Below are 56,559 nucleotides of genomic sequence, written 5' to 3'. Positions count from 1 at the left end.
CCGTTCGCGCCTTAAGGGCGCTCGTCCTCAAACGCCGGACGGGCTGAGGATGCCCATGCCACCGGCGCTGCCAGGGGCGCGGGGAACTGCGCGAGAAGCGAGCACGATCCGCAGTCGAGAACGGGTCGTGGGGGCGCGAGGAACTACGCGACCAGCCACCCACAGCCCGAGGCCCAAAACGGGGTTGGGGGCGCGGGGAACTGCGCGAACGGCCCCCACCGGGCCGCAGACGAAAGACGAAAGCGGGGCCGGGGCGAAGCCCCGGAAGGGGCCGGGGCGAAGCCCCAGGGGGTTGGGGGCGAGCCCCAGAAGGGACCGGGTACGTCACAGGGGCGGCCACCTCAAGAAGGTGACCGCCCCTGTGGTTCAGGTCAGAACGGGGCGGGGCTAGCGCCCCTCATCGCGGCGCCGCTGCCACCGCTGCTCGATCCGGTCCATCATCGAGCGCCGCTGACGAGCCTGCCGCGGCGCGGCGGAACCACCGGAACGCACCTCACCGGGACGCGGCGCCTTGCGCCACCCGGTGACCGCGAGCACCGCACATCCGAGCATGACGAGGAATCCCACCACACTGATCCAGATCTGCTGCGCGACCATTCCTGCCATGAGGAGCGCGATACCCACCAGGAAGCCGGCGACCGCCTGGTAGACCCGTCGCCGGGTGTACGTACGCAGCCCGCTTCCCTCAAGCGCTGTCGCGAACTTGGGATCTTCGGCGTACAGCGCTCGCTCCATCTGCTCGAGCATGCGCTGCTCGTGCTCCGAGAGCGGCACGGAGTCCTCCTACTCGTCGGTCGCGGGGGGCGACCGGATGCGGCCCCTTCAGGATAGGCAGGGAATCGCCCCCGTGAAACCCGCCCTCTACGCCAAATCGCCAGCCGGGCCGCCACGGCGGCTCGGCTGTGGAGATTCAATTCCCCAAGAGTCGATCCGTCATGCCGGACGGTGTCCCCCGATCATACGGGGCGAAGCCGCCGATCGGGGGGCCTGTGGCGTACTCCATGCGGCACAGCGTCGCTGATCAGCCCGCCGGGGGCCACCGGAGCGGGGTCAGCCGCGCTTCTCGCCCAGTACGTGCAGCTGGGTGGCGACCGCGTGGAAGGCGGGGAGCTCGGCTGCCGCGGCCTCCAGCTTGAGGAGCGCGTCCAGGGCGCCGGGCTCGGTGTCCACCAGGACGCCGGGCACCAGGTCGGCGAAGACCCGCACGCCGTGCACCGCCCCGGCGGTGGCCCCCGCCGCGCCGACGAGCTCGATGAGCTGCTCGGCGGTGAACCGGTGCGGCACCGGGTCGCCGGCGCCCCAGCGGCCGGCCGGGTCGGACAGCGCGTGCCGGGCCTCGGTGAAGTGCCCGGCGAGCGCGCGGGAGAGCACCGCGCCGCCGAGGCCCGCCGCGAGCAGGCTGAGCGCGCCCTCGGGGCGCAGCGCGTCCACCGCGTTGCGCACGCCTTCCGCCGGATCCTCGACGTACTCCAGGACCCCGTGGCACAGCACCGCGTCGTAGCCGCCGCGCTCGACCACGTCGAAGAGGCCGAGCACATCGCCCTGGACGCCCTGCACCCGCTCGGCCACCCCGGCCTCGGCGGCCCTGCGCTCCAGCGCGAACAGCGCGTTGGGGCTGGGGTCGACGACGGTGACCCGGTGCCCGAGGGCGGCCAGCGGGACCGCGAAGTTGCCGGAGCCGCCACCGGTGTCCAGCACGTCCAGGGCCTCGCGCCCGGTCACCTTGACCCGGCGGTCGAGCGCTTCCTTGAGGACCTCCCAGACCACGGCGGTACGAAGGGAGGCGCGGGGGCGCATGGGGTCCGACACGGCAGTTGACTCCTCGGCGCGGTGCCGCCGCGGACGCGGCGTGGGAAGGGTGAAGACCCGTCCACCCTATTGCCTCCCAGGCCCGGGCCGGATCAGCAGCGGGCCGCCCCGCCCGAGCCGTGTCCGGGGCCGCCGCCGGCCCGCCGTCAGCCCGCCCCCCGTTCCGCCTCCGGCTCGCGCGGCCTCGGCTGGGGCAGTACGGGCTGGAGGACGAGCAGGCGCTCGACCAGGCGCAGGAACATCGCCGCGTCGCGGAGCAGATCGTCCGCGTCCCGGGTGGTGGCGGCGCCCTGGATGCCGGCCTCGGCGCGGGCGCGCCGGTCCGCCCCCGAGGCGAACAGGGCGCTCCACTCGGTCAGTTCGGGCGCTATCTCGGGCAGCACCTCCCAGGCGCTGCGGATGCGCCGGCGGCGGCGCGGGCTGGTCTCGGGCCGGCCGCGGGCGGCGAGGACGGCGGCCGCGGTGCGCAGCGCGGCCAGATGGGCCGTCGCGTACCGCTCGTTGGGGGCGTCGAGGGCGGCCGCCTCGTCCAGGCCGCCGCGGGCCTGGGCGAGCAGGTCGAGGGCGGCGGGCGGTGCGCCCTCGCGGCGCAGCACCGGATGGACGTCGTTCGCGGGGCCTCCCGCTGGACTGTTCAGTGAGGGGGCAGGGCTGCTTGCGCGGCGCCGGGGTACAGCTGCTGCGTGGGAGCTGGCCATGACGAGCCTCCTGTCGTCGTGTGACGGCACTGTGGCCGTATGTGTCCATCGTGAGGGGCGCCACTGACAATCGACCCGAAGCACGTCCTGACCAGCCCCTTTGCCTCGCATGGGGGTTCGGGCTATCTTTTGTACTGACCAGTCAGTTCAAAAGCTTGGTTCAGCGTAGGGGCCGGGTTCCCGGCCCGGGGAAGCGCAGAGCAGGGGGGAATGTGGACAGCCCGCACTCGGAAGTGACCGGCGCGGCGATCCGTGCCGAGGGCTTCGGGCTCAAGGGGCCGCGCGGCTGGGCCTTCAGGGGGGTGTCCCTCGACGCCGCCCCCGGCTCGCTCGTGGCGGTCACGGGCCCCTCCGGCTCGGGCCGGACGTGTCTGCTGCTCGCCCTCACCGGCCGGATGAAGCCGGCCGAGGGCTGGGCGCGGGTGGCCGACCACCAGCTGCCCCGCAAGATGGCCGCCGTGCGCCGGATCAGCGCGCTCGGCCAGGTGCCCGGGGTCAGCGAGCTCGACCCTGCCTTCACCGTCGCCGAGCACCTGCGCGAGCGCGTGATGCTGCGGCGCCGCTACGACGGCTCGCTGCGGGCGCTGCTGCGCTCCCCCGCCCGGCGCCGGGCCGAGTCCCGCGCCCTGATCGACGAGGCGCTCGCCGGGGCGGGGCTCGACCTCGACTCGCTGCCGAAGGGCGAGCGCACCTCCGTGCGCGATCTCGAACGCCTGGAGGCGCTGCGGCTGAGCGTCGCTCTCGCGCTGATCCAGCGGCCGCGGCTGCTCGCGGTCGACGACACCGACATGAAGCTGTCGGACGGCGAACGCGCGGCGGCCTGGGCCCTGTTGCGCTCGCTCGCGGACACGGGCGTCACCGTGCTCGCGGTGTGCAGCGAGGCGCCCGCCGAGGCCGACCTCACCGTGACGACGGAATCCGGCGCCGAGGACGGGGCCACGAACAAGGAGGGGGCGGCGGATGCGTTCGCCACGACTGGCAGCGCTTGAGCTGAAGCGGTTCGGCAGGGGGAAGCTGCCACGGGCGGCCCTGGTCGCGCTGCTCCTGCTGCCGCTTCTGTACGGCGCGCTCTACCTGTGCTCGTTCTGGGACCCCTACAGCCGTCTCGACCGCATACCCGTGGCGCTGGTCAACGACGACAAGGGTGCCGAGGCCGCCGGACAGAAGCTCAAGGTCGGCGACGAGCTCAGCGAGAAGCTGCTCGACAGCAAGACCTTCGAGTGGCACGAGGTCAGTGACGCCGAGGCGCGCGAGGGCCTCGAAAAGGGCACGTACTACCTGTCGTTGACGATGCCCGCCGACTTCAGCAAGAGGATCGCGTCCAGCTCCGGGGAGGCCCCCGAGACGGGCGCGCTCCAGGTGCACACCAACGACGCGAACAACTACATCGTGGGGTCGATCTCCCGGACGGTGTTCGCCGAGGTGCGCGCCGCCGCCTCCACCAAGGCGTCGCGGTCCTTCCTCGACAAGATCTTCATCTCGTTCGCCGACCTCCACGACCAGACCGAGAAGGCCGCCAAGGGCGCGGGCGACCTCAAGGACGGGCTCGGCAAGGCCAAGGACGGCTCCAAGCAGCTGGCCGACGGCCTCAAGGACGCCAAGGACGGCAGCGGCAAGCTGGCCGGCGGCGTGGCCAAGCTCGACACCGGCGCGGGCACCCTCGCCGGCGGCGCCCAGCAGGTCGCCGACGGCACCCAGCAGCTCGCGGACCAGGTCAACGCGGTGGCCGGCCAGGCGCGCCCGTACCTCAAGGACAACGGCAAGACCGTCGGCGACGCGGCGAAGCTCCTCGCGGACTCGATCCAGCCGGTGCGCGACCAGCTCCAGCACATCATCGACCTCGCGCCCGCTGCGGCGACCGGCACCCGCAAGGCCTCCCAGGACCTCGACACCCTCTATCAGCAGCTCTGTGTGGACACGTCCACCGAGGGGCAGGTCTGCCCGAAGCTGAAGGAGGCCAAGAAGGCGATGGCCACCGGAGCGACCCTTACCGCCGACGTGAACAACCTCGTCAAGGACCAGGGGGGTGACTTCAAGAAGCTGGACAAGAGCCTCGCAGACCTCCAGACCAAGGCCCGGGACCTGGCCGCGAAGGCGCCGCACCTCTCCAGCGACCTGGACAAGCGGGTCGCCGACATCAACAGGCTCAACAAGGGCGCGCACGACGTTGCCAAGGGCGCGCGCGACATCCACACCGGTCTCGGCACCGCCAGGACGGGCTCGACCGATCTCGACACGGGCATCGGCAAGCTGAAGAAGGGCGCGGGCACCCTGGACGGCGGGATCGTCAAGCTCTCCGACGGCTCGGTGCGGCTGTCCGACGGCCTGCACGACGGCGTCGGCAAGATCCCGGACTACGACAAGCAGCAGCGCGACCAGCGCACCGACGTGATGTCCGACCCGGTCAAGCTCGCCTCCCAGGCGATGCACAAGGCGCCCAACTACGGCACCGGATTCGCCCCGTACTTCATCCCGCTCTCCCTGTGGGTGGGCGCGATGGTCGCGTACATGCTAATCCAGCCGCTCAACCGGCGGGCGCTCGCGGCCGGGGCCTCGGCCTGGCGGATCGCGTTCGCGGGCTGGCTGCCGGTGGCGGCCATCGGTCTCGCGCAGATCGCCGCGCTGATGGCGGTGCTGCACTTCGGGCTCGGGCTCGAAATGCGGCGCACGGCCGGGACGCTGGGCTATCTGGCCCTGACCGCCTTCTGCTTCACGGCGATCGTGCAGTGGCTGAACGCCAAGTTCGGGGCGGCCGGACGCATCCTGGTGCTCGCCGTCCTGATGCTCCAGCTGACCTCGGCGGGCGGCACCTACCCCGTCCAGACCAGCCCGGCCTTCTTCAACGCCATACACCCCTATCTGCCGATGAGTTACGTCGTGGACGGCCTCCGCAGGCTGATCACCGGCGGCGACCTGGGCGTGGTGTGGCAGGGCTGTGCGGTCCTGACCGCCTTCACCGCGGGCGCCCTCGCGCTCACCGCGCTGTCCGCCCGGCAGAAGCAGGTGTGGTCGCTCGACCGCCTGCACCCCGAGCTGAGCCTGTGAGAATCGACGCCATGGAGAGCAGCAGCACCAGACGGCAGGCGACCCGGCAGAAGCTGTACGAGGCCGCCGTGACGCTCATCGCCGAGCAGGGCTTCTCGGCCACCACGGTGGACGAGATCGCCGAGCGGGCCGGGGTCGCCAAGGGCACGGTCTACTACAACTTCAAGAGCAAGACCGAGCTGTTCGAGGAGCTGCTGCGGCACGGCGTGGGGCTGCTGACCGCGTCCTTGCAGGCGGCCGCGGACGAGACCGACGAGCGGGGCGGCACCAAGGTCGAGGCCCTGGACGCGATGATCCGGGCCGGCCTGGACTTCATCCACCGCTACCCGGCCTTCACCCAGCTCTACGTCGCCGAGCTGTGGCGCACCAACCGGGCCTGGCAGTCGACGCTCCTGGTGGTGCGCCGCGAGGCGGTGGCCGTCGTGGAGACGGTGCTGCGGGACGCGGTCGGCGCGGGCGAGCTGAGCGAAGAGATCGACATCCCGCTCACGGCCGCGGCCCTGGTCGGGATGGTCCTGGTGGCCGCGCTCGACTGGCAGGCCTTCCAGAGCGAGCGCTCCCTCGACGACGTCCACGCGGCCCTTTCGAGGCTGCTGCACGGCCGGGTCAGCGGGCGCTAGCGGCGCCCGGCCTCCGACACGGGCAGGCGCGGCGCGCGGCCGGAGACACAAGCACGCCGGGCCGGTGCGGTTCATTCCCCCATGAACCGCGCCGGCCCGGCGTTTCCCCCGTACGTCCCCCCGTACCTCGTCACGTCCGGGGAGCCGCGCCGGTTCCGCCGCCCCGTGTCGGCGGTGCCAGCGCCGCGCCCCTTCCGTGTGGCCTCCACCTTCCCGTCCCCGCAGGTGGGAGCCCATCCGTTCAGGTACTCATCTCGCCTTCTAGGTACGGATACTCAGACGTCCGCGCTCAACCCCATTCGGGGGCCGCCGGATCTGGTTAACATCGCGACCGTGTCCGTACTCCCCCTCGTGTTCACCAGCGGCTGGGCGAGCGGGGTCAACGCGTACGCGGTGGTCCTGCTGCTCGGCATCTTCGGCGCCACCGGCCTCACCGACGAGGTGCCCGAAGCGCTCCAGCGGCCCGACGTCCTGATCGTGGCCGGCGTGCTGTTCCTCTGCGAGGCGGTCGCGGACAAGATCCCGTACGTCGACTCGGTCTGGGACTCCGTGCACACGGTGATCCGGCCGATCGCGGGCGCGGTCGTCGGGGCGCTGCTGGCCGGGCAGAACGGTTCGCTGCCCGATCTCGCGGCCGGGGCGGTGGGCGGTTCGACGGCGCTGATGAGCCATCTGGTCAAGGCCGGGACGCGGATGGCGGTGAACACCTCCCCCGAGCCGTTCAGCAACATCGCGCTGAGCACGGCGGAGGACCTGGGCGTCGCCGGGATCATAAGCTTCGCGATCTTCCATCCGCTGGCGGCGGCCGTGATCGCGGGCAGCCTGCTGCTCATCGGCATCGTGACGCTGGTCGTCCTGTGGCGGAAGATCCGCCGCTTCCGGCGGCGCAGGGCGCAGCGCCGGGAGGAGAAGCGGCTGGCGGCGGCAGGGGTTCCGCGACCGCCGGAGTGACTGTCAGTGGCGGCGGATAAAGTCGCTGGCATGGCACGGATTGCGGTGATCGGCGCCGGTGTGGGCGCCATGGCGGCTGCCGCCCGGCTGGCCGTGGCAGGCCACCGGGTGACGGTGTACGAGCGCTCGTCGACGTACGGCGGCGCGCTGGGACGGTTCGAGCGGGACGGGTTCGCCTTCGACACCGGCCCCGGTCTGCTGCGGCTGCCCGCCGTCTACCGCGACCTGTTCGTGAAGACCGGCAAGGAGCCGCTGGAGAGCGTCGTCGAGCTGACTCCGGTGGACCCGGCCGCGCGCCACCTCTTCGCCGACGGCAGCGAGGTCTCGCTGCCCAACGCCTCGCGCGCGGGCGTGATGTCCGCTTTGGACGACGCCCTGGGCGAAGGCGCGGGCGAGCGCTGGGGGGCGTTCCTGATCCGCGCCCGCGAGGCCTGGGACCGTACGCGCAGGCCCCTCCTGGAGGAGCCGCTGTGGCCCAACTGGGAGGTGCTGGCGCGCGAGCCCTACCCCGCCCCGAAGCAGCGCCGGCTCCTGCGCGCGCCCCGGCAGGCGGCCACGCTCGGCGAGGTCGCCGCGTGGGAGCTGGGCGGCGGCCGGCTCGGCACCCTCCTGGAGGGCTACGCGTTGGAGTACGGCCTCGATCCGGGGACGGCCCCGGCGGCCGCGGCCGTGCTGCCGTACATGGAGCAGACCTTCGGCAGCTGGTACGTGCGCGGCGGCATGCGGGAGCTGGCGCGCGCGGTGCACGAGCGGTGTCTGGCGCGCAAGGTCGGGTTCGTGTTCGGCGCCGAGGTGCGGCGGGTCGTCGAGAAGGACGGCCGGGCCGCCGGGGTCGAGCTGGCCGACGGCACGGTGGCGGAGGCGGAGCACGTGGTGTGCGGCGCCGATCCGCGCGGCCTCGAACGGATGCTGCCCGGAAGGGAGTTGTGGCAGGCGGGCAAGGTGCGTCCGGCCGTCGAGGCCCGGCCGAGCCGTTTCACGGTGCTGCTGGCGCTGCGCGGCGGCCGCCCCGCCGGCGCCGCGCACCGCACGGTGGTGCACTCGCCCAACGCCTCGGCCGAGGCCCGCGCGGGCTTCACCGGCCCGCACGACGCGCCGCCCACGGTCACGGTGCTGCGCCCGGACGACCCGGCGGTGCGGCCCGACGACGGCCACGAGGCGCTGACCCTGACGGCGACGGTCGCCCCGCACGGCCCGGTCGACTGGACGGACGAGGGCCTGGTGCGGCGGTACACGGACGATCTGCTGGCGGCCGCCGTGCGGGCCGTGCCCGATCTGCGCGAGCGGCTCCTCTGGCACGAGTCCCGCACCCCGGCGCACCTCGCGGAGGCGACCGGCGCCGTGGGCGGTTCGGTGTCGGCGCCCTCCCTGGCCGGGGCCGGGGCCGCGTTCCTTCACCCGTCCAACACCACCGCCCTGCCGGGGCTCCACCTCGCGGGCGGCTGGGCGCACCCGGGCGGCGGGCTCGCGCACACCGGGATGTCGGGCGCCCTCGTGACCGGGCTGATCGTGGAGGGGGACGACTTCCGGGGCTCGCGGTGAGCCCCGGGTCCGCCCCGGTCAACGCTCAGTAGCGGTAGGGCTGTTGCTCCGGGTGGTACGGCAGGTCGGGGTGGTTGGGGTCGTACGGCGGCTGGGCCTGCTGCTGGTCGTAGGGCACGTACTCGCCGTCGCGCTGCTGGGGCACCCAGACGCCGCCGGGCGGGGTGTCCGTCCCGTACTGCGCGGCCAGCGGGTCGGGGTAGGACTGCTGGCCGCCGAAGCTGTCGTAGCCGGTGTAAGTGCCGTACGCCTGGCCGCCGTTGCCGATGTACGGGTCCGAGTAGGCGGCGTACTGCTGCTGCCCGGCGCCCGTCTCGTCGTACTGCGGGGCGTAGGGGTCGGCGTACGGCTGCTGCGGGTCGTACTCGCCGTACGGGGGCTGCGCCTCGCCCTGCTGGGGCGCGCCGTAGATGCCGTACTGGCCGGTGTCGTCGGGCATCGGAAGCGGCTCGTAGACCGAATCGGGGTGCGCCGCCTGCCCGTTGGCGTCCAGGGGGCCGGCTTCCGGCGCCTCTTCGTACTGGAGGTCCGAGACCTCGAGGACCGGCTCCGCCGCGGGTGCGCCCCGGCGGCCCGCCTTGCGGCGGCGGCTGGCTCCGGGCCGGCCGCCGATCGCCCAGCCGGTGGAGAAGCCCTGCCGGAAGGAGAGGGTGACGTAGGCCTGCCCGACGGCGAAGGCGATCGCGCCCAGGATGATCACGAGGACGGACGGGACGAGGACGCCGACGACCACGCCCAGGAAGCCGGTGAAGGCGAGCAGCCGCCAGCGCAGCCGCGCCTTGTACTGCAGCAGCACCTCGCCGAGCAGCCACAGCGCGACGATTCCGAACGCGATGTAGAGGACCGTCCAGCCCATGTACGCCCCTCATTCTCCTGCCCCGGGTACAGCTGTCCCCTGACCCGGGTACCGGTTTCCGGCTACGCCTGCTGGTGCAGGCCGAGATTCTCGTAGATTTCGAGCGTCGCCGTGGAGTTGTTGAGGGTAATGAAGTGCAACCCGGGAACGCCATCGGCGAGCAGCCGCGAGCAGAACTCGGTGGCGAACTCGATGCCAATGGAGCGTACAGCGGCCGGATCGTCCTTGACCGCAAGCATCCGGTCCCTGAGGTCCTCGGGGAAGACCGCGGTGCTGAGTTGGGGCAGCCGCTCCAGCTGCTTCACGCTGGTCACGGGCAGGACCTCGGGGATGATCGGGGTCTCGCAGCCGGCCGCCACGACCCGGTCGCGCAGCCGCGAATAGTTCTCGGGCTCGAAGAACATCTGCGTGATGGCGTAGTCCGCGCCGGCGCGGCATTTGTCCACGAAGTTACGGATGTCGGAATCCCAGTCCGTGGAGCGGGGGTGCATCTCGGGGAAGGCCGCGACACCGACGCAGAAGTCGCCCGACTCCCGGATGAGCGAGACCAGTTCGGCCGCGTATGTCACACCCTGGGGGTGCTTGACCCACTCACCCATCGGGTCGCCCTTCGGGTCGCCGCGCACCGCGAGGATGTTGCGGATCCCGGCGTCGGCGTACTGGCCGACCGTGTGGCGCAGCTCGGCGACCGAGTGCCCGACGGCGGTGAGGTGGGCGACCGGCGTGAGGGTGGTGTCCTCGGCGATCTGCTGGGTGGCCTCGACGGTCCCGGTACGGGTGGTGCCGCCGGCCCCGTACGTGACGGAGACGAAGTCGGGGGCTACCGCTTCGACCCGGCGCAACGCGTTCCAGAGGTTCCGCTCGCCCTTCTCCGTCTTGGGCGCGTAGAACTCGAAGGAGTACGTGGTCTCGCCGGTCGCGAGCATGTCGCGCACGGTGCGTGCGCGATCAGTCCTGGTGGAAGCAGTGCCTAGGGCCATACTGGCAGGTTAGTCACGGGGGCCCGGCAGCCCAACCAAACCGGGGTTAAATGTCTCGATTGCCGGACTTCTGTCCACCCCTCGGACACCCATGGACACCCTCGGACGCACCTCCTCGGGCAAGGGGCCCTCAGCGGGCGCCGAGCCGCTCCCGGACCCGCTTGGCGAGGTCGGCGGCGGCCGCGGCCGGGTCGTCGGCCTCGGTGATCGCCCGCACCACGACGACGCGGTCCGCGCCCGCGTCCAGGACCTCGTCCAGGTTGGCCGCGTCGATCCCGCCGATCGCGAACCACGGACGGCCGGTGCCGAGCGAGGCCGTGTACCGCACCAGGTCGAGGCCGGGCGCGTGGCGGCCGGGCTTGGTGGGGGTGGGCCAGCAGGGGCCGGTGCAGAAGTAGTCCACGCCGGGCTCGACGGCGGCCGCGGCGGCCTCCGTCTCCGCGTGCGTGGAGCGGCCGATCAGGACGGTGTCGCCCAGGATCGCGCGGGCGGCGGGCACCGGCAGGTCGCCCTGGCCCAGGTGCAGCACGTCGGCGGCGATGGCGTGCGCCACGTCGGCCCGGTCGTTGACCGCGAGCAGCTTGCCGTGCCGGCGGCAGGCGTCCGCCAGGACGGCCAGGTGTTCCAGTTCCTCGGCGGCCTCCATGCCCTTGTCGCGCAGCTGCACGATGTCCACGCCGGACGCCAGCACGGCGTCGAGGAAGGCGGGCAGATCGCCCTGGCGCTTGCGCGCGTCGGTGCACAGGTAGAGCCGGGCGTCGGCGAGCTGCTCACGGGCCGTGGGCATGGAAGGTCCCCCGTTGTGTTCGTCTTCGGCCGGGCCGCGCGGTGTACGGCCGGGTGGACCGGACCGTACACCGCGCGGCTTTCGGCACTGTCGGGTGGGCTCGGCTCAGAGGGCGAGCGCCTGGGCGCGGCGCTTCACCTCCGTGCCGCGATTCTCGCTGAGGGCCTCGGCGGGGGTGCCGGGCAGCGACGGGTCCGGAGTGAAGAGCCACTCCAGCATCTCCTCGTCGGAGAAGCCGTCGTCCCTCAGCAGGGTCAGCGTCCCGGCCAGGCCCTTGACCACCTTGTCGGTGTCGATGAAGGCGGCGGGCACCTGGAGCGCCCTGTTCTCACCGCGGCGTACGGCGATGAGCTGGCCCTCCTTGACCAGCTGCCGTACGCGCGTCACCTCCACGTCCAGCATCTCCGCGATGTCGGGGAGGTAGAGCCAGGCGGGGACGAGAGCATCAATCTTTGCGTCAATCTCGGTCACGGTCCAAGCGTGCCACCTCGCACGGGCACTCGGTACCGGGGTGGTCCCTCGGGGGCTGTGCCCCCGGGCCCCTTCCTGGGGGCGGCGCCCCCAGGCCCCCTCTCGGGGCCGCGCCCCGGCCCCCTTCTGGGGGCGCTGCCCCCGGGCCCCCGCTCCTCAAGCGCCGGAGGGGCTTCATTCGGTTCTGGTGCGGACCGTGCTCGCTTCTCGCGCAGTTCCCCGCGCCCCCAACCTCCTTTCTGCTGCGGACCGTGCTCGCTTCTCGCGCAGTTCCCCGCGCCCCTGTAGGTGACCCGGCGGCCCTACGCCAGCGTCGTCGACTTCAGCGGGATCGACGGGTCCGCCAGCTTCGAGCGGTCCACCAAGGTGCCCGCGTCGATCAGTTTGCGGCCCTGGGCCAGGTCGCGGGGGCGGCCCACTGCCAGGACCGCCACCAGGGCGCCGTCCCTGAGCCAGCACACGGACCAGGGGGTCGAGGACGGGTCGCCCCGGTGGATCAGTTCGTCGGTGTCGGTGTGGTGGCCCGCGTACTGGACGAAGCGGCCGAACTGCTCGGACCAGAAGTACGGGACCGGGTCGTAGTCCGTGGGGGCCTCGCCCACGATGTCGGCGGCGACCGTGCGCGGGCCCTGAAGCGCGTTGTCCCAGTGGTGCACCAGCAGGCGCTCGCCGAAGCGGGCCGAGGGGAACGAGGCGCAGTCGCCCACCGCGTACACGTCGGGCAGCGAGGTGCGAAGCCGGGCGTCCGCCGTGACCGCGCCCTCCGGGCCGAGCGCGATGTCGGAGCCGGTCAGCCAGTCGGTCGAGGGGCGGGCGCCGATGCCGATGACGACCGCGTCGGCCGGCAGCCGGCGCCCGTCGGCGAGCAGCACCTCGCCCGGCACGACCGCCTGGACGCGGGCGCCGGTGAGGAGCTCGGCGCCGGACTCGGCGTACCAGCCGGTCATGGGGGCGGCGACCTCGGCGGGGAGCACCCCGGCCAGCGGGCGGTCGGCGGCCTCCACCACGGTGACCTCGCAGCCCGCGTCGCGCGCGGCCGTCGCGAACTCCGCGCCGATCCATCCGGCGCCCACCACCACGATCCGGTGCCGCTGGTCGAGGACCGGGCGCAGCCGGCGCGCGTCGTCGAGGGTGCGCAGGAGGTGGACGCCGGGCACCCCCTGGCTGCCGGGCAGGGTGAGCGGTTCGGCGCCGGTGGCGATGACGAGGGTGTCGTAGCCGACCTCGCCCGCCTCGGTCACCACCCGGTGCTCGTCGGGGCGCACCCCGGTGACTTCGAGGCCGAGGCGCAGGTCCACGCCGAGTGCCTCGAAGTCCACCTCGAAGGCCGAACCCTCGGCCTTGCCGAGCAGGACGGCCTTGGACAGCGGGGGGCGGTCGTAGGGCTGGTGGGGTTCGGCGCCGATGAGGGTGATGGCTCCGGTGAAGCCCTGTTCGCGCAGGGCCACCGCGGTCTGTACGCCGGCCATGCCCGCGCCGACGACGACCACGTGCCGCGCTTCGGATTGCGTCTGCTGTTCGCTCACCCGATCACCATAAGCAGCTGACTATTTGTCAGGTAAGGGGCCGGACCCCGCCGGACCCCCCTCGGGCACCCGGACGCTCCCTTACTGCGCGCTGGGGGCTCGGGCTATGGTGGCAGGCGTAAAGCACTCGCGGGAGCCCGGACGCACCGGGCTGAGAGGGAGGCTGGGCGGCCTCCGACCGTACGAACCTGATCCGGGTCATGCCGGCGAAGGGAGGGGCTGGACGCCCATGCGTTCTTCACACAACGGGCCCGGGAACGGGTCCGACGTCCTCGTGGTCGGGGGCGGCATCATCGGGCTCGTCACCGCCTGGCGGGCCGCCCAGCGCGGCCTGGCGGTCACGCTCGTCGACCCCGAGCCGGGCGGCGGGGCCGCCCAGGTCGCGGCCGGGATGCTCGCCGCCGTCACCGAACTCCACTACGGCGAGCAGACGCTGCTCGCCCTGAACGTCGAGTCCGCCCGGCGCTATCCGGCCTTCGCGGCCGAGCTGAGCGAGGTCACGGGCCTCGACACCGGCTACCGCGCCTGCGGCACCCTGGCCGTGGCGCTCGACTCCGACGACCGCGCCCATCTGCGCGATCTGCACGCCCTCCAGGCCGGCTGCGGCCTGGAGTCGGAGTGGCTCTCCGGGCGGGACTGCCGTCGCCTGGAGCCCATGCTCGCGCCCGGCGTGCGCGGCGGGCTCCGCGTGGACGGCGACCACCAGGTCGACCCGCGCCGCCTGGCCAAGGCCCTGGTCGCCGCCTGCACGCGGGCCGGGGTGCGCTTCGCGCACGGCTGGGCCGAGCGGCTCTCGGTGGTACGGGAGCGGGCGGCGGGAGTCGTCCTCGCGGACGGCACCGAGCTCGCGGCCGACCAGGTGGTGATTGCCGCGGGCAGCCTCAGCGGGCGTCTCGCGGGCGTACCGGACGAGCTGCTTCCGCCGGTGCGTCCGGTGAAGGGCCAGGTGCTGCGGCTCACCGTGCCGCCCGCCTACGCGCCGTTCCTGTCCCGGACCGTGCGGGCGGTGGTGCGGGGCAGCGACGTCTATCTCGTACCGCGCGAGAACGGCGAGCTGGTCGTCGGCGCCACCAGCGAGGAGCTCGGCTGGGACACCACGGTCACCGCCGGAGGGGTCTACCAACTGCTGCGCGACGCGCACGAGTTGGTGCCGGGGATCACCGAGCTGCCGCTCACCGAGACCCGCGCCGGGCTTCGTCCCGCCTCCCCCGACAACGCGCCGCTGCTCGGCCCGACCGCGCTGCCCGGGCTGCTGCTCGCCACCGGGCACTACCGCAACGGCGTGCTGCTCACCCCGGTCACCGGCGATGTCATGGCGCACACCCTGACCACCGGTCAACTGCCGGACGAGGCGCGCCCGTTCACCCCCCGACGCTTCACCTCCGCACCCTGGGAGCTGACGACCGCATGACCATCTCCGTCAACGGCGAGCCCCGCGCGCTCGCCTCCGGGACCACCCTCGACGCTCTCGTCGCCGCCCTCGCGCCGTCCCGGTCCGGGGTCGCCGCCGCCGTCAACGAGGCGGTCGTGCCGCGCAGCGCCTGGCCGACGACCACGCTCGACGACGGCGACCGCGTCGAGGTCCTCACCGCCGTGCAGGGGGGCTGACCATGGCCGACGACCTGCTGACCATCGCCGACACCACCTTCGAATCCCGCCTGATCATGGGCACCGGCGGGGCGCCGAGCCTCGACGTCATGGAACGGTCGCTCGCGGTGTCCGGCACCGAGCTGACCACGGTCGCGATGCGCCGCCTCGACCCGCGCGTGCAGGGCTCGGTGCTCTCCGTCCTCGACCGGCTCGGCATCCGGGTGCTGCCCAACACGGCGGGCTGCTTCACCGCGGGCGAGGCCGTGCTCACCGCGCGCCTCGCCCGCGAGGCGCTCGGCACGCACTGGGTGAAGCTGGAGGTCATCGCGGACGAGCGCACCCTGCTGCCCGACCCCATCGAACTCCTCGACGCCGCCGAGGTGTTGGTCGACGACGGGTTCACCGTGCTGCCGTACACCAACGACGACCCGGTCCTCGCGCGCAAGCTGGAGGACGTGGGATGCGCGGCGATCATGCCGCTCGGCTCCCCCATCGGCTCCGGGCTCGGCATCCGCAACCCGCACAACTTCGAGCTGATCGTGGACCGGGCGAACGTCCCGGTGATCCTCGACGCGGGCGCCGGCACCGCATCCGACGTGGCGCTCGCGATGGAGCTCGGCTGCGCCGCGGTGATGCTGGCCTCGGCGGTGACCCGGGCCCAGGAGCCGGTCCTGATGGCCGAGGCGATGCGGCACGCGGTGGAGGCGGGCCGGCTCGCCCACCGCGCGGGCCGCATCCCGCGCCGCCACTTCGCCGAGGCGTCCTCGGCGATGGCGGGGCGGGCGGTGCTCGACCCGGAGCGGCCCGCGTTCTAGCCGTGTTCCGGGGAGTTCCTCGTCACAGCTCGGCTTCAGTACGGCCCCCGGAACGCCCGCGGCGTGAAGGGGGCCGAGCGGCGCTCGTAAACTCTCCCCCGTGGATACGACCCTTCATGACCCCCTCGTCGGGCAGGTGCTCGACGGCCGCTACCGCGTCGACGCGCGCATCGCCGTCGGCGGTATGGCCACGGTCTACCGGGCCGTCGACACCCGCCTCGACCGCGTGCTCGCCCTCAAGGTGATGCACCCGGGCCTCGCCGCCGACGCCTCCTTCGTCGAGCGCTTCATCCGGGAGGCCAAGTCGGTCGCCCGGCTCGCGCACCCCAATGTGGTCGGCGTCTTCGACCAGGGGGCCCAGGACCAGTACGTGTACCTGGCGATGGAGTACATCGCGGGCTGCACCCTGCGCGATGTGCTGCGCGAGCGCGGCGCGCTCCAGCCGCGCGCGGCCCTCGACATCCTGGAGCCGGTGCTCGCGGCCCTGGGCGCCGCCCACCGGGCCGGGTTCGTGCACCGGGACATGAAGCCCGAGAACGTCCTGATCGGCGACGACGGCCGGGTCAAGGTCGCCGACTTCGGCCTGGTCAGGGCCGTGGACTCGGTGACGAGCACCACCGGCTCGGTGCTCGGCACGGTCTCCTACCTCGCCCCCGAGCAGATCGAGCACGGCACCGCGGACACCCGCGCCGACGTGTACGCGTGCGGTGTGGTGCTCTACGAAATGCTGACCGGCGCCAAGCCGCACGGCGGGGACACCCCCGCCCAGATCCTCTACGCCCACCTCCACGAGGGGATGCCCGCGCCCTCCGCGGCCGTGCCGGGCCTCGCCCTGGAGCTGGACGACCTGGTCGCCTCCGCGACCGCGCGCAACCCCGACGTCCGTCCGCACGACGCGGTGGCCCTGCTCGCCGAGACCCTGACGGCCCGCGCGGCCCTGGGCGACGCGCAGCTGGACGCCGTCCCGCCGGGCGCCCGCTCGGCCGCCGGCGAGTCCGGCGCCGAGGACCGTACGAGCGTGATCCCGCGCGCCCTGCCGACGCCGGTCCCCCCGGCCCCCGGGGCGCTGCCCGCCGACGCGGTGCCCGACCAGGGCGCCCACCGCACGACCCGGCTGAGGTCCGGCGACTCCGTCAACCGCACCAGCCGGCTGATCATGCCGCAGCGCGTCGAGGACGAGCCGGAGCGGCGCGGACCCCGCCGGGTGCGCGGCCGCCTGGACAGCCGGCGCGGTCTGATCGCGGTGGTGGCGGCGCTGCTCCTGATCCTCGGTGTCGGTGCGGGCGTCTGGTACATCAACTCCGGCCAGTTCACCCGGGTTCCGGCCCTCATCGGGCAGACCGAGGACGCGGCGAAGAAGAAGCTGTCGGGGGCCGGGCTCGACGTCAAGAAGGTCGACCGGCAGTTCAGCGACACCGTCGAGCGGGGCCAGGTCGTCTCGACCGACCCGGCCACCGGCGCCCGTATCCGCGGCAATGGCGCGGTCACCCTCGTCGTCTCGCGCGGACCGGAGACGGCCCAGGTGCCGCAGCTCGACGGGATGCCGCTGGACCGGGCGAAGGACGAGCTCCAGAAGGCGGGCTTCGCGCCGGGCGACACCTCCAGCGAGTTCAGCGACGGCGTCGCGCAGGGCTCGGTGATCCGCACCGACCCGGCCGCGGGCGTCAAGCGCCACACGGACACGGCCGTCTCACTGGTCATCAGCAAGGGCGCCCCGGTCGACGTGCCCGGGGTCGTCGGCGACTCGGTGGCCGATGCCACCGCCGCCCTCCAGGACGCCGGGCTCAAGGTCACCATCGCGCCCGACCAGGTCGAATCGCAGCAGGACGCGGGCAAGGTCGCGGCCCAGTCCGCCGCCGAGCACGCCCGGCTCGCCAAGGGCGACAGCGTCACCCTGACCGTGTCCAAGGGCCCCCGTATGGTCACCGTCCCCAAGGTGACCGGCGAGAAGGCCGACGACGCGCAGAAGGACCTGGAGAAGGCCGGCTTCAAGGTGAAGGTCGACCGCGGCTTCCCGTTCCTGAGCGACGAGGTGTCGGGCCAGTCCGTCGCCGCCGGCGCCCAGGCGCCCGAGGGCTCCACCATCACCATCACCACCAAGGGACTGTAGGTAGTCACCCCATGCGCAACCCCATCGGCGGCCATGTCCCCGTGGCCGGCGGCCTCGCCTCGGTCGGCCTGTCCTACGCGCGCGAGATCGGCGCCGAGACCGTGCAGGTCTTCGCCGCGAACCCGCGCGGCTGGGCCACCCCCACCGGGAACCCGGCCCAGGACGAGCGGTTCCGGGCCGAGTGCGCCGAGGCGTCGATGCCGGCGTACGTACACGCCCCGTACCTGATCAACTTCGGCTCGCACACCGAGGCGACGGTGGAGAAGTCGGTGGAGTCGCTGCGGCACTCGCTGCGCCGGGGCCGTGAGATCGGCGCGCTCGGCGTGGTCGTGCACACCGGCTCGGCGACCGGCGGGCGGCCGCGCGCCGACGCGCTCGCGCAGGTACGGGCCCATCTGCTGCCGCTCCTCGACGAACTCACCCACGACGACGACCCGTTCCTGCTCCTGGAGTCGACCGCCGGGCAGGGCTCGTCCCTGTGCTCGCGCACCTGGGACTTCGGCCCGTACTTCGACGCCCTGGACGCCCACCCCAAGCTGGGCGTCTGCCTGGACACCTGCCACATCTACGCGGCCGGGCACGATCTGGCCGGGCCCGGCGGGATGAAGCAGACCCTCGACCTCCTCGTGGACACCGTCGGCGAGGGCCGGCTGAAGCTGATCCACGCCAACGACTCCAAGGACGTGGCCGGCGCGCACAAGGACCGCCACGAGAACATCGGCTCGGGACACATCGGCGAGGAGCCGTTCCGCGAGCTGCTCGGGCATCCGGCGACCGAGGGCGTACCGCTGGTCATCGAGACGCCGGGCGGCAAGGAGGGGCACGCCAACGACGTGGCCCGGCTGAAGTCGCTGCGGGCCTAGGCGGGGTACTTCGGCGGGCGGAGCTCAGAGCTCGGGGCCGTCCCCGGGCTGCTCCTGGTAGGAGTAGCGCTGCTCGCGCCAGGGGTCGCCGATGTTGTGGTAGCCCCGCTCCTCCCAGAACCCCCGGCGGTCGGCCGTCATGTACTCGATGCCGCGGACCCACTTGGGGCCCTTCCAGGCGTACAGGTGCGGCACCACCAGGCGCAGCGGGAAGCCGTGCTCGGCGGTGAGCAGGTCGCCGCCGTTGTGGGTGGCGAACAGGGTGCGATCGGAGAGGAAGTCGGCGAGCCGCAGGTTGGAACTGAAGCCGTACTCGGCCCACACCATGACATGGGTGACGTCGGCGGCGGGCGGTGCGATGCCGGCTATCGTGCGGGCGCCCACACCGCCCCATTCGGCCCCGAGCATCGAGAACTTGGTGACGCAGTGCAGGTCGGCGGTCACGGTCTCGAACGGCAGCGCCGAGAACTCCTCGTGGTTCCAGCAGTGCTTCTCGCCGTCGGCGGTGGCCCCGAAGACCCGGAACTCCCAGCGTTCCGGCTTGAACTTGGGCACCGGACCGTAGTGGGTGACCGGCCAGCCGCGCTGGAGGCGCTGCCCCGGCGGAAGCTCCGTCTGCGCTGCTCCCTGCCGCTCCCGGCTCTCCGGCTGACCCATGACTCCATGGTGACAGACCCCGGGGGGTGGTGTTGACCAGGGACGTCCCTATTCGGGCAACTCCTACTAAGCATGCACTTACTGGACGGGTTCTGATCACGGTGCGAGGATGCGCGAAACCTGCCCAGTTACCGCTTGGAAGGAGCCTCTGCGATGCAGGGCGACCCCGAGGTCATCGAATTCCTGAATGAGCAGCTGAGTGCCGAGCTGACGGCGATCAACCAGTACTGGCTGCACAGCGCGATGCAGGCCAACTTCGGCTGGACGAAGCTGGCCAAGTACACGCGTCACGAGTCGATCGACGAGATGAAGCACGCGGAGGTGCTGACCGACCGGATCCTCTTCCTGGACGGTCTGCCGAACTTCCAGCGGCTCTTCCATGTGCGCATCGGGCAGACGGTCACCGAGATGTTCCAGGCGGACCGGCAGATCGAGGTCGAGGCGATCGACCGGCTCAAGCGCGGTATCGAGGTCATGCGCGCCAAGGGCGACATCACCTCGGCGAACATCTTCGAGTCGATCCTGGCCGACGAGGAACACCACATCGACTATCTCGACACCCAGCTGGAGCTGGTGGAGAAGCTCGGCGAGGCGCTCTACATCGCGCAGCTCATCGAGCAGCCGGAGAGCTAGCGGCAGCCCGAGGGCCAGTCGGCCACCGCGGCGGCCGGCCCGGGCGTCAGGCGGCCTCGTCGAGGGCGGTGGCGAAGTCCGGTTCCGGGGCGACGGCGGTGAGCGCGGGCTTGCCCTGCTCCACCAGCTCGCGCCGGGGACAGGCGCCGCGTCCGAGCAGCGACTGGATGCGTCGCACGCAGGAACCGCAGTCCGTGCCGGCCTTGGAGGCGGACGCTATCTGGCGGGGGGTGCAGGCACCGCCCTCCGCGTGCTTCTTGACCTGCTCCTCGGTGACACCGAAGCAGTTGCATACGTACACGCGGTTCACCTCCCGAGGTGATCGACACGGGGCCGATGGACATGCCGTCCCGATCGACCGGTTCCCGTTTCGTCGGTGAGGCAACCCTAACCTTACCCGGCACCCCGGGAGCGCGACAGCCCCGGTACTCCAGTGGGGCGCGGATCACATGGATCCGCGCCCCACTGTCTGTCTTCGGGAATTACTGGTCGCGGTACATCTCGGCGACCAGGAACGCCAGGTCCAGGGACTGGCTGCGGTTCAGGCGGGGGTCGCAGGCCGTCTCGTAGCGCTGGTGCAGATCGTCCACGAAGATCTCGTGGCCGCCGCCCACGCACTCGGTGACGTCGTCACCGGTGAGCTCGACGTGGATGCCGCCCGGGTGGGTGCCGAGCGCCTTGTGGACCTCGAAGAAGCCCTTGACCTCGTCCAGGACGTCGTCGAAGCGGCGCGTCTTGTGGCCGGAGGCCGCCTCGAAGGTGTTGCCGTGCATCGGGTCGGTGACCCAGGCGACGACCGCACCGGAGGCGGTGACCTTCTCGACGAGCTCGGGCAGCTTGTCCCTGACCTTGTCCGCGCCCATGCGGACGACGAAGGTCAGCCGGCCCGGCTCGCGGTCCGGGTCGAGGCGGTCCACGTAGGTGAGCGCCTCGTCCACGCTGGTCGTCGGGCCGAGCTTGATGCCGATCGGGTTGCGGATCCGGGACGCGAACTCGATGTGCGCCCCGTCCAGCTGCCGGGTGCGCTCGCCGATCCAGACCATGTGGCCGGAGGTGTCGTAGAGCTGGCCGGTGCGCGAGTCGGTGCGGGTCAGCGCCGACTCGTAGTCGAGGAGCAGCGCCTCGTGGGAGGCGTAGAACTCGACGGCCTTGAACTCGGCCGGGTCGGTGCCACAGGCCTTCATGAAGTTGAGCGCGTTGTCGATCTCGCGGGCGAGCTGCTCGTAGCGCTGGCCGGACGGCGAGGACTTCACGAAGTCCTGGTTCCAGGCGTGCACCTGGCGCAGGTCGGCGTAGCCACCGGTGGTGAAGGCGCGTACCAGGTTGAGCGTGGAGGCGGACGCGTTGTACATCCGCTTCAGGCGCTCGGGGTCCGGGACGCGGTCCTTCTCCGTGAAGGCGAAGCCGTTCACGGAGTCGCCGCGGTAGGTCGGCAGGGTCACGCCGTCGCGGGTCTCGGTGCCCTTGGAGCGGGGCTTGGAGTACTGGCCGGCGATGCGGCCGACCTTCACCACGGGCACGGAGGCCGCGTAGGTGAGGACGGCGCTCATCTGGAGGAGGGTCTTGAGCTTGGCCCGGATGTGCTCGGCCGAGACGGCGTCGAAGGCCTCGGCGCAGTCGCCGCCCTGGAGCAGGAACGCCTCGCCCTGGGCGACGGCTCCCAGACGGGCGCGCAGCTGGTCGCACTCGCCCGCGAAGACGAGCGGCGGATACGACTCGAGGTCCGCGATCACATCGCGCAGAGCCTCGGCATCGGGGTACTCGGGCTGCTGCGCCGCGGGAAGGTCACGCCAGGTGTTTACGTTCACGGTCACCGGACCCACATTACGGGGTCGGCCAAGCCGTCCACCCCAGCGACCACCAAATGAGACACCGGCCACGCGGACACGGACGCGAGGACCGTAAGGGCAGGCCTGCGGTCCGGGAGGACTCAACCGTGACTGTTCATGATCATCTCCTGTTAATCTCGCGCCAGTTACTGAATTGCGGACAAAGGTGACCAGGGGTGGGCGTGAGCCGGAGCGTGACCAGCAGGCAGCGGAAACACACGAAGAGGAAGCTCCTCGGGTACGGAGTGGCCGGCGCGCTCGCGCTGACCGCGCTCGGCCCGCAGGCGCTCGCGGCTCCGGCCGACAAGGCGGCGGGCGGCCCGGCCGGCTCGGCCCTGCAGGGTCAGTTCGCCCGTGCGGCACAGGAGTTCAAGGTTCCGCAGAGCGTCCTGATGGCGGTCTCCTACCGCCAGACGCTCTGGGAGGACCACGACGGGGAGCCCAGCACATCGGGCGCGTACAACGTCATGGGTCTGACCCGGGTGCTGCCCGGCGACGTCGAGCGGCCCACGGCCCAGGACCGGCTGGCCCATCTCAACCTGAGCGGCGACCCGGCGGTCATGAAGCGGTTCGACGCCAGGAAGGCGCCGGCCGCCGAGCCGTCCGTCGACACCGCCGACCCGCGCCTGCACACCCTGGACGAGGCCGCGCGGCTCATCGGCGAGCCGGTGGACGCGGTGCGCACCGACTCCGGCCAGAGCATCCGGGCGGGCGCGGCGCTGCTCGCCCGCTACCAGCGCGCGGCCACCGGCTCGCTGCCGGCCGACCCGGGCGCCTGGTACCCGGCGGTGGCCCGCTACAGCCAGTCCCCCGACACCAAGGGCGCCGACGCCTTCGCGGAGCGCGTCTTCGACTCGGTGCGCTCGGGCGAGAGCCGGGTCACCACCGATGGCCAGCACCTCGCGCTCGCGGCCGACCCCGGGGTGAAGCCCGCCCAGCCGTCCACGAAGGCGGCCGCCTCCCCGACGGCCCTGACGCCCGAGTGCCCGGCCGGGCTCAACTGCGACTACAAGCCGGCCGACCCGAACAACTACAACGTGGCGACCCGGCCGGACAACGGCTTCGACATCCGGCAGATCGTGATCCACGACACGGAGGGGACCTACGAGGCGTCGATCAACACCTTCCAGGACCCGAAGAGTTCGGCCAGCACGCACTACATCGTCAAGGACGACGGCAGCCTGGTCACCCAGGTGGTGGCGACGAAGGACGAGTCGTACCACGCGGGCAACAAGACGGTGAACATGCACGCGCTCGGCGTCGAGCACGTGGGCTTCGCCATGAAGACCGGCAGCTGGTACGGCGAGCCGCTCTACGACGCGTCCGCGACGCTCGTGAAGTACCTCGCCGACCGGTTCTCCATCCCGCTGGACCGCGAGCACATCATCGGCCACGACGAGGTGCCGGGCCCGCTGGACGGCTATGTGGCCGGGCAGCACTGGGACCCGGGCCCGTTCTGGGACTGGAACCACTACATGTCCCTGCTCGGCGCCGACGACTGCGCAGGCGGCCGGCTCCCCGCGGCCGGGCAGGTCGTCAAGGTCGTCCCGCCGTTCACCCCGCGCACGACGACGTACTACGACCCGGCGACCAAGGTCCGCACGACCTTCGACGAGCCGGTCAACTTCGGCTACCTCTACGCCGCGCCGTCGGCCGACGCCGCCGCGCTGAGCGACCCCTACCTGGGCACCCAGGTCGCGACCGAGGGCCCGAACTGGGCCAACAAGGTCGTGGCGGGCGGCCGGTACGTCGTCGCGGACCAGCAGGGCGACTGGACGGCGATCTGGTACGGCGGCCAGAAGGCCTGGTTCCAGAACCCGGGCGGCCGCTACACCTCCGTGGTGGCGCGCTCGGCGGCCCCGGTCGTCCTGAAGGCCAAGGGCACCGCGGCCGTGCAGGTCTACGGGCGCTCCTACCCCGAGGACGCGGCGTACGCGGGCACCGGGGTGCCGGTGCAGGGCAGCAACTCCGCGTCCCTGACGAAGTACGGCATCCCGGCCGGCCAGGCCTACGTGGCCGCCGGCGGCCCGGTCGCGGGCGACTACTACTACGGCGGCACCACGCTCGGCACCCTGGTCAAGGGCGCCCAGACCTTCTACCCGATCCGGTACAACCACCGGATCGCCTGGGTGAAGGCGGCCGACGTCCAGCAGGTCGCCCCGGCCAACCGCTAGCCGTCCTCCCGATGGCGCCGCCACCGGCGGTGCCATCGGGTAGAGTGCGCCGCATGTTCGCGCACTCGATCCAGAACTGGTGGTGGACCGCTCATCCGGCGGCCCGCTGATCTCTGCGCTTACACAGACTCGCGAAGGCCGCCCCGAGGGGCGGCCTTCAGTGTTTCCCGGGCCGTTCCTCCCGCTCACCGCCGGAAGGAACCCAACTCGTGCTCATCCAGAGGCTGTTGGACGAGAACTGCCCGCCGTTCGCGCTGCTGCGCAGGCGCACCCCTGGCCACGACCACGACATCGTCGAGCTTCTGATCGGCGAGGTCCACGAGGCCGAGCACCTGGCCGACCTGCCCGTCCAGGACCTGCCCACGCTGGCCCTGGTGCCGTTCCGGCAGATCAGGGAGCGCGGCTTCGACGTCCGCGACGACGGCACCCCGCTCTCGGTCCTCGTCGCGGCCGAGGCGTACGAGCTGCCGCTCGACGAGGTGCTCGCGGAGCTGCCCGCGCACGAGGTGCGGGTCGAGGGCGGCGGCTTCGACGTCGACGACGAGGAGTACGCGGGGATCGTGCGGCGGGTGATCGACGACGAGATCGGCCGCGGCGAGGGCGCCAACTTCGTCATCCGGCGCACCTTCACCGGCGAGATCCCCGGCTTCGGACGGGCCGACGCGCTGGCCCTCTTCCGCCGCCTGCTGGCGGGCGAGCGGGGCGCGTACTGGACGTACGTGGTGCACACCGGAAATGAGAAGGGGCCCGAAGGGCCTTCCTCGGAAGGGCGGCGGCGGGCGACCGGCGGGCGGACCCTGGTCGGCGCGAGTCCCGAGGTGCACGTGCGGATGTCCGGCGGCACGGTCGTCATGAACCCGATCAGCGGGACCTACCGCTATCCGGCCGGCGGCCCCACCCCCGAGGACCTGCTGACCTTCCTCGCCGACCGCAAGGAGACCGACGAGCTCTCCATGGTCGTCGACGAGGAGCTCAAGATGATGTGCACGGTCGGCGACATGGGCGGTGTCGTGATCGGCCCCCGTCTGAAGGAGATGGCCCATCTCGCGCACACCGAGTACGAGTTGAGGGGCCGCTCCTCCCTCGACGTGCGCGAGGTTCTGAGGGAGACGATGTTCGCCGCGACGGTCACCGGCTCGCCGGTGCAGAACGCGTGCCGGGTCATCGAGCGGTACGAGGACGGCGGACGCGGCTACTACGCGGGCGCGCTCGCGCTGCTCGGCCGGGACGCGGGCGGCGCCCAGACCCTGGACTCCCCCATCCTGATCCGCACCGCCGACATCTCCGCCGAGGGGCACCTTCGGGTCCCGGTCGGCGCCACCCTGGTCCGCCACTCGGACCCGGCCGGCGAGGTCGCCGAGACCCACGCCAAGGCCGCCGGGGTGCTGGCCGCGCTCGGGGTGCGGCCGGCCCGCCCGGCCGCCGAGTCCGTACGCCCGCGCCTCGCCGACGACCCCCGGGTGCGGGCCGCCCTCGACGCCCGGCGGGCCGACCTCGCGCCGTTCTGGCTGCGGATGCAGGACCGGCCGGCCGAGCCCGCCGGATCGGCCCTGGTGGTGGACGGGGAGGACACGTTCACGGCGATGCTCGCGCACGTGCTGCGCTCGGCCGGCCTCGATGTCTCGGTGCTTCGCTACGACGCCGCCGGGCTGCGCGAGCGGGTGCTGGGCCACGAGGGCCCGGTGATCCTGGGGCCGGGGCCCGGCAACCCCGTGGACGCGGCCGACCCGAAGATGCGGCTGCTCCGTCCGCTCGCGGCCGAGCTGCTGCGCTCGCACCGGCACGGGCTGCTCGGCGTGTGCCTGGGCCACGAGCTGATCGCGGCGGAGCTCGGCCTGGAGATCGTGCGCAAGCGCGAGCCCCACCAGGGGGCCCAGGTGCGGATCGACCTGTTCGGGCGCGAGGAGACGGTCGGCTTCTACAACAGCTTCGCGGCGCGCTGCGAGGGCGGGCTGCCCGGCGTCGAGGTGGCGCGCGACCCGGTGACGCACGAGGTGCACGCGCTGCGCGGCCCCGGCTACGCGGGCATCCAGTTCCACCCGGAGTCGGTGCTGACCCTGCGCGGCCCTGAGGTCGTCAGGGACCTGCTCGCGGGGGTCGCGGCGGTCCGCTGAGGGGGCGTCCGCTCAGCGCCCGGCGGGGACCAGGACGTTCTCGGTGTGGCGGCCTTCGGCATAGGCCGCCACGTTCTCCACCGTCGCCTCGACGATCTGGGCCACCGCGTCCTGGGTGTAGTACGCCTGGTGCGAGGTGACCACCACGTTGGGGAACGTCACGAGGCGGGCCAGGGTGTCGTCCTCGACGGCCTCCAGGGACTTGTCGAGGAAGAACAGGCCCGCCTCGGCCTCGTACACGTCCAGGCCGACCCCGGCGAAGCGCCCCTTGCGCAGCTCGCCCACCAGCGCGTCCGTGTCGACGAGCCCGCCCCGGCTGGAGTTGACCAGGATCGCGTCGTCCTTCATCGCGGCGAGTTCCTCGCGCCCGATGATGTGGTGGGTCGAGGGCAGCAGCGGCACGTGCAGGCTGATCACGTCGGCGCTCGCGAAGAGCTCGTCCTTGTCGACGTACTTCATGCCGAGCTCGACGCAGGACGGGTTCTGCGCCACGTCCCAGCCGAGGAGGTTCATGCCGAAGCCGTGGGCGATCCGGGTGAACGCCTCGCCGATCTTGCCGGTGCCGAGCACCCCGGCGGTGCGGCCGCGCAGGTCGCGGCCGAGCAGCCCGTCCAGGCGGAAGTCGAAGTCGCGGGTGCGGTTGGAGGCCCGCACGATGCGGCGGTTCACCGCCATCGCCAGGGTCCAGGCGAATTCGGCGACGGAGTACGGGGAGTAGTAGGAGACGCGGGCGATGGTGAGGCCCAGGCGGGCGGCCACGTCCAGGTCGATGTTGTTGAAGCCGGTGGAGCGCTGGGCGATCATCTGCGTGCCGCCGACGGCGAGGCTCTGGAGCACCCGGGCGTTGAGGTTGGCGTTGACGCTGGTGGAGATCACTTCGTACCCGGCGGCGATCGGCGCGGTGTCCTCGGTGAGGAAGACGTCCAGGCAGCGGACCTCGTGGCGGCCCTCGAAGGCCTTCTCGATCAGCGGCTTCTCGTCGGCCTGCACGCCGAATGCCAGGATTTCCACGACTCTCCCCTTCGGGGCGCTCTCTGGCGCTTGCGCCAGATATGAGGGCTATGGGCCGGATATCGCGAATATACGGCCCACAGCCCCGCCCCGCCCGGCCGGACCGGCCGGGGCCGGCCCGAGTCAGCCGAAGAAGACGCCCACCTCGGCGTAGAGCGCGGGGTCCACGGTCTTCAGCTTCGAGGTGGCCTCCGAGATCGGCACCCGCACGATGTCGGTGCCGCGCAGCGCGACCATCTTGCCGAAGTCCCCGTCGCGCACCGCCTCGATGGCGTGCAGGCCGAAACGGGTCGCGAGCCACCGGTCGAACGCGCTCGGGGTGCCGCCGCGCTGCACATGGCCGAGGACGGTGGTCCTGGCCTCCTTGCCGGTGCGCTTCTCGATCTCCTTCGCCAGCCACTCGCCCACGCCGGAGAGCCGGACGTGCCCGAAGGAGTCGAGCGTGCCGTCCTTGAGGACCATCTCGCCGTCCTTGGGCATGGCCCCCTCGGCGATGCAGACGATCGGCGCGTACGAGGCCTTGAAGCGGGAGGTGACCCACTCGCAGACCTGGTCGACGTCGAAGCGCTGCTCGGGGATGAGGATGACGTTGGCGCCGCCGGCCAGGCCCGAGTGCAGGGCGATCCAGCCCGCGTGCCGGCCCATGACCTCGACGACCAGGACGCGCATGTGGGACTCGGCCGTGGTGTGGAGCCGGTCGATGGCCTCGGTCGCGATGCCGACGGCGGTGTTGAAGCCGAAGGTGTAGTCGGTGGCGGACAGGTCGTTGTCGATCGTCTTGGGTACGCCGACGCAGTTGATGCCGTACTCGTCGCTGAGGCGGGCCGCGACACCCAGGGTGTCCTCGCCGCCGATCGCGATCACGGCCTCGATCTCGTACTTGGTGAGGTTCTCCTTGATGCGGCGGACCCCGTGCTCCGCCTTGAGGGGGTTGGTGCGCGAGGAGCCGAGGATGGTGCCGCCGCGCGGCAGGATGCCGCGCACCGCCGGGATGTCCAGCTTGACGGTGTCGCCCTCCAGGGGCCCGCGCCAGCCGTCCTTGAACCCGGTGAACTCGTATCCGTACTCCTGCACACCCTTGCGGACGATGCCCCGGATGACGGCGTTGAGCCCGGGGCAGTCACCGCCTCCGGTCAGTACTCCGACCCGCATGGAATGGTCCCTTCACCTGGGAGTGACGTACGCGGTCCACGCTAGTGGTGACGTACGTCACTCCGGGATGGGGCGGAAGGTCAATTCCCTTGATCCGTACGGGAGTTGGCGGGCCGTCGTTCACCCGTACGGGGGATGGCTCGCTCAGGCGTCGTCGAGGCCGCGCTCGATCGCGTACCGCACGAGCTCCACCCTGTTGTGCAGCTGGAGCTTGCCCAGGGTGTTCTGCACGTGGTTCTGCACCGTGCGGTGCGAGATGACCAGGCGCTCGGCGATCTGCTTGTAGCTCAGGCCCTTGGCGACCAGGCGCAGCACCTCGGTCTCGCGCTCGGTGAGCTGCGGGGCCTTGGGCTCGTCGGCCGTGGCCGGCGCCGGATCCCTGGCCAGCCTGCGGTACTCGCCGAGGACGAGGCCGGCCAGGCCCGGCGTGAACACCGGGTCGCCGACGGCGGTGCGGCGCACCGCGTCGGTCAGCTCCTCGGTGCTCGCCGACTTGAGGAGGTAGCCGAGCGCGCCGGACTTCACCGCCTCCAGGACGTCGGCGTGCTCGCCCGAGGCGGACAGGACGAGCACCCTCAACGCCGGGTGGGCGGCGACCAGTTCCTTGCAGACCTGGGCGCCGGACAGGCCCGGCAGGTTGAGGTCGAGGACCAGGACGTCGGGCGCCGCCGCCTGGGCGCGGCGCACCGCCTGCGGCCCGTCGCCTGCGGTGGCGACCACGTCGAAGCCGGCGGCCTCCAGGTCACGGGCGACCGCGTCGCGCCACATCGGGTGGTCGTCGACCACCATCACCCTGACCGTCGCGTCCGCCCGCACCGTGTGCTGTTCCGTCATCCGTGCCGTCCTGCCTTCCCCCGTGGGACCTTCAGTTCAACTTCCGTGCCCTGGCCCGGCACGGAGATCAGCTCCGCCGTGCCTCCCAGGTCGCGCAGCCGGCCCCGGATCGAGAGGGCGACGCCCAGGCGCCCCTCCCCCTCGGCCTGGTCGAGCCGGCCCGCCGGGATTCCGGGCCCGTCGTCCCGTACCGTCACGATCACTTCGTCACCCCAGTCCTCGACCAGGATCCAGGCCTGGGCCGCATCCCCCGCGTGCCTGCGGACATTGTCCAGGGCGGCACTGACAGCGGCCGCCAACTCCCTGGCCGCGACCGGTGCGAGCGGCACCGGGGCGCCCGGCTCCGCGAAGGAGACCTTCGATCCGGCGTGCCGCGCGAGGAGCGAGCGCAGGTCCACGGACGCCGCGTCGCCGGGCTCGTCGTCGACCTCGACCGCCCGCACCACGGCGCCGTTGGCGACGTCCTCGGAAGCGCGGGTGGGCGGCACCAGACCGCTGGAGACCAGGGTGCGCAGGGCGACCTCCTGCTCGCCCGCCATCCGGCCCAGCTCCGCTGCCTCGCCGCCCAGCGCGCTGCCGCGGCGCTGCACCATGGCCAGCACCTGGAGCACGCTGTCGTGGATGTCACGGGCCAGGCGCTCGCGCTCGCGGGTGGCCGCCTCGATCTCCAGGGCGCGGGCCAGCGTCGCCTCACTGGCCCGGGCCACCTCGACGATGTAGCCGATCGCGATGGAGGCGATCCACACCAGGAGGACGTTGTGGAAGGTGTCCCGGGTGGGGTGGGCGCGCTCCACGATGTTGGCGACGGCGACGAGCGAGGAGGCGAACGCGGCCCAGCGCCAGCCCCCCTTGATCGCGAAGGCGAGCACGGCCCCGGCCGTCGCTATGGTCGGCAGCGTCGGGCCGTCGACGTGCTGGGCGTCCATGTCGGCGAGCGGGGTCAGCAGGATGCCGGTGAGCACCACGGTGAGGTCGGCGGCGAGGAAGCGCCTGGTGCAGGCGGCCGCGTTCGCCACCCGGGGCAGCGTCGCGAAGTTCCACACCGTGAGCACCGCCAGGTACCCGATGCCGACCCAGGGCCGCTCGAACTTCTCGTAGCCGCTGGCGAAGATCGCCAGGGCGTAGAGCGTGGTGAGCACCCGGTAGCCGGTCAGGGCCCGCCACAGCGGCAGTTCCACCGACATCCGTACGACACGTTCGCGCTTGGCCATCTCCCCCGCCCCCCGAACCGGCCCTCTGCCGGGCGCCGCTAGTCGCCGGGCCGTTCCGCCCGCTTGGCCTGCTCCGCCTCGCGGGCCCGCTCCGCCTTCTCGGCGGCCTTCTGCTCGTCGGCGACGCGCTTGGCCTCGTCGGCGATCTGCCGCTTGGCGGCGGTCGCGTAGATGTCGACGTACTCCTGGCCGGAGAGCTTCATGATCTCGTACATGACCTCGTCGGTCACCGAGCGCAGGATGAAGCGGTCGCCCTCCATGCCCTGGTAGCGGCTGAAGTCGAGCGGCTTGCCGATCCGGATGCCGGGACGCATCAGCTTCGGCACCACCTTGCCCGGCGGCTGGATCTTCTCGGTGTCGATCATCGCGACCGGGATCACGGGGGCGCCGGTGGCCAGCGCGACCCGGGCCAGACCGCCCGGCTTGCCGCGGTAGAGGCGGCCGTCGGGCGAGCGGGTGCCCTCCGGGTAGATGCCGAAGAGGCCGCCGCCCTTGATGACGTCGATGCCGGCGTTGATCGCGGCCTCACCGGCTCCGCGGGCGCCCGAGCGGTCCACCGGGAGCTGGCCGACGCCCTTGAAGAACGCGGCCGTCAGCTTGCCCTTGACCCCGGGGGAGGTGAAGTACTCCGCCTTCGCGATGAAGGTGACCTTGCGGTCGAGGACGGCCGGCAGGAAGAAGGAGTCCGAGAAGGAGAGATGGTTGCTCGCGAGGATCGCCGGGCCGTCGGCGGGGATGTTCTCCAGGCCCTCCACCCACGGCCTGAAGGCGAGCTTCAGCGAGCCGCCGATGGAGAACTTCATAGCGCCGTAGATCAACTCGGATGCCTTCCTGTGCTTGTCGAACAGACCTTAACCCGTGCCGGGCCCGGCCTCCCGCGCGACGGCCCTGGTCGGTGTCGGTCCGGTCGCGTACCGTGAAGTAGGACTCCCCCGCACAACCCCCGCCCCTGCTCATGAACAGGAGACCCCTGGTGCCGGTCCTCCCTGGAGCCGAGCCGTTCCGCCACGAGGGCGGAGAGGTCGGCGTCCTCCTCTGTCACGGTTTCACCGGTTCCCCGCAGTCGATGCGGCCCTGGGCCGACCACCTCGCGGAGCGCGGCCTCACGGTCTCGCTGCCGCTCCTTCCCGGCCACGGCACCCGCTGGCAGGACATGCAGCTCACGGGCTGGCAGGACTGGTACGCGCAGGTGGACCGCGCCCTGCGCGAGCTCCGGGAGCGGTGCACCCAGGTCTTCGTCTTCGGGCTCTCCATGGGCGGCGCCCTGGCGCTGCGCCTCGCCGCCAAGCACGGCGACGCGGTCAGCGGCCTGGTCCTCGTCAACCCGGGCAACAAGGTGCACGGCGCGGCCGCCCACGCGCTGCCCGTGGTCCGTCACCTCGTGCCGTCCACCAAGGGCATCGCGAGCGACATCGCCAAGGAGGGCTCCGAGGAGGTCGGCTACGACCGGGTGCCGCTGCACGCGGCGCACTCGCTGCGCAACTTCTTCAGGATCGTGGACGGTGAACTGCCGCAGGTGACCCAGCCGTTGGTGGTCCTGCACAGCCCCCAGGACCATGTGGTGCCGCCGGCCGACTCGGCCCGGATCCTCAGCCGGGTCTCCTCCACCGACGTCGAGGAGATCCTGCTGGAACAGAGCTACCACGTGGCGACGTTGGACCACGATGCGGAGCGGATCTTCGAGGAGAGCTACTCGTTCATCGGCCGCCTCGCTCCGAGCGTCGGGAAGAAGGGGAGCACCACCGGTGGCTGAGCACGACGCGGACCGCGAACCGCAGCCGATCGACGAAGAGGCTGCCTGGGCGGCGATCGTGGCGGGGTACGGCGAGGAACCGGCCGATCCGCCCGGCACCAGACCCTTCAGATCGGTGGAGGACCTGGCCCTGATCGAGGACGAGCCCGAGCCCGGGACCGGGTCGGACGGGAGCGGTGACGGCAAGGCCGCGCCCGAGCCCGGCGCGGGGGGCGAGAAGGACACCGACAAGGGGCTCGACAAGGGACTCGACAAGAGCTCCGGCGCCGGCGCCGGGCCCGACAAGCCCGCGCTCGGCAGCTCGGTGGTGTTCGCCCCCGGCGTGGGCGGCCCGCGCGACTTCACCCCGGCCGAGCCCACCGGCGCGGACGCCTCGGACGAGGGTCACTTCGTGCCCCCGGAGCCGCCGCCGCTGCCGGAGGCCGACGCGACGGCGAAGTTCGCCTGGCTCGGCGTGATCGGCGGTCCGCTGCTGCTGATCCTGGCCGCGATCTTCAGCTGGGACATCACGTGGTGGCTCACCCTGCTCGGCGTGGGCGGCTTCCTCGGCGGCATCGCCACGCTGTTCGCACGCATGCAGCCCGACGAGGAGGACGATGATCCGGGGCGGGGTGCGGTGGTGTGACGCGGCGTGGGGCTTGGGAGTGCGGCTCTGCTGTGGCGCTGAGGGTGCCTTTCCCCTGCCGCGCTCCAACCCCCTCTCCGGGGGCGCCTTTCCCGAAGGCCCCAACCCCCTCTCCGGCTGCGGACTGTACTGGGCCGCTCTCGCCCCCGCGCCCCTGTAACCCGCTCTCGCCTGCGGCCCGCGTGTTTCCGTAACCGGCCTTCGTCTGCGGCCTGCGTGTTTCCGTAACCGGTTTCGTCTGCGGCCCGTGCGTTTCCGTAACCGGCCTTCGTCTGCGGCCTGCGTGTTTTCTGTAACCGGCCTTCGTCTGCGGACCGTGCCCGCTTCTCGCGCAGTTCCCCGCGCCCCTAACCCCCTTTCGTCCGTCGGTCGTGGTCGCTTCTCGCGCAGTTCCTCGCGCCCCTTAGCCCGCTTTCGGCTGCGGGGTTGCTCGCGCGCCTGGCGGATCGGTGCGGGCTCGTAGGGGCAGCCTCAGCCTGTCCGGCGATTGAGGACGAGCGCCGTTCAGGCGCGGTACGGGGGTGCGGGGGCGGAGCCCCCGCCGGGGTTCGAGGGGGCAGCCCCTCAGGGGGACGGGGTGGGGATTCTCAGGGCGGCCAGGACCGGCAGGTGGTCCGTGGCGGCCAGCAGGTCCCCCGGATCGGCGAGACCCAACGGCACACCGCAGCCCAGGACTTCAACACCCCGCGTGGCGAAGACCGCGTCGATGCGCTGGTGCGGATCACGAGGCGTGGACGTGAACTCGCCACCCCATGGCGCCACTTGGTGGCAGTCCTGAAGCACCCCGGCGAGCCGGGCGAAGCTGCGCCCGCCGGGCCGTTCGTTCAGGTCGCCGCCCGCGATCGCGTGCTCCACACCCATCCCCGCCAGGCGGTCGAGCAGCGCCCCCGCCTGCTCGTACCGCTCGGCCGCCTGAAGGCTGAGGTGGGTGCTCAGCACCCCGATCCTGGCCCCGCCGACGCGTACCACCGCGGTCGCGAAACCGCGCCGGTGCAGCCCGGGGGTGAGCGGGAGCAGCACGTCCTCGGTGCGCTCCACGGTGGCCCGCAGGGAGCACAGCAGCATCGGGCCGGCGGCGGTGGCCCCACCGCCGAGGAACACCAGGTCGGTCGCCGCCGCGAGGCGGGCGGCGGCCTTGCGCCAGCGGAAGAAGCGGGGCGCCTCCTGGATCAGGACCAGGTCGGGCTCGCAGGCCCGGATCACCCGGGCGAGCGCCGCGTTGTCGTCGCGCATCGAGCGGATGTTGTAGCTGAGGACACGGATCACGGCCGAGCCGTTGTCGGTCGCGGACGCGGGCAGTCCGTCGGCGGGGGTCGTCATGGTCCACAACGTAGGGCAGCGCCGCCGGGTCGTCATGGTCCACAGCGCATGAGCGCGCCCGCCGAGCCTTCATGGTCCACGGCACGTGCGCGCGCCCGCAGAGTCGTCGTCCACCGTGCGTGACGGCGCCCGCCGGTCCGGGGAGGACGCGGCGGGCGCTGTCGGTGCTACGGGCCCACTCGAAGGCAGTACGGGTCCTACATGACCGGGTCGGGCTGGCGCGCGAGGTCGGCCGCACCGACCAGGCCGGCCTTGTTGCCTAGCTGGGCCGCGATGACGTCGGCGACCGGACGCCAGTTCCCGCCGACCAGCCAGCGCCGGTAGGACTTGCGGATCGGGTCGAGCACCAGCTCGCCCTCGTCCGAGAGCCCGCCGCCGACGATGAACGCCGACGGGTCGAAGAGCGAGGCCAGATCGGCCAGGCCCGCACCCGCCCAGCGGGCCAGTTCGCGGTAGGAGTCGACCGCCACCGGGTCGCCCTGGCGGGCGGCCATCGAGATGTGCTTGCCCTCGATGCCCTCCGGGGTGCCGTCGCCGAGCCCGAGCAGGAACTCGGCGCGCTCGGGGGTGGCGTTGGCGCGCTGCTTGGCGTAGCGCACCAGGGCCCGGCCGGAGGCGTACTGCTCCCAGCAGCCCTGGCTGCCGCAGCCGCACAGCAGGCCGTCCGGCACCATCCGGATGTGGCCGAACTCGGCGGCCACGCCGAAGTGGCCGCGGCGCAGCTTGTTGCCGATGATGATGCCGCCGCCGAGGCCGGTGCCGAGCGTGATGCAGATGACGTTCCGGTGGCCCTTGCCGGCTCCGAAGCGGTACTCGCCCCAGGCCGCGGCGTTGGCGTCGTTCTCGACGACCACCGGGAGGCCGACGCGATGCTCGACCTTCTCCTTCAGCGGTTCCTGACGCCAGTCGATGTTGGGCGCGAAGTAGACGGTGGACCGCTGCCGGTTGACGTAACCGGCGGCGCCGATGCCCACGCCCACGATCTCGTGTCCGGCGCGCGCGCCGTCGACGGCCGAGGCGATCGCGTCCACGATGGCATCGGGCGTGCCGGGAGTCGGCACCTTGTGGGTGGAGAGGATGTTGCCGTCCTCGTCGACCACGCCCGCCGCGATCTTCGTGCCGCCGATATCGACACCGATGGTGAGTCCCATGAATCCCTCAGTTCGGTCGAGCCCCGCTACGGCCAACCGTACCCGAGCCGGGGCGCCACCCAGCGTGCCGATCCCCCGTTCGTCCCAGGGGTGAGACGGCGGTCGGCGCTTTGTCCGCACCGGTCCGGGTCTTGGCGTCCCGGCTCCGCGCGGACGACGGCCGCCGGTCTTCAGTCGTCGAGGTCGATGTGCTCGGTGGGCCCCGGGCCCTCGTCGCGCTTGCGCTCGTCGGCGGAGGTCCAGCGGCGCTCGTGGCCCTCGACGGCGGAACGGTAGGCGGCGAGCAGCTCGCCACCGGCCGCGGCGAGGTGGTCGAAGACCTCGGGGTTGCGCTCGATGACCGGCTCGACGGCGGACTTCGCCTGGCCGATCAGCTGCCGCACGGCACCCTGGGCCGCCACTCCGGACAGCCCGACGGGGCCGTCGAAGAGGCCGGCCACCTTGTCGCTGACGGCCTCGAACAGCTTGCGCAGCTCCTCGGCGGCGGATCCCGGTGGCGTTCCGTACTGCTCGCGGCGGCGCGCCTGCTCGGCGGCCAGGTCCTCGGCGCAGGCGTCGGCCCAGGCATCCGCGTCGGGGGCGGGGCGCTCGGTGGCTTCGCTCATGGCCAACTCCAGCGGCTGGTTCTGCTACGGGTCTGTTTCCTTCGACGTTACCCGAACGGGGGTACCCCGTTCAGCGGCCGCGAGGCCACAGCTCGGGATCGGGCGCGAAGCGGATGTCCAGAACGCCGTCGCTCAGACCGGCCCCGGTGACGGTGCAGCGGCGCAGCGCGGAGGGCAGCGGCACGATCCGGCGGAACGGGCCGACGGTCAGCAGGAGTTCGTCGCCGCGCCGCACCAGCGAGAGCCCGTCCTTGACGGCGCCGGGCAGCGGCAGGCGCCACACCAGGACGTCGTCGTCGGCGAGCCGGTCCTCGATGTCCCAGCGCGGGGCCGGGACCGCGTCCGGGCCGGGGCCCGTGAGCAGCCGCTCCAGGTCGTCGTCGCCGCGCGGATCGCGTCCCAGGTGGGCCACCTCGCGCACGACGGGGAACTCCTGGGCCAGCTCGTCCAGGTGCTTGCGCTGCTGGGCGACGAGCCCGGCCAGCCAGGGGTCGGGGGTCTCGGCGGGCAGCAGCCGGTTGGCGACCACCGCGTCCAGGGCGAGCCCGTGCACGGCGATGCCGAGCCGGGCGGTGCGCAGGGTCTCGGCGGCGGCCGGTCCCGGTTCCGCGACCAGCCGTACGGTCGTTCCCGGGTCCTCGACGACGGCCTGGACCGCGGCCAGTTCGAGGTCCCAGCGGGCCGCCGTCTCGTACAGCCACTGCGCGGGCATGGGCACCCCGGCGAGCTGGGCGAGTACCGGGCGCAGCGAGCGGGCGGCCTGGCGCTCGGGCGGGAGCAGCCGGCGCAGATAGCGGCGCAGCTGCTCGGGCAGGGCGAGGGCGGCGAGCGCCCGGCCGGCCGGCGGCAGGTCGACGACGAGCAGGTCCGGCTCCTCGGCCGCGGCCTCGCGCAGGGCGCTGAGCAGGGCGAGCTGTTCGGCGCCGGGGAGTTCGGTGAGTTCCTCGGCGTCCAGGCGGGAGGCGCCGAGCAGGTCGAGGGCGGCGCCCGCGCGGTCCTGGAAGGCGAGGAGTTCGGCGCGGAAGTGGGCCGCCGAATCGATTCGCCGGACGGTGACCCCGGCGAGTTCGCCGGGCAGCCGGTCCGCGGTCAGCAGGGTGACCCGGGCGCCCGGGCGGGCCGCGGCGAGTGCGGTCGCCGCCGCCAGGGTGGTGCGGCCCGCGCCTCCGGGGCCGGTGACCAGGACCGTACGCACGTCTAGAGCTTCTCGGCCCCGTCGGCGGCGCCGGCCCCGGCCTCGCCCGGGCCGCTCTCGACGCGCTTCTTGAGGCCGGCGAGGGCGCGGTCGATGATGACCTTCTCCGCCTTGCGCTTGATCATGCCGAGCATCGGGATCTTGACGTCGACGGTCAGCCGGTAGGTGACCTCGGTCCGTCCGCCGGGGGCGTCGGCGAGGGTGTACGAGCCGTCGAGGGTGCGCAGCATCTGGGACTTGACCAGCGTCCAGCTGACCGTGTTGCCGTTCCAGCTGTAGGCGAGGGTGTGGTCGTCCTTGATGGCGCCCGCGTCGAGCAGCAGCCGCACCTTCTCGGCGTGACCCCGGTCGTCGGTGGCGAGCACCTCGGCCTCCTTCACCTCTCCGGTCCACTCCGGGTAGCGGGCGAAGTCCGCGATCACTCCCATGACGTCGGCGGGGGCCGCCTCGATGGTGATAGACGAGCTGGTGTGTTCCGCCATCGTCGTGGCTCCTCCAGTGCGCGGTCCGGTGGGTCTGGGTCTCCCCCGCCCGGCGCGGCCGTCGGCGGTGGGGAGGTGCCCGTGCAGGCTATCGCGTACGGGCCGGTCGCCGGTCCAGTGGCCTGATCACCACTCCAGGGCGAACGGCCGGGAGGTGGCCGCGAAGTGGCCGACGTTGACGCACTCGGTGCGGCCGATCCGCATCCGCCGGGCCAGCGGCTGGTGGACGTGGCCGAACAGGGAGTAGCGGGGCCGGGTCTTCTCGATCGCCGCGAGCAGGGCGCGCGAGCCGCGCTCGAAGCGGCGGGCGACGGTGTCGTACACCAGCTCCGGGACCTCGGGCGGGATGTGCGAGCACAGCACGTCGACCTCGCCGAGCGCCTCGACCTTGGCGGCGTACTCCTCGTCGGAGATTTCATAGGGCGTTCGCATCGCGGTGCGCAGGCCGCCGCCGACGAAGCCGAAGACGCGGCCGGCTATCTCGATCCGCTGGCCGTCCAGGACGGTGGTGCCCGGGCCCGCGTACTGCGGCCACAGGGCAGGCATGTCGACATTGCCGTACGTGGCGTACGTCGGGGTGGGGAAGGCGGCGAACAGCTCGGCGTACTGGCGGCGGACCGCCGCCTCGATCGCGGCCTCCCGGTCCAGGCCGGCCCACAGCGAACGCCCCAGCTCGCGGGCCTCCTCGAAGCGCCGGGCGGTGCGCAGGGCGACGATCCGGTGGGCGTTCTCGACGCCGAAGAGGTCGGGGAAGATGCCGCGCGAGTGGTCGGCGTAGTCGAGGAAGAGGACCAGGTCACCGAGGCAGACCAGGGCGTCCGCCCCGTCGCCGGCCTTGGCCAGACCCTCGGCGTTCCCGTGCACGTCACTGACCACATGAACTCGCATGAGGATCACCTTAGGCCGTCGGACCTGCGGTTACTTCCGAGTCCTGAAAGCGGTGGACTATCGTGCGCGGAGCAGTGTCAAAGATGTGTGACGCACCGAACATCTGGCCAGAACCCCCTATCCGGAACCGCCTACCCATGGGTAACGTCCGGGCAGTCCAGTCGTGCTCGACAGTTCCGCCCCCCACGGATCCGCCGGGCACCTGCCCGATCTTGGACCGCAGCCGGTGCGTCACACAGAGCCGTGGCACCGGCGCCCGATGAGGAGCAGCAGTCTTGCGCGAGTTCAGCCTTCCGGCCCTGTACGAGGTCCCTTCGGACGGCAACCTGACGGATCTGATCCGCCGCAATGCCGCTCAGCACCCCGATGTCGCGGTGATGGGCCGCAAGGTCGCGGGTGCCTGGGCCGATGTCACCGCCCGCCAGTTCCTCGCCGAGGTTCGTGCCGTCGCCAAGGGCCTGATCGCCACCGGCGTCGAGGCCGGCGACCGGGTGGCCCTGCTCTCGCGCACCCGCTACGAGTGGGTGCTGCTCGACTTCGCGATCTGGAGCGCGGGCGCGGTCACCGTGCCGGTGTACGAGACCAGCTCCCCCGAGCAGATCCAGTGGATCCTGAGCGACTCCGCCGCCACGCTCGCCATCGTCGAGTCCGAGGCGCACCGCGCCTCCGTGGCCTCGGTGCAGGGCGCGCTGCCCGGCCTCAAGGGGATCCGGAGCATCGAGGCGGACGCCGTCGCCGAACTCACCGCGGCCGGCGCGGACGTCTCCGACGAGCTCCTCGACGTCCGGATGTCCGCCGCGCACGCCGACGACCCGGCGACCATCGTCTACACCTCGGGCACCACCGGCCGCCCCAAGGGCTGTGTGCTGACCCACCGCGCGTTCTTCGCGGAGTGCGGCAACGTGGTGGAGCGGCTCAAGCCCCTCTTCCGCACCGGCGAGTGCTCGGTGCTGCTCTTCCTGCCGGCGGCCCACGTCTTCGGACGCCTGGTCGAGGTGGCCTCGGTGATGGCGCCGATCAAGCTCGGTTGCGTCCCCGACATCAAGAACCTCACCGATGAACTCGCCTCGTTCCGGCCGACGTTGATCCTCGGAGTGCCGCGCGTCTTCGAGAAGGTCTACAACTCGGCGCGCGCCAAGGCGCAGGCCGACGGCAAGGGCAAGATCTTCGACAAGGCCGCGCACACCGCGATCGCCTACAGCACCGCGCTCAGCACGGACGCGGGGCCCTCCGTCGGCCTGAGGATCAAGCACAAGGTCTTCGACAAGCTCGTCTTCAGCAAGCTGCGGGCGGTGCTCGGCGGGCGCGGCGAGTACGCGATCTCCGGCGGTGCGCCGCTGGGCGAGCGGCTCGGCCACTTCTTCCGCGGCATCGGCTTCACGGTCCTGGAGGGCTACGGCCTGACCGAGTCCTGCGCCGCGACCGCGTTCAACCCCTGGGACCGGCCGAAGATCGGCACGGTCGGGCAGCCGCTGCCGGGTTCGGTGGTACGGATCGCCGACGACGGCGAGGTGCTGCTGCACGGCGAGCACCTGTTCCAGGGCTACTGGAACAACGAGGCCGCGACGGCCGAGGCGCTGGCCGACGGCTGGTTCCACACCGGTGACATCGGCACGCTGGACGAGGACGGCTACCTCGCGATCACCGGCCGCAAGAAGGAGATCATCGTGACGGCGGGCGGCAAGAACGTCGCCCCCGCGGTCATCGAGGACCGCATCCGCGCGCACGCGCTGGTCGCGGAGTGCATGGTCGTCGGCGACGGACGCCCGTTCGTGGGCGCGCTGGTCACCCTTGACGAGGAGTTCCTCGGCCGGTGGGCCGAGGAGCACGGCAAGCCGGGGGCTTCGGTGGCCGCGCTGCGGGAGGACGCGGAGCTCCTCGCGGAGGTGCAGCGGGCGGTGGACGACGGGAACGCGGCGGTCTCCAAGGCGGAGTCGGTACGCAAGTTCCGTGTTCTGGGAGCGCAGTTCACGGAGGAGGCGGGGCACATCACGCCCTCGCTGAAGCTCAAGCGGAATGTTGTGGCGAAGGATTTCGCGGACGAGATCGAAGCGATCTACACCCGCTGAGCCCCAGCGCCCCTGGCCTCTCGGGGGCCTGGCCCCCGACCCCCCGTTGCTCGGGGTTGGTTGGTTCCGGGCCCCTGGGGGCTCCGCCCCCAGACCCCCGTTCGCGCCTGAACGGCGCTCGTCCTCAAACGCCGGACGGGCTGAAACGCCCGGTGCGGGCCAGCACAGAGTCATTCGGGGTCACCTACAGGGGCGCGGGGAACTGCGCGACCAGCCACGCACGGCCAGCGGACGAAGGCGGGTTCAGGGGCGCGGGGAACTGCGCGAGAAGCCGGCACGGTCCGCAGGCACGAACGGGTTCTGGGGGCGCGGGGAACTGCGCGAAAAGCCGCAGGCTAGCCGTACCCAGCCAACCCCACGGACCGCGGGGGACCGCGCAGTCCCGACCCCCCCCGGGGAAAGGGGGCTAGAGGAGCCCCCGGAGCTTCTCCGCCAGGAGGTCCCAGCGCCATTTCTCCTCCACCCAGGCCCGCCCCCGCTCCCCCATCCGCGCCCGAAGACCGGGATCCAGCAGCAGGGTCACGATCCGCTCGGCCGCGTCCTCGGGGGAGTCGCCCCGGACGACCCAGCCCGTCTCGCCGTCGAGGACGGCGTCCGGCGCGCCCCCGGAGTCGCCCGCCACCACGGGCAGACCCGTCGCGGAGGCCTCCAGGTAGACGATGCCGAGGCCCTCGACGTCCAGGCCGCCCCGCCGCGTGCGGCACGGCATCGCGAAGACGTCCCCCGCCCCGTAGTGCGCGGGCAGTTCGGCCCACGGCACCGCACCGGTGAAGCGGACCGAGGCCGACACCCCGGTGTCGGACGCGAGCTCGCGCAGGTCGGCCTCGTACGGCCCGCCGCCCACGATGAGCAGCACCGCGTCCGGCACTCGCGCCAGGATCGCCGGCAGGGCCCGGATCAGCGTGTCCTGCCCCTTGCGCGGCACGAGCCGCGAGACGCAGACCACGACGGGCCGGTCGGCGAGGCCGAGCCGGCGCCGCACCTCGTCGCCGCCCGAGCCGGGGTGGAAGGTCTTCTCGTCGACGCCCGGCGGAAGCTGGACCATGCGGGCCGCGGCCTGCTGGGTGAGCGCGCCCGCGATCCGCGAGCGGGTGTACTCGCCGAGGTAGGTGATCGTGTCCGTACCCTCGCCGATCCGCCTCAACAGCTGCCGCGCGACGGGGAGTTGGGCCCACCCCGCCTCGTGCCCGTGCGTCGTCGCCACCAGGCGCTCCGCGCCGGCCCTGCGCAGCGCGGGCCCCATGAGGCCGAGCGGCGCCGCCGCCCCGAACCACACCGAGGAGCAGCCGTGTTCGCGCAGCAGGGCGACGGCCCGCCGGGTGACCCGGGGGGTGGGAAGCAGCATCGTGGTGCGGTCGCGCACGACGGTGAACGGCTGCTCGGCGTCGAAGGCCGCCGTCGCCTCGGCGCCCTCGCTGCCGCGCTTCCACGTCGAGGCGTACACGACGATCCGCTCGGGATCGAGCCGCAGGGCCATGTTGTGGAGGAACGCCTGGATCCCGCCCGGACGCGGCGGGAAGTCATTGGTCACGATCAAGGTCTTGTGCATCGCCGCCGACAGTACCGAACCCGGGGCGCCGAGCCGAGGCGAGCCCGCCGGGCGGCACCCCCGGAACCGAAAGACCCGGCCCCGCCTTGCCGCCAACCCGCCCGGCCACCCGGCATCATGGCTGGCTCCGGCCCCCGAAACGAGGACGAGGCGGACATCATGCGCACCTCCCGGCGCCCCTTCACCGTGGCGGTCACCTGGGCCGCGACCCGCTACCTGCTGCTGCTCTGCGTCTTCAAGGTGCTCGTCCTGCCGGGGCCGGACGTCACCAGCGACGTCCATGTCATCTACCAGGGCTGGTCGCAGGTGCTGTGGACCGGCACGTATCCCCTGGACGACGTGACGTGGCAGTACCCGCCGGCCGCGGCCCTCGCGGTCCTCTCCCCCGCCGCGCTGCCGTTCCTGCCGTACGCGTCGGCGTTCTTCGTGCTCGTCCTGGTCGCGGACGCGCTGGTCTTCGCCCTCCTGATGTACGCGGCGGGCCGCCCGGGCAAGTCCCTGAACGGGGCCTGGATGTGGACGCTCGGGGTGCCGCTGCTCGGCCCCACCGCGTACGCCCGCTACGACCTGATGGTGACGGCCGTCGCGGTCGCCGCCCTGCTCGCCGGGGTCCGCCATCCTCGGACCCTGGGCGCGCTCGCCGCGTTCGGGGCGCTGCTCAAGGTGTGGCCGGTGCTGCTGCTGGTGCGCGCCCCGCGCCGGGCGTGGACGACCGCCGTCGTGACGGCGGCCGCCCTCCTGGCGGCCTGCGTGGCGGCGGCGCCGGGCGCGCTGGCCTTCCTGACCTTCCAGCGGGAGCGGGGCACCGAGGTCGAGTCGCTCGGCGCGCTCGTCTTCCAGGTGGCCCGGCACTTCGGCTGGCAGGGCCGGGTGCAGCTGAACTACGGCTCGGTGGAGTTCCTCGGCCCGTACGTACCGCTGGTGTCCGCCCTCGCGATGGGCCTGACCGTGCTCGCGTTCGGCTGGCTGCTCCTGTGGCGGCTGCGGGCCCGTGGCCCGCTGCGCCCGAGCACGCTCGCGGACGCGGCCTTCACGGCGGTCCTGCTCTTCACGACCACGAGCCGCGTCATCAGCCCCCAGTACCTTCTGTGGCTGGTCGGCCTCGCCGCGGTGTGCCTCGCCTTCCGCCGGAGCCCCATGACACGGCCCGCCCATCTGGTCCTGGCCGCGACGGCCGTGACGTTCCTGGAGTTCCCGATCTGGTTCTCCCACGTGGTGAGCGGCGACTGGCTCGGCCTGCTCCTGCTCACCGTCCGCAACGGCCTGCTCGTCGCGGCCTCGCTCCTCGCGTGCCGCCGCCTGTGGCAGTCCACCTCCCGGAGCCGCAACCTGCCGCCGCTCCCCGTTCAGCCCGCCCGCGCGACGGAACCGTCGGCCAGCCGCTGACGACGGGTGCGCCGCAGGCCCGGGGGGCTGCCCCCGATCAGCCCAGCTGTTCCCTTACGTACTCCCGCCACTGCGCCGTGAACTCCCTTGGCGTCAGGCCCAGTTGATCGGTCATGGCCTTTTCCGGGGCGCCCTCGCGATGGGGCTGGTCGCCGACCTCGGTGTAGAAGCGGGCCAGGGTGGCCTCGCCCCAGCGGGCGGCGATCATGCGGCAGGCCAGCCAGCCGCCCTCGTACGCCCTCGCCAGGCGGTCCGCGCCGCCGTCGAAGCCGAAGTCGGCGTCCGAGGGGAGGCCGGCGGGGAGGTCGCCCGCGCGGACCGCCTTCTGGAGTTCGGGGGCGGCCTGGGCGGCGGTGCGGCCGGTGTCGCGGTAGCCGACCCAGTCCGCGTACCCCTCCGAGAGCCACATCGGGGTGGCGGGCGAGGTGTGGGACCGGGTCGCGACGTGGGTGGTCTCGTGAGTGAGGACGACCTTGCGGCCCAGGTCGCCGAGGACCGCGTAGGCGTCCGGGTTGACGATCACCCGGTCCGCCGGAGCCGCCCCGGCGCCGCCCGCCTCGCCGGTGGTCACCGCCGCGATGCCCCGGTACGAGGCGGCGGGCGCGCCGAGCAGCGCGGCCATGGCGTCGAGCGACGCCGGTACGAGGACGACGACGCGGCCCGCCCACTTTCCGGGCCAGGCGGCGGAGACCGCGGGCACGGCGGTGTCCTCCGCGGCCGCGATCTCACGCAGCCGCGCCGGGTCCTGGCCCACCCCGAGGATCAGGCTGCGGCTGCCGCGCACGGCGGTCACCGGGCCCTGCTGCCACAGGAGTTGGGCGGCGCCCTGGGCGGGCCGGTCGCCGGTGACGTACCAGGTCCCGCCGCGCCGGTCGAAGGTCAGGGTGCGCGCGGCCGTCACGGGCGCGGTGTCGTAACCCTGGATCCGGTAGCGCAGGTCGACCTTCGCGGTGGCGGTCGTGCCGTGCCGGTCCACCTGGGTGACCCGGTACGCCCAGGACGTCAGCGGCACCTGCGTGAGGTTGCCGAACTCGGCGCCCTGGGCCGCCCGCAGGGCGCTCGCGGCGGGGTCGACGGCGGCCAGGTAGCTGCCGGCGTCGTGCTTCAGGACGGCGGCCGCGCGCCGGTCGAGGACCTGCTGCACCTGGCCCGCGGTGGCGTCGGGGGCCGCCCCGGGCGCCGAGCAGGCCGCGCCGAGCAGCAGCACGGCGAGCGCGCATCCCGCCGCCCGACCGCCCCGCGTCCCTCGCCCGCGTCCATGACCTGCCACGCCGCCGATCGTACGGTCACACGCGCGTCACCGAGGAGATGGGCATCATCCCCACGGGGTCGTAGCGCACCGGTGCGCCGGGGTAGGGGGCGTGCACGACCTGGCCGTTGCCGACGTACATGGCGATGTGGCTGGCGTCGTGCCGGTAGGCGACCAGATCGCCGGGCTTCGCCTCGGACAGCGACACCTGGTGCCCGGCGTACCGCTGCTCCTGCGAGGTGCGCGGCAGGCCCACGCCGGCCCGGGCGTACGACCACTGCATCAGGCCCGAACAGTCGAACCCCGAGGGCCCGTTGGCGCCCCAGATGTACGGTTTGCCGATCGCCGAGCGGGCCGCCATCACGGCCGCGGCGGCCCGCGAGGAGGCGGGCGCGGAGCCGGAGAGCGGGGGCAGCTCGGTGCGGCCGGAGCGCGAGGCCCGGTCGAAGGCGGCCCGGTCGGCGGTCGGCAGCGCGTTCAGGGTGCGGCGCGCCTCGGCCAGCTTCGACTCCACGGTCCGCTTGTGCCGGGCCACCTCGGTACGGCTGCGCTCCAGCTCGGACAGCTTGCGACTGGCCTCGGCACGCTGCTGCGAGAGCCGGCGCTGCTCGTGCTGGAGATCCGCGAGCGCGCCCGACTGACGCTCGCTGAGCCGGTCGAGCGCGGCGGCCTGGTCCAGATACGTGTCCGGGTTGGACGACAGGAGCAGCGCGAGCGCGGGGTCGATGCCGCCCGAGCGGTACTGCGCCCCGGCGATCGCGCCGAGCGCGCCCCGCATGCGGTTGATCTTCTCCTGGCCGCGCGCGACGCCGTCCTGCGCGTGCCTGACCTCGTCACGCAGCTGCTTGGCGTGCTCGTCCGCCTTGTCGTACTGCTCGGTGGCCTTCTCGGCCTCCTCGAAGAGCCGGTCGACCTTGGCCTGCCCGGACGAGCCCGGCTCGTGCGGGGCGGCGCTCGCCACGGGCGCCGCGAGGGCCGCCGCGGCCGTCGCCGCGGCTGCCGAAAGGACGGTGACGCGGGCGCTCTGGGTCAGGCCCGACTGCGAAGGCCGGCGATGGGACGCCACGGATGCCGTACTCCCTTGCACTGCGTGCGGCCCCTGCCGCCCGGGCGGGCGGCGAGTCACCGGGGGAACCGCACGCCGGACAGTAACCGGGCGGATACCCGTGGGCCAACGACCGCGCCGCCTACGCAAAGTGACGCCCCACCGGAGAGCACAGGTCACCGGCGGGGCGTCGCGTCAGCGCGAGTTGCCGCAATTCGCCCGTTTGGGCGGTGTCGACGGCTGACGAGGGGAAAGGCGGGTCAGCCGATGCGCACACCGAACTGGAACGGCATGTTGTCCATCGACTCGTAGCGCACGACCGTGCCGGTCCTCGGGGCGTGCAGCACCATGTTGTTGCCGGCGTACAGGCCGATGTGGTGCAGGTCGCCGAAGAAGAGCACCAGGTCGCCGGGCTTGAGCTCGCTGCGTCCCACCCGGGTGCCCGCGTTGGCCTGCTCCTGCGAGGTACGCGGCAGGTTGACGCCGGCCTGGCGGTAGGCGTAGCCCGTCAGACCCGAGCAGTCGAAGGTCGCCATGCCGGTCGCGCCGTAGCTGTACGGCTTGCCGAGCTGGGTCTGGGCGGCGGAGAGGGCTGCGGCGCCGACCTGCGAGGCGGGCAGGTCCTTGCCGAGGTTGGGGCGCTCGGTGGAGCGGTTGGCGCGCGACTCGTCCGAGGCGAGGGCCGCCTTCTCCTGCGCGGTCAGGGAGTTGAGCAGCCGCTGCGCGTCGCCGAGCTTGCCCTGGACTTCCTTCTTCTTGTCGTCGAGCACCTTGCTGGTGTCGGCGAGGTCCTTCAGCTTGTCCTGGGCTTCCTTGCGCTGCTGCGCGAGGGTGCGCTGCTTGCCCTGGATCTTGGTCAGGGCCTCGGCCTGAGTGGCGCTCAACTGGTCGAGCGAGGAGGCCTTGTCGAGGAAGTCGTCCGGGTTGGAGGAGAGGAACAGCGCGAGGGAGGGGTCGATGCCGCCGGAGCGGTACTGCGCCGAGGCCAGCGAACCGAGGCCCTGGCGCAGGGTGTTGAGCTCCTGCTGGCCACGGGCGACCCGGTCCTGGATCTGGCCGATCTGCTTCTCGAGCTGACCCTGCTTCTCCTTGGCGCCGTTGGCCGCCTCGGTCGCCTGCTCGGCCTCGTCGTAGAGCTTGTCGACCTTGCTCTTGACCTCGTCCTTGGTGGGCTTCGGGTCCGCCTGGGCGGCCTGCGAGGTAAGGGCGACGACCGCGGCGGCGGTCGCGCTGAGCACGGTCACACGAGTGCGGCTCGCGGGCTTGGGACGACGGTGGGACCCCACGAAGGCGAGCTCCTTCTTCCTCAACCGCCGAACACTGCGCACTCGACGGGACCTTCACGGACACCCCGAACGAGTGATCAACCGCATGAAGGTACGAGGCCCGACCCTAGTGACCTTTCTGTGATCAGTTCAAATCCTGATGGCAAAAAAGTCGGTCACTGAGAGGATTCTTTACTGTCATCCCACGCGCAGTAGTTGGCACTTGACGGAGTGCTCGTCCGCGATCACCCGAATTCGGGCATTGAACACAGGAGTTGCAGAACGGACGCAATGCCTCGGACGCGTGAAAGCCGCCGGCCGTGCGGGAGCGGCTAGACGCGGGAGAGCCGCTTGAGGAGCAGCAGGGAGGCGACCGGGCGGGCGCCCGCCTTCGCGACGCCGTCCGCGACTTCCTTGTCGGTGGAGACGACGACCACGGGACGCCCCGACGGCTCGGCCCGCACCAGCTGACGGATCAGCTCGTCGGCGGTCACGCCCGGCTTCGAGAACAGCACCCGTACGCCCCGGGGCGGGGCGAGCAGCACCGGGGCGGCGAGCTCCGCGCCGTCGAAGACGCAGGTGACCTCGGCGCCGGTCTGCGCGGCCAGCACGGAAAGACCGCCGAGCAGCCGCAGTCGCTGCTTCTCCAACGGCATCGCCGGATAGCCGGTCTTGGTGACGTTGTAGCCGTCCACGACCAGGTGCACCTGGGGCAGCGCGAGCAGTTGGTCGAGCAGCGCCGGATCGGTCTCCGAGAGCGCGCGCGCCGCGATGTCCTTGGGCGTCATGTTGCCCGGCGCGACCGCGTCCACGGTGTCGGCGGGGCGCACCGAGGCCGGCGGCAGGGCCAGTTCGCGCCGCAGCCCCTGGGCGCCCTCCAGGACGGTGTCGAGCAGCAGCCGCAGCCGCATGTCCTCGACGGAACGGCCCTCGCGCACCGCGCGCCGGCTCGCCTCAAGGCCGGCCTCGGCCTCGCCCAGGCGGGTCTTCAGGCGCCGGGCCTCGCTCTCGGACGCGGCCACCTGGGCGGCCGCCTCGGACTTGATGCCGTCGATCTCGGAGGTGACCCTGCGCAGCGCGGCCTCGCCGCGCTTCACGTCGCTCTGGGCGCTGCGCAGCTTGCGCTGCAGCGACTCGGTCTCCTTGCGGGCCGCGAGCAGCTCGGCGCGCAGCGACTCGTTCTCGGACTTGACGCGGTCGCGCGCCTCGGCGAGCTCCTCGCGCAGCCGCTCCACCTCGCGGCGGCCCTCCTCCTCCGCGCGCTCGGCGAACGCCCGCTGGGCCTCCTCGCCGGCCGCCGCGACCAGCTTGACCCAGCCGGTGGGGCGCAGCACATAGGCGGCGGCCGCCACGTCGACGGGGTCGGCCGCGCCGGGCGGCGCGCCCGCCTCCACGGCCGCCGCCAGCTCCGGCTGCGCCTCCTTGAGGCGCTCGCCGACCCGCTGGCGGAACACCGGGTCGCTCTCCAGGGCCGCGGCCATGGCGTTGCCGGCGAACTTGGCGCGCCGGGTCGGGGTGAAACGGGCGTACTGCCGCAGCTGACCGGGCAGTTCGCCGACGGTCAGGCCGCCGAACGCCTCCGACACGAAGGCGACGACCCGGCGCCTGACCCCTTCGGGCAGCGGGCGGTCGAGCACCTCGGCGGGGCCGTCGCCGGCCGCAGCGGCCGGTTCAGCGCCGCTTGCATGCTCCACAATCCGTCACCCCAACTGTCATCCGTACCGCGTGGGCGGCCGCTCCTCAGGAGGCGGCCGCGGAGTCGGTACCCGGCCGGTCCACTAGCTCGATCTGGTCCACCGCGTTGCACCACCGGCAGCGAACCGACTCGATGGTCTCACTGACCACCTCGCGTTCCTCCACCTTGGGCTCTCCGGCGAGGTCCAGATGGACGTACTCGATCACTTTCGACGAGCGGGTGACATCGAAACGGGTGAGGTTACCGCAGAGCGTGCAGCGCCACCGGGTCTCGGCGGTCATCTGGGGAACGGTGGTCATGTGGTGCCGCCCTCTTTTCCACTTCCATGGTCCAGGATCTCGCGGTGCGCCGTCGAACTGCGGGAGTACTGCCCGCAACCCTACGGCCTACCCGTCGGCCGCCGGCACGGCGAGGCGGTCTGTACCGAAAGCTCCCTTTGGGCCATTCTCTCCCCATGATCAAGTGGCGGGGAGCGGAGATCCTCAGGGGCGCGGTACGGGGCCCGACCGTGACGTACGGGCTCATCGCCGCGTGCTGCCTGTTGTTTCTGGTCAGCCCGGTGTCCGGCCTGAACCCGGTGTACGGCACCGGCGACGCGATCCTGAGCGCCCAGAGCGACTACTTCGCGCGGTGGGGGGTCATCCCGGCGGAGCTGATGACGGGCCGCCCGCACGCCCTGCTCACGCCGCTCACCGCGCTGTTCGTGCACGGGGGCTGGCTGCATCTGCTCGGCAACATGCTGTTCCTGTACGTCTTCGGCGCGATGGCCGAGGAGCGGCTCGGGTGGGCCGAGTTCGCGCTGTTCTACCTGGTGGCCGGCTATGTGGCCCTGCTCGGCTACGCGGTCGCGCACGCCGGCTCGGAGCAGACGCTGGTAGGGGCGTCCGGGGCCATCTCGGCGGTCCTCGGCGCCTTCCTCTACCTCTTCCCCAAGGCCCGGGTGACCAGCGTCTTCCCGTTCCTGCTCTTCCTGCCGCTGCGCTTCCCGGCGTGGATCGTGCTCGTCTTCTGGTTCGCCCTGCAGTGGCTGGCGATCCGCGGCGCGTCGTCCGGGCCCGGGGTGGCCTACCTGGCCCATCTCGTGGGCTTCGGCGTCGGCTTCCTCTACGCGTGGGCCCGTTTCCACGGGGCGGATAGAGTGAAACGCCGAAAGCCCGTGAAGACCGCGGGTCCGGCCGCCACCGAGGGAGAAAGCCAGCCGTGATCACCGCGATCGTGCTCATCAAGACCAGCGTGGACCGGATTCCCGAGATCGCGGAGTCCATCGCGGCGCTCGACAGCGTCAGCGAGGTGTACTCGGTGACCGGTACGTACGATCTGATCGCGCTGGTCAGGGTGGCTCGCCACGATGACCTGGCGGACATCATCCCCGGCAGCATCAGCAAGATCCCCGGGGTGGAGGGGACGGATACGCACGTGGCGTTCCGCACGTACTCCCAACACGACCTCGAAGCGGCCTTCGCCATCGGCCTGGACTCGTAGCCCCCTCACCCTCGGAGGCCGTGTCCCCGCGCCCCCGGGGCTGCTCACGGGTGCGGACCGCGGGGGCCGTTCGCGCAGTTCCCCGCGCCCCTGTAGGTGTCCCCGAATACCTCGGTGGCGGCCCGCACCGGGGCATCCGTAGACCGTCATGGGGGCCCCGGCCCCCGGGAGGTGGGCCCGGGTTACACCGCCGGGACGCAGCGGCCGGCCTCCGTGCGGTACTGCCACTTCGCGCCGTCGGCCACCAGCTCCCGCACCGCCCGCACGAAGCGGTCCACGTGCTCGTCCGGCGTCCCCGCCCCGAAGCTGACCCGGATCGCGTTGAGGGACCGCTCGCCCGGCTCCGCCTCGGGCGCACCGCACTCGCCCGGGTCCTGCGGGTTGCTGCCGAGCAGGGTGCGCACCAGCGGGTGGGCGCAGAAGAGGCCGTCGCGCACCCCGATGCCGTACTCCGCCGACAGCGCCGCCGCGAAGTGCGAGCTGTTCCAGCCGTCGACGACGAAGGAGATGACGCCGACCCGGGGCGCGTCGTCGCCGAAGAGCGACAGCACCCGCACCGCCGGCACCTCCGCCAGGCCCTCGCGGACCTTCGCGATCAGGTGCCGCTCGCGCTCGACGAGCGAGTCGAAGCCCGCCTCGGTCAGCGCCTTGCAGGCGGAGGCGATGGAATAGACGCCGATGACGTTGGGCGACCCGGCCTCGTGACGGGCGGCCGTGGTGTGCCACTCGACGTCGACGCCCCCGTCGGAGCGCCGCGCGACCTTCTTGGAGGCGCCGCCACCCGCGAGGTACGGCTCGGACTCCTGGAGCCAGTCCGCGCGGCCGGCCAGGACGCCCGAGCCGAACGGCGCGTACAGCTTGTGCCCGGAGAAGGCGATCCAGTCGACGTCCAACTCCCGTACGGAGACGGGGTGATGGGGAGCGAGCTGAGCGGCGTCCAGCACGATCCGCGCGCCGTGGGCGTGCGCCGCCGCGGCGAGTTCCCGGACCGGCCACAGCTCGCCGGTGACGTTGGACGCGCCGGTGACGCACACGAGGGCGGGCCCGTAGGGGTCGCGGTCGGCGAGCGCGCGCTCCAGGGTCGCGACGGCCTGCTCCGGGGTGCGCGGCGCGTTCAGGTAGGTCACGCGGGCGTCGCGCCACGGCAGCAGCGAGGCGTGGTGCTCGGTCTCGAAGACGAAGACCTGGCAGTCGGCCGGCAGCGCCTGGGCGAGCAGGTTCAGCGAGTCCGTGGTGGAGCGGGTGAAGACGATCTGGTCGCCGGGGCGGCAGTCGAGGAACTCCGCCACCGTCGCCCGGCTGTTCTCGAAGAGGTCGGTGGAGAGCTGCGAGAGGTAGCCCGCCCCGCGGTGCACGCTCCCGTAGTAGGGGGCGTACGCGGCGACGTCGTCCCAGACCCGCTGGAGGGCGGGCGCGCTCGCCGCGTAGTCGAGGGCGGCGTACGTCACTTCGCCGCCGGTGACCAGCGGGACGGTGACGTCGCGGCCGAGCACCGGAAGCGGCGCGGCACAGCAGGGGTCGGCGGACTCGGCGGCGGCCTGGGCGGCGGTGACGGTGGCGGCGGGGCGTGCGGACATGGCGGTATCTCCCGGCAGGACAAGGCGAGTTGACTTCGGACCCCGGGTACGGCGGCGCGACCCTGCATCGAGCGAGAGGGGTCGACTGCCGTGCCGTGTACGGGTGTTGACCTCGAACACGCAGCCCGAAGAAGGGTGCGCGGAGGTGTGAAGAAGGGGCGGTACGCCCTATCGCATTCGCTTGCTCACGAGACTGCTCCCTTGAGGACCAGGACCCCAGGGCTGTGACATCGAAGATGTCCAGGGGTCCGCGCTTGCCGAAGGCCTTGCTGCCTACGACCTGGTCTTCACCCGGGGCACCCCGCCACGGACGGAGGGTTGCCGGACAGCGAGCCGGGGCCTAAATCGCTGTCACTCATGACCTTGAAGAGCATCCTGCCACACGTGTGGAGGTGCGCAAGGCACAGTCCGCGATCTGGACTGCGCCTTGCGTCACACCCGCGCGCGGGACGTCCCCGTGAAAGACGTGCCCGTGCAGAACACCCCGCACGGGCAGGGGTCAGGCGTTGCTGGCCTCGACCCAGCGCCGCAGGGCGCCCTGGGCCGCCCCGGAGTCGATCGCCTCGGCCGTGCGCGCCATCGCGGCGCCGATCTGCTCGGCGAGCGAGCCCTGCCCCGGTTCGAGGGCCACCAGGGCGGCCGCCGAGTTCAGCAGCACCGCGTCCCGCACCGGCCCCCGCTCCCCCGCGAGCAGCCGGCGGGCCACATCGGCGTTGTACGAGGAGTCCGCGCCGCGCAGTGCTTCGATGGGCACGATCTCGATGCCGACGTCACGCGGGTCGAAGGCCTCCTCGCGGACCTGGCCGTCGCGCACCACCCACACCCGCGAGGTGCCGGTGGTGGTGAGCTCGTCGAGGCCGTCGTCGCCGCGGAAGACCAGCGCGGAGGAGCCGCGCTCGGCGAACACGCCCGCCACGATCGGGGCCATCCGGGCGTCGGCGACACCGGCGGCGGTGGCCCGGACCTTGGCCGGGTTGGTCAGCGGGCCCAGGACGTTGAAGGTGGTGCGGATGCCGAGCTCCCTGCGCGCGGCGGCGACGTACCGCAGCGCGGGGTGGAACTTCACCGCGAAACAGAAGGTGATGCCGGCCTCCTCGACCACCTCCGCCACCCGCTTCGGCGTCAGCTCCAGGTTGACGCCCAGCTTCTCCAGGACGTCCGACGAGCCGCTCGCCGACGAGGCGGCCCGGTTGCCGTGCTTGACGACCTTGGTGCCGGTTCCGGCGACCACGATCGCCGCCATGGTGGAGATGTTGACGGTCTTGGCGCCGTCGCCGCCGGTGCCGACGATGTCGACGCTGGGGCCCGGCACCTCGATGAGGTTGGCGTGCGCGTACATGGCGCGTACCAGGCCGGTGATCTCCTGGACCGTCTCGCCCTTGGCGCGCAGGGCCACCATGAAGGCGGCGATCTGGGCGTCGGTGGCCTCGCCGCGCATGATCCGGTCCATCGCCCAGGCGGTCACGTCCGCGCTCTGGTCGGTGCCCCCGAGCAGCGCGTCCAGGACGCCCGGCCAGGAGTGGGCCGCCACGGTGTCGCCTCCGGTGGGGGTAACAGCGCTCATGCTCGCTCCTGGTGGTCAGGCTGGGGATATACCGCCCGTCAGCCTATCGACAGCGGGGGACGCATCCGTACGCGTGCCCGTAGTACGGACGGCGTGTGGGCGCGCGCGGATGCCAAAAGGCTCCGGCCCGGCCCCCGGTGAAGGGGCCGGGCCGGAGCCTCGGTTGTGGCGACCGACAGGTCAGGCGGGGATCAGTGGTGGCCGTGGCCGCTCGTGATCTCCTCGTACTCCTCGGCCGTCGGCTTGGGAATCTGGTTCCCCTCGCCGTAGTAGCCCTTGCTGAGCTTGGCGCGCAGCTTCTGGACCGGCGACACCTTGCGGGCGACACCGTTCTCGTCGACCGTCGGGCCGATCTCGGCCGGCTTGTACTGCTCGTGCGCGGTGAGCTTGTAGCGCGCACCGGCGTCGAGCGGCTCGTGGATCTCGATGAACTCGCCGTGCGGCAGCCGCTTGATGATGCCGGACTCGCGTCCGTGCAGCACCTTCTCGGCGTCGCGCCGCTGCAGACCCAGGCAGATCCGCTTGGTGGCGATGAACGCGAGGACCGGAGCGACGAAGAACGCGATCCGCACGAACCAGGTGATGACGTTGATCGAGAGGTGGAAGTGGGTCGCCCAGAGGTCGTTTCCACCACCGATGAGCAGCACCAGGTACCAGGTGATCCACGCGACACCGAACGCGGTACGCGTCGGCGCGTTGCGCGGCCGGTCCGCGATGTGGTGCTCGCGCTTGTCGCCGGTGATCCAGGACTCGATGAACGGGTACACCGCGATGGTCGCGAGGACCAGCGGGAAGATCACCAGCGGGATGAACACACCCAGGACGAGGGTGTGGCCCCACAGGTTGATCTCCCAGCCCGGCATCACACGGATGAGGCCTTCGGAGAAGCCCATGTACCAGTCGGGCTGGGCGCCGGTGGACACCTGGTCCGGCCGGTAGGGGCCGATCGCCCAGATCGGGTTGATCGAGGCGATCGCCGCGACGACCGCGATGACGCCGAAGACCAGGAAGAAGAAGCCGCCCGCCTTCGCCATGTACACCGGGAGCAGCGGCATGCCGACGACGTTCTTGTTCGTGCGTCCCGGACCCGCGAACTGGGTGTGCTTGTGGTAGAAGACCAGGATCAGGTGCGCCACCATCAGGCCGAGCATGATGCCGGGCAGCAGCAGGATGTGGACCGAGTAGAACCGGGCCACGAAGTCGCCGCCGGGGAACTCGCCGCCGAACAGGAAGAACGAGAGGTACGTGCCGACGATCGGCACGGACAGGATCGCGCCCTCCATGAAGCGGACACCGGTGCCGGAGAGCAGGTCGTCCGGGAGCGAGTAACCGGTGAAGCCGGTGAACATGCCCAGGACGAACAGCAGGAAGCCGAACAGCCAGTTGACCTCACGCGGCTTGCGGAACGCACCCGTGAAGAACACGCGCATCATGTGCACGAACATGCCGGCGAGGAAGATCAGCGCCGCCCAGTGGTGGATCTGCCGGATCAGCAGACCACCGCGCACGTCGAAGCTGATGTGCATGGTCGAGTTGAACGCCTCGGACATGTGCATGCCCTGCAGCGGCACGTACGAGCCGTCGTAGACGACCTCGTTCATGCTCGGGTGGAAGAACAGCGTCAGATACACACCCGTGAGGATGATGATGATGAAGCTGTACATGCAGATCTCGCCGAGCATGAAGGACCAGTGGTCCGGAAAGATCTTGCGCATGTTGGCCTTGGCCAGGGAGTAGATCCCGAGCCGGCCGTCCGCCCAGTCCGCGATCCGCTCACCGGCGGGCGCTTCGCGCCGTGCGTCTGTCGTGGTGCTCATCCGCGCTCCCAGAAGGCAGGACCGACGGGCTCATCGAAGTCGCCGAGCGCTTCGAGGTAACCCTCGTCATTCACGCCGATCCGCAGCTGCGGAAGCGGGTGACCGGCCGGGCCGAAGATGACGCGGGCGCCGTCGGAGAGGTCGAAGGTGGACTGGTGGCACGGGCAGAGCACGTGGTGCGTCTGCTGCTCGTACAGGGAGATCGGGCAGCCGACGTGGGTGCAGATCTTCGAGTAGGCGACGATGCCCTGGTGCGACCATTCGAGCTCGCGCTTGTCCTTGATGTCCTCCGGCTTGATCCGGACGAGCATCAGGGCGGCCTTGGCGATCTGCGTCTGGAAGTCCTCCGCGTCCTCCTCCAGGCCCTCGGGCTTGGCGAAGGTGAGCGAACCGACCAGCAGGTCCTCGGGACGCAGCGGCTCGTTGGTGTTCATGTTGATCAGGGCCTTGCCCTTGGACCACATGGTGTGCCGCAGCTTGCTCTCGGGCAGCGTGCCCAGGTCGCGCAGCAGCATCACACCGGAGAGCGGCACCATGGCCAGCGCACCGAACATGGTGTTGCGGATCAGCTTGCGCCGGCCGAAGCCGGACTCGGCCGCGCCCTGCTTGAAGTCGGCCAGGACCTGCGCCTTGACCTCCGGCGGGGCCGCGATCTCGTGCCGCTCGGCCGGCATCTCGACGTCCGACATCAGGGTGCGGGCCCAGTGGACCGCGCCCGCGCCGATGCAGAACAGCGCCACGCCCAGGGTCAGACCCAGAGCGAAGTTGAGGACGCTGACGTGCCCGAACGGGAAGATGAAGACGATCTTGTCGACCGGGAAGATCACGTACGAGGCGATGAAGCCGACCGTCGCGACCATGGACAGGAAGAACAGGAACGCGACCGCGCGCTCGGAGCGCTTGGCCGCCCGCTCGTCGATGTCCTGGATGCGCGGCTTGTGGGCCGGCAGTCCCGGGTCGGCGAACGGGTCGCCCGCGTGCTCTACCGCGCCGTGCGCGGGGGCCTGCGCTTCGGGCAGGCTCTCGGAATTCTCTTGGCTACTCATGACTTCTTGGCCTTAGCGGTGTGGGCCGCGACCCAGATGGCTACTGCGATGAGGGCACCCAGACCGAAGATCCAGCCGAACAGACCCTCGCTGACCGGGCCGAGCCCGCCGAGCTTGAGGCCACCGGGGCTCGCGGACTTGTCGCTGTTCACGGCGTGCAGGTACGCGATGATGTCCTGCTTCTGCTTCTGCGGCATCGTCGTGTCCGGGAAGGACGGCATGTTCTGCGGGCCGGTCTGCATGGCCTCGTAGATGTGCTTGGGGTCCACGTCCTCCAGGCTGGGGGCGAACTTGCCGTTCGTCAGGGCACCGCCCTCACCCGTGAAGTTGTGGCACTGGGCGCAGTTGGTGCGGAACAGCTCGCCACCCTTGGCGATGTCCGCACCGCTCGGGTTGTACTGCGAGTCGGTCGGCACGCTCGGACCGGCGCCCAGCGAAGCCACGTAAGCGGCGAGCTGGTCGATCTCGGGCTGCGAGTAGATGACCTTCTTCTTCGGCACCTGCGCGCCGGGCTGCT

At 72.1% G+C, this 56,559-nt stretch carries 53 protein-coding genes and 2 riboswitches (1 of these 55 cut by a window edge); of the genes, 20 read left to right on the top strand and 33 right to left on the bottom strand.

Annotated elements, in window-relative coordinates:
- Positions 1-387: 387 nt before the first annotated feature.
- From ACFYZA_RS11315 to ACFYZA_RS11305, 3 genes are all read right to left on the bottom strand, one after another.
- Positions 388-774 (bottom strand): DUF3040 domain-containing protein, encoded by a 387-nt coding sequence (locus ACFYZA_RS11315; protein ID WP_100574598.1) that lies wholly within the window; start codon positions 772-774, stop codon positions 388-390.
- A gap of 276 nt (positions 775-1,050) precedes the next feature.
- A complete protein-coding gene (locus ACFYZA_RS11310; protein WP_382596419.1) occupies positions 1,051-1,809 on the bottom strand; it encodes a class I SAM-dependent methyltransferase in 759 nt (252 codons plus the stop codon).
- 146 nt (positions 1,810-1,955) lie between these two features.
- Positions 1,956-2,507 carry an SAV_6107 family HEPN domain-containing protein gene (locus ACFYZA_RS11305; protein ID WP_388489355.1) on the bottom strand — a complete coding sequence of 184 codons (552 nt, stop codon included), beginning with the start codon at positions 2,505-2,507 and terminating at the stop codon, positions 1,956-1,958.
- 212 nt (positions 2,508-2,719) lie between these two features.
- On the opposite strand from ACFYZA_RS11305, the gene ACFYZA_RS11300 reads away from it, so the two are divergent.
- The 5 genes from ACFYZA_RS11300 to ACFYZA_RS11280 all read left to right on the top strand — a co-directional run bounded on the left by ACFYZA_RS11300 (position 2,720) and on the right by ACFYZA_RS11280 (position 8,665).
- A complete protein-coding gene (locus ACFYZA_RS11300) occupies positions 2,720-3,496 on the top strand; it encodes an ATP-binding cassette domain-containing protein (RefSeq protein WP_382596425.1) in 777 nt (258 codons plus the stop codon).
- A complete protein-coding gene (locus tag ACFYZA_RS11295; RefSeq protein WP_388489353.1) occupies positions 3,468-5,552 on the top strand; it encodes a YhgE/Pip family protein in 2,085 nt (694 codons plus the stop codon). The genes ACFYZA_RS11300 and ACFYZA_RS11295 overlap by 29 nt, the downstream gene beginning before the upstream one ends.
- Before the next feature lie 11 nt (positions 5,553-5,563).
- Positions 5,564-6,172 (top strand): TetR/AcrR family transcriptional regulator, encoded by a 609-nt coding sequence (locus ACFYZA_RS11290; RefSeq protein ID WP_100574603.1) that lies wholly within the window; start codon positions 5,564-5,566, stop codon positions 6,170-6,172.
- A 333-nt stretch (positions 6,173-6,505) separates the two neighbouring features.
- The gene (locus ACFYZA_RS11285; RefSeq protein WP_382596433.1) at positions 6,506-7,123 is read left to right on the top strand and encodes a DUF4126 domain-containing protein; all 618 of its coding nucleotides are present in this window, start codon (positions 6,506-6,508) and stop codon (positions 7,121-7,123) included.
- A 30-nt stretch (positions 7,124-7,153) separates the two neighbouring features.
- A complete protein-coding gene (locus tag ACFYZA_RS11280) occupies positions 7,154-8,665 on the top strand; it encodes a phytoene desaturase family protein (protein ID WP_388489348.1) in 1,512 nt (503 codons plus the stop codon).
- A gap of 25 nt (positions 8,666-8,690) precedes the next feature.
- On the opposite strand, the gene ACFYZA_RS11275 is transcribed toward ACFYZA_RS11280, so the two are convergent.
- From ACFYZA_RS11275 to ACFYZA_RS11255, 5 genes are all read right to left on the bottom strand, one after another.
- On the bottom strand, positions 8,691-9,521 hold the full coding sequence (locus ACFYZA_RS11275; protein ID WP_382596439.1) for a hypothetical protein: 831 nt from the start codon (positions 9,519-9,521) through the stop codon (positions 8,691-8,693).
- A 62-nt stretch (positions 9,522-9,583) separates the two neighbouring features.
- Positions 9,584-10,501: a methylenetetrahydrofolate reductase [NAD(P)H] gene (metF, locus tag ACFYZA_RS11270; protein WP_388489345.1), complete on the bottom strand. Its 918-nt coding sequence runs from the start codon at positions 10,499-10,501 to the stop codon at positions 9,584-9,586.
- Between the two features lie 130 nt (positions 10,502-10,631).
- Positions 10,632-11,288: a thiamine phosphate synthase gene (thiE, locus tag ACFYZA_RS11265; RefSeq protein ID WP_388489342.1), complete on the bottom strand. Its 657-nt coding sequence runs from the start codon at positions 11,286-11,288 to the stop codon at positions 10,632-10,634.
- Between the two features lie 105 nt (positions 11,289-11,393).
- Positions 11,394-11,759, bottom strand: coding sequence for an Rv2175c family DNA-binding protein (locus ACFYZA_RS11260; protein WP_382596448.1), 366 nt, complete (start codon positions 11,757-11,759; stop codon positions 11,394-11,396).
- 302 nt (positions 11,760-12,061) lie between these two features.
- Positions 12,062-13,285 (bottom strand): NAD(P)/FAD-dependent oxidoreductase, encoded by a 1,224-nt coding sequence (locus tag ACFYZA_RS11255; RefSeq protein WP_388489339.1) that lies wholly within the window; start codon positions 13,283-13,285, stop codon positions 12,062-12,064.
- A gap of 119 nt (positions 13,286-13,404) precedes the next feature.
- A riboswitch (TPP riboswitch) is annotated at positions 13,405-13,517 on the top strand.
- Between ACFYZA_RS11255 and thiO the strand changes: the two genes are divergently transcribed.
- The 5 genes from thiO to ACFYZA_RS11230 all read left to right on the top strand — a co-directional run bounded on the left by thiO (position 13,515) and on the right by ACFYZA_RS11230 (position 18,663).
- Entirely contained in the window at positions 13,515-14,696 is a 1,182-nt protein-coding gene (gene thiO, locus ACFYZA_RS11250; RefSeq protein ID WP_388489337.1) for a glycine oxidase ThiO, read from the top strand. It overlaps the preceding riboswitch by 3 nt.
- Positions 14,693-14,893: a sulfur carrier protein ThiS gene (gene thiS / locus ACFYZA_RS11245; RefSeq protein ID WP_382596457.1), complete on the top strand. Its 201-nt coding sequence runs from the start codon at positions 14,693-14,695 to the stop codon at positions 14,891-14,893. Before thiO ends, thiS begins: the two co-directional genes overlap by 4 nt.
- A 2-nt stretch (positions 14,894-14,895) precedes the next feature.
- Complete coding sequence (locus tag ACFYZA_RS11240) at positions 14,896-15,690, top strand: thiazole synthase (RefSeq protein WP_382596460.1); 795 nt, start codon at positions 14,896-14,898, stop codon at positions 15,688-15,690.
- A 100-nt stretch (positions 15,691-15,790) separates the two neighbouring features.
- The gene (pknB, locus tag ACFYZA_RS11235; RefSeq protein ID WP_388489333.1) at positions 15,791-17,800 is read left to right on the top strand and encodes a Stk1 family PASTA domain-containing Ser/Thr kinase; all 2,010 of its coding nucleotides are present in this window, start codon (positions 15,791-15,793) and stop codon (positions 17,798-17,800) included.
- Positions 17,801-17,811: 11 nt separating this feature from the next.
- A complete protein-coding gene (locus ACFYZA_RS11230; protein ID WP_382596468.1) occupies positions 17,812-18,663 on the top strand; it encodes a deoxyribonuclease IV in 852 nt (283 codons plus the stop codon).
- 24 nt (positions 18,664-18,687) lie between these two features.
- On the opposite strand, the gene ACFYZA_RS11225 is transcribed toward ACFYZA_RS11230, so the two are convergent.
- Positions 18,688-19,320 carry a sulfite oxidase-like oxidoreductase gene (locus ACFYZA_RS11225; protein WP_382596471.1) on the bottom strand — a complete coding sequence of 211 codons (633 nt, stop codon included), beginning with the start codon at positions 19,318-19,320 and terminating at the stop codon, positions 18,688-18,690.
- A 153-nt stretch (positions 19,321-19,473) separates the two neighbouring features.
- Here ACFYZA_RS11225 and bfr point away from each other — a divergent pair, with 153 nt between their 5' ends.
- Positions 19,474-19,953 carry a bacterioferritin gene (bfr, locus tag ACFYZA_RS11220; protein WP_161258098.1) on the top strand — a complete coding sequence of 160 codons (480 nt, stop codon included), beginning with the start codon at positions 19,474-19,476 and terminating at the stop codon, positions 19,951-19,953.
- A 46-nt stretch (positions 19,954-19,999) separates the two neighbouring features.
- Here the strand turns inward: bfr and ACFYZA_RS11215 are convergent, their stop codons facing one another.
- On the bottom strand, positions 20,000-20,263 hold the full coding sequence (locus ACFYZA_RS11215; protein ID WP_382596475.1) for a bacterioferritin-associated ferredoxin: 264 nt from the start codon (positions 20,261-20,263) through the stop codon (positions 20,000-20,002).
- Positions 20,264-20,435: 172 nt separating this feature from the next.
- Positions 20,436-21,776 (bottom strand): class II 3-deoxy-7-phosphoheptulonate synthase, encoded by a 1,341-nt coding sequence (locus ACFYZA_RS11210; protein WP_382596478.1) that lies wholly within the window; start codon positions 21,774-21,776, stop codon positions 20,436-20,438.
- 188 nt (positions 21,777-21,964) lie between these two features.
- Here ACFYZA_RS11210 and ACFYZA_RS11205 point away from each other — a divergent pair, with 188 nt between their 5' ends.
- From ACFYZA_RS11205 to ACFYZA_RS11195, 3 genes are all read left to right on the top strand, one after another.
- The gene (locus ACFYZA_RS11205; protein WP_388489328.1) at positions 21,965-23,956 is read left to right on the top strand and encodes an N-acetylmuramoyl-L-alanine amidase; all 1,992 of its coding nucleotides are present in this window, start codon (positions 21,965-21,967) and stop codon (positions 23,954-23,956) included.
- Between the two features lie 11 nt (positions 23,957-23,967).
- Positions 23,968-24,066, top strand: coding sequence for a trp operon leader peptide (locus ACFYZA_RS11200; protein ID WP_100574620.1), 99 nt, complete (start codon positions 23,968-23,970; stop codon positions 24,064-24,066).
- 99 nt (positions 24,067-24,165) lie between these two features.
- On the top strand, positions 24,166-26,070 hold the full coding sequence (locus tag ACFYZA_RS11195) for an anthranilate synthase family protein (RefSeq protein WP_388489326.1): 1,905 nt from the start codon (positions 24,166-24,168) through the stop codon (positions 26,068-26,070).
- A 12-nt stretch (positions 26,071-26,082) separates the two neighbouring features.
- Here ACFYZA_RS11195 and ACFYZA_RS11190 read toward each other — a convergent pair whose 3' ends face one another.
- From ACFYZA_RS11190 to ACFYZA_RS11170, 5 genes are all read right to left on the bottom strand, one after another.
- Complete coding sequence (locus ACFYZA_RS11190) at positions 26,083-27,081, bottom strand: 2-hydroxyacid dehydrogenase (RefSeq protein WP_388489324.1); 999 nt, start codon at positions 27,079-27,081, stop codon at positions 26,083-26,085.
- A 123-nt stretch (positions 27,082-27,204) separates the two neighbouring features.
- Positions 27,205-28,233 (bottom strand): 6-phosphofructokinase, encoded by a 1,029-nt coding sequence (locus tag ACFYZA_RS11185; RefSeq protein ID WP_388489321.1) that lies wholly within the window; start codon positions 28,231-28,233, stop codon positions 27,205-27,207.
- Between the two features lie 144 nt (positions 28,234-28,377).
- The gene (locus ACFYZA_RS11180) at positions 28,378-29,067 is read right to left on the bottom strand and encodes a response regulator (protein ID WP_388489318.1); all 690 of its coding nucleotides are present in this window, start codon (positions 29,065-29,067) and stop codon (positions 28,378-28,380) included.
- Positions 29,064-30,278: a MacS family sensor histidine kinase gene (gene macS / locus ACFYZA_RS11175; protein WP_382596497.1), complete on the bottom strand. Its 1,215-nt coding sequence runs from the start codon at positions 30,276-30,278 to the stop codon at positions 29,064-29,066. The genes ACFYZA_RS11180 and macS overlap by 4 nt, the downstream gene beginning before the upstream one ends.
- Before the next feature lie 38 nt (positions 30,279-30,316).
- Positions 30,317-31,096: a 1-acyl-sn-glycerol-3-phosphate acyltransferase gene (locus ACFYZA_RS11170; protein ID WP_382596500.1), complete on the bottom strand. Its 780-nt coding sequence runs from the start codon at positions 31,094-31,096 to the stop codon at positions 30,317-30,319.
- 155 nt (positions 31,097-31,251) lie between these two features.
- Here ACFYZA_RS11170 and ACFYZA_RS11165 point away from each other — a divergent pair, with 155 nt between their 5' ends.
- Entirely contained in the window at positions 31,252-32,031 is a 780-nt protein-coding gene (locus ACFYZA_RS11165; RefSeq protein ID WP_388489315.1) for an alpha/beta hydrolase, read from the top strand.
- Positions 31,943-32,656: a hypothetical protein gene (locus ACFYZA_RS11160; RefSeq protein ID WP_388489312.1), complete on the top strand. Its 714-nt coding sequence runs from the start codon at positions 31,943-31,945 to the stop codon at positions 32,654-32,656. Before ACFYZA_RS11165 ends, ACFYZA_RS11160 begins: the two co-directional genes overlap by 89 nt.
- A 564-nt stretch (positions 32,657-33,220) precedes the next feature.
- Here ACFYZA_RS11160 and ACFYZA_RS11155 read toward each other — a convergent pair.
- The 6 genes from ACFYZA_RS11155 to ACFYZA_RS11130 all read right to left on the bottom strand — a co-directional run bounded on the left by ACFYZA_RS11155 (position 33,221) and on the right by ACFYZA_RS11130 (position 38,297).
- Entirely contained in the window at positions 33,221-33,976 is a 756-nt protein-coding gene (locus ACFYZA_RS11155) for an endonuclease/exonuclease/phosphatase family protein (protein WP_382596506.1), read from the bottom strand.
- A gap of 197 nt (positions 33,977-34,173) precedes the next feature.
- Positions 34,174-35,127 (bottom strand): ROK family glucokinase, encoded by a 954-nt coding sequence (locus tag ACFYZA_RS11150; RefSeq protein WP_382596508.1) that lies wholly within the window; start codon positions 35,125-35,127, stop codon positions 34,174-34,176.
- A gap of 170 nt (positions 35,128-35,297) precedes the next feature.
- Entirely contained in the window at positions 35,298-35,732 is a 435-nt protein-coding gene (locus ACFYZA_RS11145; protein ID WP_388489310.1) for a DUF5304 domain-containing protein, read from the bottom strand.
- A gap of 70 nt (positions 35,733-35,802) precedes the next feature.
- Positions 35,803-36,927 (bottom strand): ArsA family ATPase, encoded by a 1,125-nt coding sequence (locus ACFYZA_RS11140; RefSeq protein WP_388489308.1) that lies wholly within the window; start codon positions 36,925-36,927, stop codon positions 35,803-35,805.
- Positions 36,928-36,929: 2 nt separating this feature from the next.
- A complete protein-coding gene (locus tag ACFYZA_RS11135; RefSeq protein ID WP_382596514.1) occupies positions 36,930-37,409 on the bottom strand; it encodes an SRPBCC family protein in 480 nt (159 codons plus the stop codon).
- Positions 37,410-37,535: 126 nt separating this feature from the next.
- Positions 37,536-38,297, bottom strand: a complete 762-nt coding sequence (locus ACFYZA_RS11130) for a metallophosphoesterase (protein WP_382596516.1) — start codon at positions 38,295-38,297, stop codon at positions 37,536-37,538.
- 275 nt (positions 38,298-38,572) lie between these two features.
- Between ACFYZA_RS11130 and ACFYZA_RS11125 the strand changes: the two genes are divergently transcribed.
- Positions 38,573-40,366 carry an AMP-dependent synthetase/ligase gene (locus ACFYZA_RS11125; RefSeq protein WP_382596517.1) on the top strand — a complete coding sequence of 598 codons (1,794 nt, stop codon included), beginning with the start codon at positions 38,573-38,575 and terminating at the stop codon, positions 40,364-40,366.
- Between the two features lie 406 nt (positions 40,367-40,772).
- Here the strand turns inward: ACFYZA_RS11125 and ACFYZA_RS11120 are convergent, their stop codons facing one another.
- Positions 40,773-41,915: a glycosyltransferase family 4 protein gene (locus tag ACFYZA_RS11120; protein ID WP_388489306.1), complete on the bottom strand. Its 1,143-nt coding sequence runs from the start codon at positions 41,913-41,915 to the stop codon at positions 40,773-40,775.
- A gap of 159 nt (positions 41,916-42,074) precedes the next feature.
- On the opposite strand from ACFYZA_RS11120, the gene ACFYZA_RS11115 reads away from it, so the two are divergent.
- On the top strand, positions 42,075-43,301 hold the full coding sequence (locus ACFYZA_RS11115) for a glycosyltransferase 87 family protein (RefSeq protein WP_388489303.1): 1,227 nt from the start codon (positions 42,075-42,077) through the stop codon (positions 43,299-43,301).
- 37 nt (positions 43,302-43,338) lie between these two features.
- On the opposite strand, the gene ACFYZA_RS11110 is transcribed toward ACFYZA_RS11115, so the two are convergent.
- From ACFYZA_RS11110 to ACFYZA_RS11090, 5 genes are all read right to left on the bottom strand, one after another.
- Entirely contained in the window at positions 43,339-44,571 is a 1,233-nt protein-coding gene (locus tag ACFYZA_RS11110; RefSeq protein ID WP_388489300.1) for a hypothetical protein, read from the bottom strand.
- 16 nt (positions 44,572-44,587) lie between these two features.
- On the bottom strand, positions 44,588-45,616 hold the full coding sequence (locus tag ACFYZA_RS11105; protein ID WP_382596526.1) for an NlpC/P60 family protein: 1,029 nt from the start codon (positions 45,614-45,616) through the stop codon (positions 44,588-44,590).
- 239 nt (positions 45,617-45,855) lie between these two features.
- A complete protein-coding gene (locus ACFYZA_RS11100) occupies positions 45,856-46,881 on the bottom strand; it encodes an NlpC/P60 family protein (protein WP_382596528.1) in 1,026 nt (341 codons plus the stop codon).
- A gap of 311 nt (positions 46,882-47,192) precedes the next feature.
- The gene (locus tag ACFYZA_RS11095) at positions 47,193-48,554 is read right to left on the bottom strand and encodes an NYN domain-containing protein (RefSeq protein ID WP_388489298.1); all 1,362 of its coding nucleotides are present in this window, start codon (positions 48,552-48,554) and stop codon (positions 47,193-47,195) included.
- 46 nt (positions 48,555-48,600) lie between these two features.
- The gene (locus ACFYZA_RS11090) at positions 48,601-48,855 is read right to left on the bottom strand and encodes a hypothetical protein (RefSeq protein ID WP_382596532.1); all 255 of its coding nucleotides are present in this window, start codon (positions 48,853-48,855) and stop codon (positions 48,601-48,603) included.
- Between the two features lie 155 nt (positions 48,856-49,010).
- Between ACFYZA_RS11090 and ACFYZA_RS11085 the strand changes: the two genes are divergently transcribed.
- Together ACFYZA_RS11085 and ACFYZA_RS11080 are read left to right on the top strand one after the other, a co-directional pair.
- Positions 49,011-49,760 (top strand): rhomboid family intramembrane serine protease, encoded by a 750-nt coding sequence (locus tag ACFYZA_RS11085; protein WP_388489295.1) that lies wholly within the window; start codon positions 49,011-49,013, stop codon positions 49,758-49,760.
- Complete coding sequence (locus ACFYZA_RS11080) at positions 49,757-50,038, top strand: Lrp/AsnC family transcriptional regulator (protein WP_053727718.1); 282 nt, start codon at positions 49,757-49,759, stop codon at positions 50,036-50,038. The genes ACFYZA_RS11085 and ACFYZA_RS11080 overlap by 4 nt, the downstream gene beginning before the upstream one ends.
- A gap of 182 nt (positions 50,039-50,220) precedes the next feature.
- Here ACFYZA_RS11080 and ACFYZA_RS11075 read toward each other — a convergent pair whose 3' ends face one another.
- From ACFYZA_RS11075 to ACFYZA_RS11055, 5 genes are all read right to left on the bottom strand, one after another.
- Positions 50,221-51,615 carry an aminotransferase class V-fold PLP-dependent enzyme gene (locus ACFYZA_RS11075; RefSeq protein ID WP_388489292.1) on the bottom strand — a complete coding sequence of 465 codons (1,395 nt, stop codon included), beginning with the start codon at positions 51,613-51,615 and terminating at the stop codon, positions 50,221-50,223.
- 245 nt (positions 51,616-51,860) lie between these two features.
- Positions 51,861-51,978: riboswitch (SAM riboswitch) on the bottom strand.
- Between the two features lie 136 nt (positions 51,979-52,114).
- Positions 52,115-53,179 (bottom strand): anthranilate phosphoribosyltransferase, encoded by a 1,065-nt coding sequence (gene trpD / locus ACFYZA_RS11070; protein ID WP_382596538.1) that lies wholly within the window; start codon positions 53,177-53,179, stop codon positions 52,115-52,117.
- Positions 53,180-53,370: 191 nt separating this feature from the next.
- Positions 53,371-54,996: a cytochrome bc complex cytochrome b subunit gene (locus ACFYZA_RS11065; protein WP_388489290.1), complete on the bottom strand. Its 1,626-nt coding sequence runs from the start codon at positions 54,994-54,996 to the stop codon at positions 53,371-53,373.
- Positions 54,993-56,042: a Rieske 2Fe-2S domain-containing protein gene (locus tag ACFYZA_RS11060; protein WP_382596542.1), complete on the bottom strand. Its 1,050-nt coding sequence runs from the start codon at positions 56,040-56,042 to the stop codon at positions 54,993-54,995. Before ACFYZA_RS11060 ends, ACFYZA_RS11065 begins: the two co-directional genes overlap by 4 nt.
- A protein-coding gene (locus ACFYZA_RS11055) for a c-type cytochrome (protein WP_382596544.1) crosses the window boundary here: on the bottom strand, positions 56,039-56,559 show its 3' portion. 289 nt of this gene lie beyond the right edge of the window; the window shows 521 of its 810 coding nt (coding positions 290-810); its start codon lies beyond the right edge, outside the window; its stop codon occupies positions 56,039-56,041. Before ACFYZA_RS11055 ends, ACFYZA_RS11060 begins: the two co-directional genes overlap by 4 nt.

It is taken from the genome of Streptomyces sp. NPDC001828 (genome assembly GCF_042892175.1).
GTDB lineage: Bacteria > Actinomycetota > Actinomycetes > Streptomycetales > Streptomycetaceae > Streptomyces.
Note: the sequence above shows the minus strand (reverse complement) of the source record. Positions and strands in the feature narration are given on the sequence as shown.

Coding starts and splice junctions, on each gene's coding strand:
- ACFYZA_RS11305 (WP_388489355.1), bottom strand. CDS start 2,507: ATGGCCAGCTCCCACGCAGCAGCTGTACCCCGGCGCCGCGCAAGCAGC.
- macS (WP_382596497.1), bottom strand. CDS start 30,278: ATGGCCAAGCGCGAACGTGTCGTACGGATGTCGGTGGAACTGCCGCTG.
- ACFYZA_RS11200 (WP_100574620.1), top strand. CDS start 23,968: ATGGCGCCGCCACCGGCGGTGCCATCGGGTAGAGTGCGCCGCATGTTC.
- thiE (WP_388489342.1), bottom strand. CDS start 11,288: ATGCCCACGGCCCGTGAGCAGCTCGCCGACGCCCGGCTCTACCTGTGC.
- ACFYZA_RS11085 (WP_388489295.1), top strand. CDS start 49,011: ATGATCAAGTGGCGGGGAGCGGAGATCCTCAGGGGCGCGGTACGGGGC.
- ACFYZA_RS11275 (WP_382596439.1), bottom strand. CDS start 9,521: ATGGGCTGGACGGTCCTCTACATCGCGTTCGGAATCGTCGCGCTGTGG.
- ACFYZA_RS11130 (WP_382596516.1), bottom strand. CDS start 38,297: ATGCGAGTTCATGTGGTCAGTGACGTGCACGGGAACGCCGAGGGTCTG.
- ACFYZA_RS11090 (WP_382596532.1), bottom strand. CDS start 48,855: ATGACCACCGTTCCCCAGATGACCGCCGAGACCCGGTGGCGCTGCACG.
- ACFYZA_RS11280 (WP_388489348.1), top strand. CDS start 7,154: ATGGCACGGATTGCGGTGATCGGCGCCGGTGTGGGCGCCATGGCGGCT.
- ACFYZA_RS11295 (WP_388489353.1), top strand. CDS start 3,468: ATGCGTTCGCCACGACTGGCAGCGCTTGAGCTGAAGCGGTTCGGCAGG.
- ACFYZA_RS11120 (WP_388489306.1), bottom strand. CDS start 41,915: ATGCACAAGACCTTGATCGTGACCAATGACTTCCCGCCGCGTCCGGGC.
- trpD (WP_382596538.1), bottom strand. CDS start 53,179: ATGAGCGCTGTTACCCCCACCGGAGGCGACACCGTGGCGGCCCACTCC.
- ACFYZA_RS11060 (WP_382596542.1), bottom strand. CDS start 56,042: ATGAGTAGCCAAGAGAATTCCGAGAGCCTGCCCGAAGCGCAGGCCCCC.
- ACFYZA_RS11065 (WP_388489290.1), bottom strand. CDS start 54,996: ATGAGCACCACGACAGACGCACGGCGCGAAGCGCCCGCCGGTGAGCGG.
- ACFYZA_RS11185 (WP_388489321.1), bottom strand. CDS start 28,233: ATGCGGGTCGGAGTACTGACCGGAGGCGGTGACTGCCCCGGGCTCAAC.
- ACFYZA_RS11115 (WP_388489303.1), top strand. CDS start 42,075: ATGCGCACCTCCCGGCGCCCCTTCACCGTGGCGGTCACCTGGGCCGCG.
- thiS (WP_382596457.1), top strand. CDS start 14,693: ATGACCATCTCCGTCAACGGCGAGCCCCGCGCGCTCGCCTCCGGGACC.
- ACFYZA_RS11225 (WP_382596471.1), bottom strand. CDS start 19,320: ATGGGTCAGCCGGAGAGCCGGGAGCGGCAGGGAGCAGCGCAGACGGAG.
- ACFYZA_RS11230 (WP_382596468.1), top strand. CDS start 17,812: ATGCGCAACCCCATCGGCGGCCATGTCCCCGTGGCCGGCGGCCTCGCC.
- ACFYZA_RS11145 (WP_388489310.1), bottom strand. CDS start 35,732: ATGAGCGAAGCCACCGAGCGCCCCGCCCCCGACGCGGATGCCTGGGCC.
- bfr (WP_161258098.1), top strand. CDS start 19,474: ATGCAGGGCGACCCCGAGGTCATCGAATTCCTGAATGAGCAGCTGAGT.
- ACFYZA_RS11180 (WP_388489318.1), bottom strand. CDS start 29,067: ATGACGGAACAGCACACGGTGCGGGCGGACGCGACGGTCAGGGTGATG.
- metF (WP_388489345.1), bottom strand. CDS start 10,501: ATGGCCCTAGGCACTGCTTCCACCAGGACTGATCGCGCACGCACCGTG.
- ACFYZA_RS11240 (WP_382596460.1), top strand. CDS start 14,896: ATGGCCGACGACCTGCTGACCATCGCCGACACCACCTTCGAATCCCGC.
- ACFYZA_RS11075 (WP_388489292.1), bottom strand. CDS start 51,615: ATGTCCGCACGCCCCGCCGCCACCGTCACCGCCGCCCAGGCCGCCGCC.
- ACFYZA_RS11160 (WP_388489312.1), top strand. CDS start 31,943: ATGCGGAGCGGATCTTCGAGGAGAGCTACTCGTTCATCGGCCGCCTCG.
- ACFYZA_RS11150 (WP_382596508.1), bottom strand. CDS start 35,127: ATGGGACTCACCATCGGTGTCGATATCGGCGGCACGAAGATCGCGGCG.
- ACFYZA_RS11290 (WP_100574603.1), top strand. CDS start 5,564: ATGGAGAGCAGCAGCACCAGACGGCAGGCGACCCGGCAGAAGCTGTAC.
- ACFYZA_RS11155 (WP_382596506.1), bottom strand. CDS start 33,976: ATGACGACCCCCGCCGACGGACTGCCCGCGTCCGCGACCGACAACGGC.
- thiO (WP_388489337.1), top strand. CDS start 13,515: ATGCGTTCTTCACACAACGGGCCCGGGAACGGGTCCGACGTCCTCGTG.
- ACFYZA_RS11135 (WP_382596514.1), bottom strand. CDS start 37,409: ATGGCGGAACACACCAGCTCGTCTATCACCATCGAGGCGGCCCCCGCC.